At 65.0% G+C, this 55,684-nt stretch carries 54 protein-coding genes, 1 tRNA gene and 1 pseudogene (2 of these 56 running past the window's edge); 33 read left to right on the forward strand and 23 right to left on the reverse strand.

Features of this window, described 5'->3' with window-relative positions; translation table 11 throughout:
• Positions 1-1,290: the 5' portion of a TAXI family TRAP transporter solute-binding subunit gene (locus N5C91_RS06185; RefSeq protein ID WP_279828535.1), read on the reverse strand. 75 nt of this gene lie to the left of the window's left edge; 1,290 of the gene's 1,365 nt are visible here — the first part of the coding sequence; the start codon lies at positions 1,288-1,290; its stop codon lies beyond the left edge, outside the window.
• Between the two features lie 134 nt (positions 1,291-1,424).
• On the opposite strand from N5C91_RS06185, the gene sbcD reads away from it, so the two are divergent.
• The 4 genes from sbcD to N5C91_RS06205 all read left to right on the forward strand — a co-directional run bounded on the left by sbcD (position 1,425) and on the right by N5C91_RS06205 (position 7,402).
• Entirely contained in the window at positions 1,425-2,645 is a 1,221-nt protein-coding gene (gene sbcD, locus N5C91_RS06190; RefSeq protein ID WP_279828537.1) for an exonuclease subunit SbcD, read from the forward strand.
• Entirely contained in the window at positions 2,642-6,091 is a 3,450-nt protein-coding gene (locus N5C91_RS06195; protein ID WP_279828539.1) for an SbcC/MukB-like Walker B domain-containing protein, read from the forward strand. The genes sbcD and N5C91_RS06195 overlap by 4 nt, the downstream gene beginning before the upstream one ends.
• Positions 6,091-6,546 (forward strand): aminoglycoside 6'-N-acetyltransferase, encoded by a 456-nt coding sequence (aac(6'), locus tag N5C91_RS06200; RefSeq protein ID WP_279828542.1) that lies wholly within the window; start codon positions 6,091-6,093, stop codon positions 6,544-6,546. The genes N5C91_RS06195 and aac(6') overlap by 1 nt, the downstream gene beginning before the upstream one ends.
• Positions 6,547-6,910: 364 nt before the next feature.
• Complete coding sequence (locus N5C91_RS06205) at positions 6,911-7,402, forward strand: DNA starvation/stationary phase protection protein (protein ID WP_279828683.1); 492 nt, start codon at positions 6,911-6,913, stop codon at positions 7,400-7,402.
• Between the two features lie 129 nt (positions 7,403-7,531).
• On the opposite strand, the gene N5C91_RS06210 is transcribed toward N5C91_RS06205, so the two are convergent.
• Positions 7,532-8,332 (reverse strand): hypothetical protein, encoded by an 801-nt coding sequence (locus N5C91_RS06210; RefSeq protein WP_279828544.1) that lies wholly within the window; start codon positions 8,330-8,332, stop codon positions 7,532-7,534.
• Between the two features lie 26 nt (positions 8,333-8,358).
• The gene (locus N5C91_RS06215) at positions 8,359-9,594 is read right to left on the reverse strand and encodes a dienelactone hydrolase family protein (RefSeq protein WP_279828546.1); all 1,236 of its coding nucleotides are present in this window, start codon (positions 9,592-9,594) and stop codon (positions 8,359-8,361) included.
• A 157-nt stretch (positions 9,595-9,751) separates the two neighbouring features.
• Here N5C91_RS06215 and N5C91_RS06220 point away from each other — a divergent pair, with 157 nt between their 5' ends.
• Both N5C91_RS06220 and N5C91_RS06225 read left to right on the forward strand, forming a co-directional pair.
• Positions 9,752-10,486, forward strand: coding sequence for an energy transducer TonB (locus N5C91_RS06220; protein ID WP_236174215.1), 735 nt, complete (start codon positions 9,752-9,754; stop codon positions 10,484-10,486).
• Between the two features lie 36 nt (positions 10,487-10,522).
• Positions 10,523-11,065: a hydrolase gene (locus N5C91_RS06225; protein ID WP_279828550.1), complete on the forward strand. Its 543-nt coding sequence runs from the start codon at positions 10,523-10,525 to the stop codon at positions 11,063-11,065.
• 6 nt (positions 11,066-11,071) lie between these two features.
• On the opposite strand, the gene N5C91_RS06230 is transcribed toward N5C91_RS06225, so the two are convergent.
• Positions 11,072-11,962 (reverse strand): LysR family transcriptional regulator, encoded by an 891-nt coding sequence (locus N5C91_RS06230; protein ID WP_279828552.1) that lies wholly within the window; start codon positions 11,960-11,962, stop codon positions 11,072-11,074.
• Between the two features lie 158 nt (positions 11,963-12,120).
• Here N5C91_RS06230 and N5C91_RS06235 point away from each other — a divergent pair, with 158 nt between their 5' ends.
• Positions 12,121-13,644 carry an MFS transporter gene (locus N5C91_RS06235; RefSeq protein ID WP_279828554.1) on the forward strand — a complete coding sequence of 508 codons (1,524 nt, stop codon included), beginning with the start codon at positions 12,121-12,123 and terminating at the stop codon, positions 13,642-13,644.
• 62 nt (positions 13,645-13,706) lie between these two features.
• Here N5C91_RS06235 and rlmF read toward each other — a convergent pair whose 3' ends face one another.
• The 5 genes from rlmF to N5C91_RS06260 all read right to left on the reverse strand — a co-directional run bounded on the left by rlmF (position 13,707) and on the right by N5C91_RS06260 (position 19,293).
• On the reverse strand, positions 13,707-14,723 hold the full coding sequence (rlmF, locus tag N5C91_RS06240) for a 23S rRNA (adenine(1618)-N(6))-methyltransferase RlmF (protein ID WP_279828556.1): 1,017 nt from the start codon (positions 14,721-14,723) through the stop codon (positions 13,707-13,709).
• Between the two features lie 52 nt (positions 14,724-14,775).
• Positions 14,776-15,354: a VTT domain-containing protein gene (locus N5C91_RS06245; protein WP_236199460.1), complete on the reverse strand. Its 579-nt coding sequence runs from the start codon at positions 15,352-15,354 to the stop codon at positions 14,776-14,778.
• A gap of 10 nt (positions 15,355-15,364) precedes the next feature.
• Positions 15,365-15,661, reverse strand: a complete 297-nt coding sequence (locus N5C91_RS06250) for a winged helix-turn-helix domain-containing protein (protein WP_236199461.1) — start codon at positions 15,659-15,661, stop codon at positions 15,365-15,367.
• A 32-nt stretch (positions 15,662-15,693) separates the two neighbouring features.
• Positions 15,694-17,523, reverse strand: coding sequence for an SLC13 family permease (locus N5C91_RS06255; RefSeq protein ID WP_236199462.1), 1,830 nt, complete (start codon positions 17,521-17,523; stop codon positions 15,694-15,696).
• 114 nt (positions 17,524-17,637) lie between these two features.
• Positions 17,638-19,293 (reverse strand): thiamine pyrophosphate-binding protein, encoded by a 1,656-nt coding sequence (locus N5C91_RS06260; RefSeq protein ID WP_279828561.1) that lies wholly within the window; start codon positions 19,291-19,293, stop codon positions 17,638-17,640.
• A gap of 224 nt (positions 19,294-19,517) precedes the next feature.
• Between N5C91_RS06260 and N5C91_RS06265 the strand changes: the two genes are divergently transcribed.
• On the forward strand, positions 19,518-21,422 hold the full coding sequence (locus tag N5C91_RS06265; protein WP_279828563.1) for a M14 family metallopeptidase: 1,905 nt from the start codon (positions 19,518-19,520) through the stop codon (positions 21,420-21,422).
• A gap of 88 nt (positions 21,423-21,510) precedes the next feature.
• On the opposite strand, the gene N5C91_RS06270 is transcribed toward N5C91_RS06265, so the two are convergent.
• From N5C91_RS06270 to N5C91_RS06300, 7 genes are all read right to left on the reverse strand, one after another.
• Positions 21,511-21,864: a DUF86 domain-containing protein gene (locus tag N5C91_RS06270; protein ID WP_279828565.1), complete on the reverse strand. Its 354-nt coding sequence runs from the start codon at positions 21,862-21,864 to the stop codon at positions 21,511-21,513.
• On the reverse strand, positions 21,857-22,147 hold the full coding sequence (locus N5C91_RS06275) for a nucleotidyltransferase family protein (RefSeq protein ID WP_236199466.1): 291 nt from the start codon (positions 22,145-22,147) through the stop codon (positions 21,857-21,859). Before N5C91_RS06275 ends, N5C91_RS06270 begins: the two co-directional genes overlap by 8 nt.
• A gap of 53 nt (positions 22,148-22,200) precedes the next feature.
• Positions 22,201-22,659, reverse strand: a complete 459-nt coding sequence (locus N5C91_RS06280; protein WP_279828566.1) for a hypothetical protein — start codon at positions 22,657-22,659, stop codon at positions 22,201-22,203.
• Positions 22,660-22,712: 53 nt separating this feature from the next.
• On the reverse strand, positions 22,713-25,562 hold the full coding sequence (locus N5C91_RS06285; protein ID WP_279828569.1) for a valine--tRNA ligase: 2,850 nt from the start codon (positions 25,560-25,562) through the stop codon (positions 22,713-22,715).
• A gap of 244 nt (positions 25,563-25,806) precedes the next feature.
• Positions 25,807-26,178 carry a DNA polymerase III subunit chi gene (locus tag N5C91_RS06290; RefSeq protein WP_279828570.1) on the reverse strand — a complete coding sequence of 124 codons (372 nt, stop codon included), beginning with the start codon at positions 26,176-26,178 and terminating at the stop codon, positions 25,807-25,809.
• Positions 26,179-26,197: 19 nt separating this feature from the next.
• Positions 26,198-26,626, reverse strand: coding sequence for a DNA polymerase III subunit chi (locus tag N5C91_RS06295; RefSeq protein ID WP_024762886.1), 429 nt, complete (start codon positions 26,624-26,626; stop codon positions 26,198-26,200).
• 34 nt (positions 26,627-26,660) lie between these two features.
• Entirely contained in the window at positions 26,661-28,151 is a 1,491-nt protein-coding gene (locus N5C91_RS06300; protein WP_279828573.1) for a leucyl aminopeptidase, read from the reverse strand.
• A gap of 190 nt (positions 28,152-28,341) precedes the next feature.
• Here N5C91_RS06300 and lptF point away from each other — a divergent pair, with 190 nt between their 5' ends.
• Together lptF and lptG are read left to right on the forward strand one after the other, a co-directional pair.
• A complete protein-coding gene (lptF, locus tag N5C91_RS06305; RefSeq protein WP_236174200.1) occupies positions 28,342-29,466 on the forward strand; it encodes an LPS export ABC transporter permease LptF in 1,125 nt (374 codons plus the stop codon).
• Positions 29,459-30,526, forward strand: coding sequence for an LPS export ABC transporter permease LptG (lptG, locus tag N5C91_RS06310; RefSeq protein ID WP_236174199.1), 1,068 nt, complete (start codon positions 29,459-29,461; stop codon positions 30,524-30,526). Before lptF ends, lptG begins: the two co-directional genes overlap by 8 nt.
• A 123-nt stretch (positions 30,527-30,649) precedes the next feature.
• Here lptG and N5C91_RS06315 read toward each other — a convergent pair whose 3' ends face one another.
• Positions 30,650-31,165, reverse strand: a complete 516-nt coding sequence (locus tag N5C91_RS06315; protein ID WP_236174198.1) for an RDD family protein — start codon at positions 31,163-31,165, stop codon at positions 30,650-30,652.
• Positions 31,166-31,326: 161 nt separating this feature from the next.
• Here N5C91_RS06315 and N5C91_RS06320 point away from each other — a divergent pair, with 161 nt between their 5' ends.
• Entirely contained in the window at positions 31,327-32,895 is a 1,569-nt protein-coding gene (locus tag N5C91_RS06320) for a cyclic diguanylate phosphodiesterase (RefSeq protein WP_279828576.1), read from the forward strand.
• A 58-nt stretch (positions 32,896-32,953) separates the two neighbouring features.
• Here N5C91_RS06320 and N5C91_RS06325 read toward each other — a convergent pair whose 3' ends face one another.
• Genes N5C91_RS06325 through N5C91_RS06340 form a run of 4 tightly spaced genes read right to left on the reverse strand, consistent with a single transcriptional unit; the run spans position 32,954 to position 35,321 of the window.
• Complete coding sequence (locus tag N5C91_RS06325) at positions 32,954-33,421, reverse strand: DoxX family protein (RefSeq protein ID WP_279828578.1); 468 nt, start codon at positions 33,419-33,421, stop codon at positions 32,954-32,956.
• 10 nt (positions 33,422-33,431) lie between these two features.
• Entirely contained in the window at positions 33,432-34,187 is a 756-nt protein-coding gene (locus tag N5C91_RS06330; protein WP_279828580.1) for a DNA-binding domain-containing protein, read from the reverse strand.
• On the reverse strand, positions 34,184-35,017 hold the full coding sequence (locus N5C91_RS06335) for a DUF692 domain-containing protein (protein WP_279828581.1): 834 nt from the start codon (positions 35,015-35,017) through the stop codon (positions 34,184-34,186). The genes N5C91_RS06330 and N5C91_RS06335 overlap by 4 nt, the downstream gene beginning before the upstream one ends.
• 16 nt (positions 35,018-35,033) lie before the next feature.
• On the reverse strand, positions 35,034-35,321 hold the full coding sequence (locus N5C91_RS06340) for a DUF2282 domain-containing protein (protein WP_236174193.1): 288 nt from the start codon (positions 35,319-35,321) through the stop codon (positions 35,034-35,036).
• Positions 35,322-35,552: 231 nt separating this feature from the next.
• Here N5C91_RS06340 and N5C91_RS06345 point away from each other — a divergent pair, with 231 nt between their 5' ends.
• Together N5C91_RS06345 and N5C91_RS06350 are read left to right on the forward strand one after the other, a co-directional pair.
• A complete protein-coding gene (locus N5C91_RS06345) occupies positions 35,553-36,143 on the forward strand; it encodes a sigma-70 family RNA polymerase sigma factor (RefSeq protein WP_236199477.1) in 591 nt (196 codons plus the stop codon).
• Positions 36,130-36,771, forward strand: a pseudogene (locus N5C91_RS06350) (DUF1109 domain-containing protein). The gene N5C91_RS06345 and the pseudogene N5C91_RS06350 overlap by 14 nt, the downstream one beginning before the upstream one ends.
• A 666-nt stretch (positions 36,772-37,437) precedes the next feature.
• On the opposite strand, the gene N5C91_RS06355 reads toward N5C91_RS06350, so the two are convergent.
• Positions 37,438-37,523: transfer RNA gene (locus N5C91_RS06355), tRNA-Leu, on the reverse strand.
• A 106-nt stretch (positions 37,524-37,629) separates the two neighbouring features.
• On the opposite strand from N5C91_RS06355, the gene queA reads away from it, so the two are divergent.
• From queA to N5C91_RS06385, 6 genes are all read left to right on the forward strand, one after another.
• Complete coding sequence (queA, locus tag N5C91_RS06360; protein ID WP_236174190.1) at positions 37,630-38,673, forward strand: tRNA preQ1(34) S-adenosylmethionine ribosyltransferase-isomerase QueA; 1,044 nt, start codon at positions 37,630-37,632, stop codon at positions 38,671-38,673.
• Between the two features lie 12 nt (positions 38,674-38,685).
• Positions 38,686-39,804 carry a tRNA guanosine(34) transglycosylase Tgt gene (gene tgt, locus N5C91_RS06365; RefSeq protein ID WP_236174262.1) on the forward strand — a complete coding sequence of 373 codons (1,119 nt, stop codon included), beginning with the start codon at positions 38,686-38,688 and terminating at the stop codon, positions 39,802-39,804.
• A gap of 38 nt (positions 39,805-39,842) precedes the next feature.
• Entirely contained in the window at positions 39,843-40,184 is a 342-nt protein-coding gene (gene yajC, locus N5C91_RS06370; RefSeq protein ID WP_024762947.1) for a preprotein translocase subunit YajC, read from the forward strand.
• 64 nt (positions 40,185-40,248) lie between these two features.
• Positions 40,249-42,111: a protein translocase subunit SecD gene (secD, locus tag N5C91_RS06375; protein ID WP_236174189.1), complete on the forward strand. Its 1,863-nt coding sequence runs from the start codon at positions 40,249-40,251 to the stop codon at positions 42,109-42,111.
• A gap of 10 nt (positions 42,112-42,121) precedes the next feature.
• On the forward strand, positions 42,122-43,039 hold the full coding sequence (gene secF / locus N5C91_RS06380) for a protein translocase subunit SecF (protein WP_236174188.1): 918 nt from the start codon (positions 42,122-42,124) through the stop codon (positions 43,037-43,039).
• Between the two features lie 159 nt (positions 43,040-43,198).
• Positions 43,199-43,735: a glycine zipper 2TM domain-containing protein gene (locus tag N5C91_RS06385; protein ID WP_236174187.1), complete on the forward strand. Its 537-nt coding sequence runs from the start codon at positions 43,199-43,201 to the stop codon at positions 43,733-43,735.
• Between the two features lie 213 nt (positions 43,736-43,948).
• Here N5C91_RS06385 and suhB read toward each other — a convergent pair whose 3' ends face one another.
• Positions 43,949-44,764 (reverse strand): inositol-phosphate phosphatase, encoded by an 816-nt coding sequence (gene suhB / locus N5C91_RS06390; protein ID WP_138524970.1) that lies wholly within the window; start codon positions 44,762-44,764, stop codon positions 43,949-43,951.
• A 146-nt stretch (positions 44,765-44,910) separates the two neighbouring features.
• Between suhB and trmJ the strand changes: the two genes are divergently transcribed.
• From trmJ to N5C91_RS06460, 14 genes are all read left to right on the forward strand, one after another.
• The gene (gene trmJ, locus N5C91_RS06395; protein WP_279828585.1) at positions 44,911-45,690 is read left to right on the forward strand and encodes a tRNA (cytosine(32)/uridine(32)-2'-O)-methyltransferase TrmJ; all 780 of its coding nucleotides are present in this window, start codon (positions 44,911-44,913) and stop codon (positions 45,688-45,690) included.
• Positions 45,683-46,462 carry a serine O-acetyltransferase gene (gene cysE / locus N5C91_RS06400; RefSeq protein WP_236174185.1) on the forward strand — a complete coding sequence of 260 codons (780 nt, stop codon included), beginning with the start codon at positions 45,683-45,685 and terminating at the stop codon, positions 46,460-46,462. Before trmJ ends, cysE begins: the two co-directional genes overlap by 8 nt.
• Before the next feature lie 140 nt (positions 46,463-46,602).
• Entirely contained in the window at positions 46,603-47,097 is a 495-nt protein-coding gene (iscR, locus tag N5C91_RS06405; RefSeq protein WP_088419609.1) for a Fe-S cluster assembly transcriptional regulator IscR, read from the forward strand.
• 28 nt (positions 47,098-47,125) lie between these two features.
• The gene (locus N5C91_RS06410; protein ID WP_081515981.1) at positions 47,126-48,340 is read left to right on the forward strand and encodes an IscS subfamily cysteine desulfurase; all 1,215 of its coding nucleotides are present in this window, start codon (positions 47,126-47,128) and stop codon (positions 48,338-48,340) included.
• A gap of 26 nt (positions 48,341-48,366) precedes the next feature.
• A complete protein-coding gene (gene iscU, locus N5C91_RS06415) occupies positions 48,367-48,753 on the forward strand; it encodes a Fe-S cluster assembly scaffold IscU (protein ID WP_015478505.1) in 387 nt (128 codons plus the stop codon).
• Positions 48,754-48,779: 26 nt separating this feature from the next.
• Positions 48,780-49,103 (forward strand): iron-sulfur cluster assembly protein IscA, encoded by a 324-nt coding sequence (gene iscA / locus N5C91_RS06420; RefSeq protein WP_017522292.1) that lies wholly within the window; start codon positions 48,780-48,782, stop codon positions 49,101-49,103.
• An 8-nt stretch (positions 49,104-49,111) separates the two neighbouring features.
• Positions 49,112-49,633 carry a co-chaperone HscB gene (hscB, locus tag N5C91_RS06425; protein ID WP_236174184.1) on the forward strand — a complete coding sequence of 174 codons (522 nt, stop codon included), beginning with the start codon at positions 49,112-49,114 and terminating at the stop codon, positions 49,631-49,633.
• Positions 49,634-49,677: 44 nt separating this feature from the next.
• Entirely contained in the window at positions 49,678-51,537 is a 1,860-nt protein-coding gene (gene hscA / locus N5C91_RS06430; RefSeq protein WP_279828593.1) for a Fe-S protein assembly chaperone HscA, read from the forward strand.
• Between the two features lie 6 nt (positions 51,538-51,543).
• Positions 51,544-51,882, forward strand: a complete 339-nt coding sequence (gene fdx / locus N5C91_RS06435) for an ISC system 2Fe-2S type ferredoxin (RefSeq protein ID WP_236174182.1) — start codon at positions 51,544-51,546, stop codon at positions 51,880-51,882.
• A 14-nt stretch (positions 51,883-51,896) separates the two neighbouring features.
• Entirely contained in the window at positions 51,897-52,097 is a 201-nt protein-coding gene (gene iscX, locus N5C91_RS06440; RefSeq protein ID WP_236174181.1) for a Fe-S cluster assembly protein IscX, read from the forward strand.
• A 318-nt stretch (positions 52,098-52,415) separates the two neighbouring features.
• The gene (gene ndk, locus N5C91_RS06445) at positions 52,416-52,847 is read left to right on the forward strand and encodes a nucleoside-diphosphate kinase (RefSeq protein ID WP_024762960.1); all 432 of its coding nucleotides are present in this window, start codon (positions 52,416-52,418) and stop codon (positions 52,845-52,847) included.
• 27 nt (positions 52,848-52,874) lie between these two features.
• Positions 52,875-54,023 (forward strand): 23S rRNA (adenine(2503)-C(2))-methyltransferase RlmN, encoded by a 1,149-nt coding sequence (gene rlmN, locus N5C91_RS06450; protein WP_236174180.1) that lies wholly within the window; start codon positions 52,875-52,877, stop codon positions 54,021-54,023.
• Between the two features lie 15 nt (positions 54,024-54,038).
• Positions 54,039-54,797: a type IV pilus biogenesis/stability protein PilW gene (pilW, locus tag N5C91_RS06455; RefSeq protein ID WP_236174179.1), complete on the forward strand. Its 759-nt coding sequence runs from the start codon at positions 54,039-54,041 to the stop codon at positions 54,795-54,797.
• Positions 54,794-55,684, forward strand: the 5' portion of a protein-coding gene (locus N5C91_RS06460) for a RodZ family helix-turn-helix domain-containing protein (protein ID WP_236174178.1). The gene runs 141 nt beyond the window's last position; only the first 891 of its 1,032 coding nucleotides appear in the window; its start codon is at positions 54,794-54,796; its stop codon lies off the right edge, out of view. The genes pilW and N5C91_RS06460 overlap by 4 nt, the downstream gene beginning before the upstream one ends.

The raw sequence follows: 55,684 nt of genomic DNA on the forward strand, positions 1-55,684 counted from the left end.
GTAGTTGAGGTGCAGGTGCAGTTCGTATAGCTCGTTGTAGTACGACAGCGGCACCTCGACCTTGGCCAGCTCGGCCTCCAGTTGCTCCAGGCGCTCGATCTCGGTGCTCAGCTCGGCGCTGCCGGTGCGTTCGTCCAGGCGCCGGTCGATCTCGCGCAGGTAGCGGTACCAGCGGTAGATGCGTGCACGGATGCGCCAGCGGTACAGCGGGCCGATGGACTTCATCAGCGGGATGAGGATGGCGATGAAGGGAATCAGCAGGATGATGTAGCGGTCCGCCAGCGAGGCGATGCGAAACGGCAGGAAGCGCTGCAGCAGTGGCGGGCCGCTCTTGTAGTAGCGCTCGGCGTCTTCCTGCAGGGCCAGGGTGCGCGGCTCGGCGCTGGGGAAGGCGCCGGCGGCATCGAGCAGCGTGCCACTCTTCATCACCGTGCGTGCGGCCTCGAGGATCAACGGGGTAAGTGCCGGGTGGAAGTCGCCGTTGACCACCAGGGTGGCGACCGGTGACAGGGTGGCAAGATCCTGGTCCGGCACGTTCTGCGCCAGGTTCAGCAAGCCTTCGCTGACCTCCACGCGCTTGAGGAAGGGAATCCGCGCCTCGTAGGCGTGCGCGCGGCGAAAGCCCGTGAGCTTGAGTTCGGGGCTGGCGGCCAGACGCTGGATCAACGGGTTCTCCGCCGGGCCGACGAAGAAGGCGGCGTCCAGCTCGCCCGCCAGCAACTGGTTGGCTACGGCATTGCCGCCGTGCGCCTGCCAGCCGGCAGGCAGGGGCTCGACGGGGATCTCGTTGGCCTTGAGGATGGCCTCGGTCACGGCCTCGGTGCCGCTACCGGCGCCGCCGACCGCTACGCGCAGGGCGAGCAGGTCGGCCAGGCGATCGATCTTCGCCTCGCGGCGCTGGAACAGCCACAGTGGTTCCTGGAACATCGCGCCGAGGGTCTGCAGGTGCGCGCGCTGCTTGGCTTCGAGTTGCTGTTCCTGGCCGCTCTGCACCAGCGCCAGGTCGACGCCGCTCCTGCCATCGAGCAGCTTGCCCAGGTTTTCCCGCGAGCCGCTGGTGCGCACCAACTGCAGATCGAAGCCCTGTTTGGCCAGTTCCTCCTTCAGCCGTTGGCCGAATACCGCGTAGCCGCCGCCCGGCGCACCGGTGGCCAGGGTGGCGCTCATAGGCGGCGGCGGGGCGACGAAGTAGAAGACCGCGGCGACCAGTGCGGCCAGCACCGGCACCAGCCAGAGGTTGGCGCGCACCAGGATGGCGAGGTCCTTGAGCATGTTCAGAAGGCGTTGCATGGGGAGTCCTTGTGGCGACGTGCTGTCCTGAAAAGATAGCCAGCCTGGGCGAGGGCGGCCGGCGAATCCGCCATGGCGAAGGCGCAAACCGCTATCATCCGAATCCTTCGAAACACGGCTGCGGACTTCACGGCATGCGTATTCTCCACACCTCCGACTGGCACCTGGGCCAGCATTTCATGGGCAAGAGCCGCGAGGCCGAGCACCAGGCGTTCTGCGCCTGGCTGATCGAACAGGTGCGCGAGCAGGGCGTGGATGCGGTGATCATTGCCGGCGACATATTCGATACCGGCGCGCCGCCCAGCTACGCCCGCGAGCAGTACAACCGCTTCATCGTCGAGCTGCGCGACACTGGCGCGCGCCTGGTGGTGCTGGGCGGCAACCATGACTCGGTGGCGATGCTGGAGGAATCCCGCGACCTGCTGGCCTGCCTGGATACCCAGGTGATCGCCGCGGTTGGCAGCGATCTCGAGCGCCAGTTGCTGGTGCTGCCGCAGCGTGACGGCCAGCCCGGCGCAATCCTCTGTGCGATTCCCTTCATCCGGCCGCGCGATGTGCTCACCAGCCAGGCCGGGCAGAGCGCGCAGGACAAGCAGCTGGCGCTGCAGCAGGCGATCCAGGCGCACTACCGCGAGCTGTTCGAGCGCGCCGAGGCGCAGCGCAAAGCCGTCGGCCGGCATCTGCCGATCATCGCTACCGGGCACCTCACCACCGTTGGCGCGAGCGCCAGTGAATCGGTGCGGGAAATCTATGTCGGCACTCTGGAGGCCTTCCCCACCAGCGCCTTCCCGGCGGCGGACTACATTGCCCTCGGTCACATTCACCGGCCGCAGAAAGTCGGCGGCCTGGAACATATCCGCTACAGCGGCTCGCCCATTGCGCTGAGCTTCGACGAAGCGACCCAGGGCAAGGAGGTGCTGCTGGTGGAGCTGGATGACAGCGGCCTGCGTAGTGTCACCGCACTGCCGGTGCCGCGCTTCCAGCCGCTGAAGTCGGTATCCGGCAGCCTCGCCGAGCTGCCCGCCGAACTGGCCCGCGTCGCCCGCGAGGGCAGCGTGGAGCAGCCGGTCTGGCTGGAAGTCATGGTGCATACCGATGACTACCTGACCGATATCCAGCTGCGCGTCGAGAAACTCTGTGAGGACCTACCGGTGATCGTCCTGCGCACCCGGCGCGAGCGGGGTACGGCGCAGGCGGCGTTGTTCAGCGAAGCGAAGGTAACCCTCGACGAGCTGAGCCCCGAAGATGTGTTCCGCCAGCGCCTCGACGCCGAGGAGCTGGACGACCCACTGCGCGAACGCCTCACCGGTCTGTACCGGGAAGTTCTCGCCGAGCTGCAGGAGGATCGCCCTTGAGAATCCTCAGCCTGCGCCTGAAGAACCTCAACTCGCTGAAGGGCGAATGGAAGATCGACTTCACCGCCGAACCCTTCGCCGGCAACGGCCTGTTCGCCATCACCGGGCCGACCGGGGCGGGCAAGACCACACTGCTCGATGCCATCTGCCTGGCGCTGTACCACCGCACGCCGCGCATGAGCGTGCTGTCGCAGAGCGGCAACGAGCTGATGACCCGGCATACCGCCGATTGCCTTGCGGAAGTCGAATTCGAGGTGAAGGGGCAACCTTACCGTGCCTTCTGGAGCCAGCGCCGTGCCCGCGACAAGGCCGAGGGCGCGTTGCAGGCGCCGAAGGTGGAACTGGTGCGTATCGATCGCGCCAGCGGCGAGGGGCAGATCCTCACCGACAAGATCAACGACAAGCTGAAGCAGACCGAAACCCTCACCGGGCTCGACTTCGAACGCTTCACCAAATCCATGCTGCTGGCCCAGGGTGGCTTTGCCGCCTTCCTCGAAGCCAACGCCAACCAGCGCGCGGAATTGCTGGAGGAACTCACCGGCACGGAAATCTACGGGCTGATTTCCCAGCGCGTGTTCGAGCGTACCCGTGAGGTACGCAGCGCGCTGGAGCAACTGCGCGCCCGCGCCGATGGCTTTGAACTGCTCAGCGCCGAACAGCGCGCCGAACTGCAACAGCAGGGCCACGACGCTGCCGCCCAGGAAACTGCCCTGCAGGCACAGCACGCGGCCGTTCAGGCACAACGCCGCTGGCGCGAGGACCTGAGCCGCGCTCAGCAGCAGGTCGAGCAGGCTGGTGCGAAAGAGGCCGGCGCTCGCCAGGCGCTGGAACAGGCAAAGCCCGATCTGCAGCGCCTGGCGGACAGCGAGCCCGCCGCTCGCCTGCAACCGCTGCACCAGGCCTGGCGCAGTACCCACGAGAGTGTCGAACAGGGGCACGCGGCGTTGCAGGACAACCGCGCGCAGCAGGCGTCCAGCCGTGAAGCGGTCGCCCAGGCGCTGTGGGCAGCTAGCCAATACGCGCAGCAGACGCGGGATGCGCGCGAGCGCGAGTACAAGACCGTCAGCGAACAGCGCCAGGAACTGCAGGTGCGCCTGGCGCAGCAACCGCAGCGCGCCAGGTTGGGTGAGCTGCTTGGCGGCTGGCGCGCGCAGTTCGCCCAGCGCTCGCGCCTGGCCCAGGCCGTTGCCGATTTGCAGCGGCAGGCACAGGCGGCTGACCAGGTGATACAGGCAGCAGCCGCGCAGCGACAGACCCTGCAGGGCAACGTCGATTTCATGCAGCAGCAAGTCGACTCGGCTGTTGCGCAGGAGAGCCTGCAGCAGCAGAAGCTCGATGCCTTGTTGGCCGGTGCGAGCGAAGCCGGCCTGCGTGAAACCCTGCAGCAGGCGCAAGTGCAAAGCCGTGGGCTGGATCGTCTCGAGCAATTGGCCCAGGCCCGCGCCCAGGCCGCCGCACAACTGGCTCACTGGCAGCCGGAACTGGACTCGCTGGGCCAACGCAGGGCCGCGCGCGACACCGCTATCGTCGCGTTGCGTGAGCGTTATCAGGCGACCAAGCAGCAGGTCGCCGACAAGGAAAAACTCCTGCAACAGGAGCAGCGCATCTACCAGCTGGAGCATCTGCGCGAGCAATTGCAGCCCGGCGAGGCCTGCCCGTTGTGCGGCTCGTCGGAGCACCCGGCGGTCGCGGCCTACCAGGCGCTGGATGTGTCCTCTACTCAGCAGGCGCTGGGGCAGGCGCGCGAGCAACTGGCCGAGCTGGAAAGCCAGGGCATCGCCCTGCGAGGCGAGCTGGCCGGGCTGGATGCGCAACTGCAGCAGGGGCAGCGCCAACTGCACGAGGCCCAGACGTCATTGGCGCAGCATCAGCAGGCGTGGCAGCAAGCGTGTGAAACCCTGGGGGTCGCGCTGGAGGATGACCGGCAGCTCCGCGCCGAGCGCGAACGTCATGAAACTTCGCTGACGGCCTTGCAGCAGCAACTGAGCCTGCTGGAAGAGCTCCGCGGCCTGCTTCAGCAGGCACAACAGCAACGCCAGCGCGCCGAGCGCGATCACACCGAAGCGGCGCAGCAGTTGGCGCTCTTCGACCAGCAACAGACCCACGAACGCCAGCGCCAGGAAGAGCGCGCGCAGCAGCTCGCCACCCAGCGCGCTGACCTGCAACAGCAGGACCAGACGCTGGCCGCCGCGCTCGGCGAGCTGGGCTATGGCGTGCCGGCAGACGGTGAGCAATGGTTGGCCGAACGCGCGATGGAGTGGCAGCAGTGGCAACACGACCAGCAGCGTGCGCAGGAGCTGGCAGCAGCCGAACGCGATGCTGAACAGGCCGTTCGAGCGGCGCAACAGCTCGCAGCGCAATGGCAGCAGCGTTGGCAGGCCGCTGGCTTCGACGCGCGCCAGCCGTTGGCGCAGCACGCAGCCGCGCAGCAGGCATTGGCGCAGGTGGAGGAGCAACTGGCGTCCGCCCAACGCCAGGCCGACGCCTTGCAGGGGCGCGAGCAGTCGTTGGCGGAACGGCTGGAGCAGGACCAGGCACGCCTCGTCGAACGCCTGGCGAACTGGCAGCAGGCGCTGGCGGCGAGTCCTTTTGTCGACGAGCCAGCCTATCTCGCGGCCCTGCTGGACGACGACCAGCGTGCGCAACTGACCCAGCTGCGCCAACGCCTGGAGACTGCCATTACCGAAGCCGTCACGTTGCGGGCCGCTGCTGCCCGGGATGTCGAGCGCCTGCAAGCCGAGCCCCACGGCGAACTGCCGCTGGAACAGCTCGACCAGCAGTTGCAGGCGCTTGCCGCGCAGTTGCGCGAGCTGGGCCAGCGCCAGGGCGAGATTCGCGCCCAGTTGCAGGGCGACGACAGCCGTCGCGCCAGCCAGCAGAGCCTGTTCGCGGATATCGCCCGGCAGGAGGAAGAGCACGACCTCTGGCAGCGCCTCAACAGCCTGATCGGCGCTTCCGACGGTGCGCGTTACCGGCGCTTCGCCCAGGGCCTGACGCTCGACCACCTGGTGCGCCTCGCCAACCGCCAGTTGCAGCGCCTGCACGGCCGTTATCAGCTGGCGCGGCGCAGCGATGGCGAGCTGGAGCTGGAAGTGGTGGATACCTGGCAGGGCGATACCGCACGCGATTGCAAGACGCTGTCCGGTGGCGAGAGCTTCCTGGTCAGTCTCGCGCTGGCGCTGGCGCTGTCCGATCTGGTCAGCCACAAGACCAGCATTGATTCGCTGTTCCTCGACGAAGGTTTCGGCACGCTCGATGGCGAGACCCTGGAGGTCGCGCTGGACGCTCTCGACAGTCTCAATGCCACGGGCAAGACCATCGGTGTGATCAGCCATGTCGAAGCGCTGAAGGAACGCATCCCGGTGCAGCTCAAGGTGCACAAGGGGGTCGGCATGGGGTACAGCCAGCTCGACGCGCGCTTCCGTTTCAACCCGGAGCAAGCCTGATGGACATTCAGCTGCAGCACTGCGCAGAGAGCGATCTGGCGGACTGGATCGAGCTGCGCCTGCAACTCTGGCCGGGCGATTACGCGGAGGAGTTCGCCGAGGAAGCACGTGACATGCTCGCGCAGCCACAACGCTACGGCGCCTGGCTGGCCCGCGATGAACAGGGCAGGGCGCTGGGGCTGGCGGAGGCCTCGGTGCGCAGCGATTACGTGAATGGTACCGATGGATCGCCGGTGCTGTTTCTCGAAGGCCTCTACGTCCGCGAGGACGTGCGCCGGCAAGGCGTGGCGCGGGCCCTGGTGCGCACGGTGCAGGCCTGGGGCGGCGTTCGCGGCTGTGTGGACTTCGCCTCGGATGCGGCGCTCGACAACACCGTCAGCCATGCCTTGCACCGCGCCCTGGGCTTTGTCGAAACCGAGCGCGTGGTGTACTTCCGCAAGCCACTCCACGATTGATCCACATCAGGTGGAACGCGAGCACAGCACGGCTGTCAACTTGCAATCGACGCCAGGCGAGATAGGCTCAAGACCGCGTAAGTCAGCCGCTCCTGCCTGGGTCGGCATCCACAGGTATCGTGATCTTTCGTAGAGGTGATTGGTGATGAAGAAATCCGCATCGGCTCCGAAGAAACCCGCAGCGGCCAAACCCGCCGCGAAGCCGGCTGCGAAAGCGGCCAGTAAACCTGCCGCAAAACCCGCCGCTGCCAAGCCGGCCGCCAAGCCCGCTGCCAGCAAACCCGCTGCCGCGAAGACGGCTGCTGCCAAGCCTGCCGCTGCAAAACCGGCTGCTGCCAAGGCCGTCCCGCGCCGTGCGCCCGCGCTGGCCACGCCGTCTGACCTGAGCAAGAACGCCACCCGCGATCTGTCCGCGGCGCTCAATCGCCTGCTGGCGGATGTCTTCGCGCTGTACCTGAAGACCAAGAACTTCCACTGGCACGTGAGCGGTCCGCACTTCCGCGACTACCACCTGCTGCTGGATGACCACGCCACCGAAATCTTCGCGATGACCGACGCGATTGCCGAGCGCAACCGCAAGATCGGCGGCAACACCATCCGCTCCATCGGCCACATTTCGCGACTCAAGCGCATCCTCGACAACGATGCCGAATTCGTTCAGCCGCTGGATATGCTGGCCGAGCTGCAGGAGGACAACAAATCGCTGACCTCCTACATGCGCGAGGTCCATGACCTGTGCGACGAGTACCACGACATCGCCACCGCCAGCCTGATCGAGAACTGGATCGACGAAACCGAGCAGCGCACCTGGTTCCTCTTCGAGACCAGCCGCCGCGGTGACAGCACAGGGCATTGATCGGTACGACAAGAAAGACCAAGGCCGCCTTCGGGCGGCCTTGTCTTTGGTAGGAGCGAGCTTGCTCGCGAACCGATCCACATCGGGCTCACCGGCTGGATAGTTCGCGGGCAAGCTCGCTCCTACAGTTCAGGGATGGCTCTGCCAGAAGGTCGAGAACTCCTCGAAGGGGTAGCGCGTGCCGTCGTAGCTGACGGTCTTGCGGACTGTCCTCGAAGCGCCGACATTCTCGCCCGCCGATTCGCGCTGCACCTTCGCGCCGATGATCAGGTCGGCAAAGCCGTGATGGATTTCCGGGCCCATCGACAGGGTGAGTTGTGAGCGCTCGATCAGCGTGTTCCCATCGCTGCAGGTCTGGCCTTCGAGTGTCGTCCATTGCCGCAGGTAGGTGCGGAACACCTCCTTGAGTTTGTCGCCCTGCGGCGCGTAGAGGCTGAAGTCGTCGTAGGACCAGGCATCCGGGCAGCTCGCGCCGCGCGCCACGCTGGCGATGATCAGGCCGAAGCCGCGCACATCCGGCGCCAGGCGATAGCGGGCGGTGTCGAGCCACAGGCTGGAGCGATCGATCTCCACCATGGCGTCCTCGCCGATGCTGTCGTCGACGCGCGTCACCAGCTTGCCGCTGGCCGTGTCGAGCTGGCCGACCAGCAGGTTCAGGTTGCGCTCGCCGGGCTCGGTTTTGTCGTCCGCCGCGCTGTAGGCGACAGCAACGACCTGCAACTGCGGATCATCCGGCCAGGGTTTGCACGCTGCGGCCACCACTGGCGTTGCCGCAGCGGACTCCGGCGCCTGCCAGCCGTGCTGGCCGAGCAGCCCGGCGAGCGTCTGCAGGGTGGCGTCAGCGCAGGGTTGTGCGGTGCGTTCCGCCGCACCGGCGCTGCCGGCAAGTACCAGCAGCGCGGCGCAGGTCCATTTCCCTATGGGGTACATCAGTGGCTCCTTGTGCGGCCGGAGGATCAGCGACCTTCGCTGTCCTTCCACTTGTTCATCAGGGTATTGGAAACCAGGCTTTCGTCGAGCAGCTTCTTCGCCGTCTCCACGCCGGCCACCGGCAGCCCGGCGGGGTCGAGCAGGCCGATCTGCACCAGCACGCTGGCCTGGTCCCAGTAGATGTGCTCGTGGCACAGCTTGTCGCCGCGGAAGCGGATCACCCCGAGCATGGGGATCTCCACGTACTTGCCGGTGGGCGCTACGCCGGGGAGCATCCAGTCGACTTCGCTGGAGTGGGTGAAGCACATGACGAACTCGTCCACCACCTGCAGCGCGCCGACAGTGCGGGAGATCGGTACCAGCTTCATGTCCGGCGGATTGCCGTGGACGAAGTGGTTGCGATAGAAGCGCGCCAGTTCGTCCTGGCCGACGCCGCCGGTCATGGTGGGGATATGGTTGACGTAAGGTTGGGCGACCATGGTTGCCATGGTGGCGGGCACATCGCGGGCGGCGAATTCGTGGTGGATGTGATCTTCCCAGAGCTGCGACAGGTCGAAGTCCGGGCCGATCTCGCGCTTGAGTGCGCCGATGCTGCGCTCGTGGGCCATCAGAGCGGCGGGCTTGTCGAAGTGCATGCCGTTGGGACGGGCGAAGGCATGGTCGACGCCGGGGTAGCTATAGACCTCCGCCTTCGGCAGCTTGCCGAGCACCTCGCCGATTGCGGCGCGGGCATTGGCGTCGCAGTACACGTCCTGCTCGGCGAAGTGCAGTACCAGGCGGCCACGGATGTTCGGTGCTTCGTCGAGCATCTGCTCGATACCCATGCCGTAGTAGCCCACCGAGCAGGCGGCATCGGTGCGTGCGGCGGTGAGGTAGGCCAGCTTGCCGCCCAGGCAGAAGCCGACGTAGCCGATGCCACGGTCTTCCACTGCCGGCAGGGCGCGCAGGGCGTCCATGGCGGCGGCGATGTCGTCTACGCCCTTGTCCACGTCGAAGCGCTGGAACAGGCCGATCGCCTGGCCGAACTCGGCTTCGCTGTAGCCCAGCTCCAGGTTCGACTGCAGGCGCCAGAACAGGTCGGGCACCAGGGCGACGTAACCTTCCTCGGCGTAGCTGTCGGCGATGCTGCGCATGTTGGCGTTGACGCCGAAGATCTCCTGGCCGATCACCACGCCGGGGCCGCGCCCGCTGGCCGGTACCGCGAGATAACCGCTGAAGCTGCCACTGCCGTCACGCGCGGCGATGCTGATGCTCTTGCCCATGTTCCCTGTCTCCCAGGCTCGTTGTGGTGGTGTTCTGGCGCCGCATAGGGTGCGTGCTTGAGCGGCGCCTGCCAAGAGGGCCTGAAGCTTGTGAGGGAAAGTAGCGCAGCGCTACCATCACGCCCCCCATGGAAAAGGAGCTTCGGGATTGGATCGCATGGAGAAGACAAAGGGTATCGCGCGCATCAGTCTGCTGCTGGCACTGGCGGCATTGGCGGCATGCAGCAGCGTCAAGGAGGACGAGGCGCCACGACTCGTAGCACGATACATGGCTCCTCCGGAGTATCCGCAGGAGTTCCGGCCTCTTGGCATCGATGGCTCGGTGAAGTCCACTTTCGATATCGAGGCCAGCGGCAAGGTCTCCAACGTGCAGATCGTCGAGTCGACCAATCCCGCGCTGGCCGACGCCGTGCGCGAACGCCTGGCCCAGTGGCAGTTCGAACCTTGGAAACCGACTGACACCCATCCGGCGCCGCAGAAGGTCATCAAGACCTTCAATTTCAAACAGGTCGAAGCCGGCACGCCCATGCTGGGGGCGGACAAGTCGGCGGACGAAAACGAAGCGAAGCCTGGCGAGGGGCTGGCGAACACGATTCGCGACCTGCTCGCCCAGCCGTGCAGTGCGATCAGCAGCCAGTATGCCGATTTCCACAAAGCCTACCCTGATCGTCCCCTGGACCAGTTGCCGAGCTTTCGCATGACCAGTGGCGCGCTGTTCCTCGTCCAGCTCAGTGGCAAGCTGGATGTCGAGAAGAACCTCCAGGTCGGCAAGCTCTTCGATGCCGCTTTGCCCAATGTACTGGAGCGATGCCAGCAGCAGCCGGAGGCAGTTTACTCTGACGTCCTGTTTGATGAGATGCGCCGCGCGCGTGTTGACAGCGCCCGCTCCTGAGTCGACAAACAGGGTTGGACCTATAGGAGCCAAACCATGTTGATGCGCGCTCAAACTTCCTCCCTGCTGATCATCGACATCCAGGAACGCCTGTTCCCGGCCATTCACGACAACGAGGCGGTGCTGGAACACAGTGCCTGGCTGCTGGCGATCGCGCGCCGGCTGGGCGTGCCGGTGCTGGTTACCGAACAGTATCCGAAGGGGCTCGGGCCGACGCTGCCGGCGCTGCGCGGCGAGCTGGGCGAAGGCGAGGTGCTGGAGAAGATTGCCTTCTCCGCCGTTACTGACGCGGGCCTGCTGCAGATGCCCGGTGGCGATCGCAGGCAGTTCGTGGTGTGCGGCACCGAGGCCCATGTCTGCGTGCTGCAGACGGTCCTCGACCTGTTGGCGGAGGATCGCGAAGTGTTCGTGGTGGAAGAGGCAGTCGGCTCGCGTCGTCCGCAGGACAAGGCACTGGCAATGGAGCGCATGCGTCAGGCCGGCGCGGTGATCGTCTCGCGGGAGATGGTCGCCTTCGAGTGGATGGAGCGTGCGGGGACAGAAGTCTTCCGTGAGATCAGCAGGCAGTTCATTCGCTGAGCTGCCTCAGCGCGTGACGAACAGCCGGTCGCCGAGGAAGTCGAGGAACACCCGCAGCTTCAGCGGCATGCGCCGCCTCGCCGGCCACAGTGCATGGAAGCTGCCCTGGTGCGCGGTGTGCTCCGCCAGCACCTGCACCAGCCGGCCTTCGCTCAGCGCGCTGCGCACCGCGAAGTCGGGCAGGCAGGCGATGCCCATGCCCTGGCTGGCGACGTTGATCAGCATGTCGGCGGTATTGCAGATCAGCCCGCCGTCCAGGCGCGGCTCCGGTTCCCCTGGCTGCAGGTGCAGTGGCCAGCGCTGCACCAGGCCGCTGCTCGGGTAGCGATAGTGCAGGCACAGATGCTGGTTGAGGTCCGCCGGTCGACGCGGCGTGCCGTATTGGCGCAGGTAGCCCGGCGCCGCCACCAGCAGCAGGCTGAAGTCGCCCAGCTTGCGCGCCTTGAGCCGCGAGTCGCGCAGCTCGCCGCCGCGCACTACGAGATCGAAACCCTCCTCGATGACGTCCACCAGCCGATCGGTGAAGTCGATGTCCAGTTGGATGCGCGGGTAGCAGCGAAGGAACTCCGGCAGCACCTGCGGCAACAGCCCGGCCACCAGTGGCATGCTGATCTTCAGCCGGCCGCGAGCCTGCTGGGTGGACAGCGCCAGCTCCTGCTCTGCGGCTTCCAGTTCGTCGAGGATGCGCCGGCAGCGCTCGAGGAACAGCTGGCCTTCGTTGGACAGGCTCAGGCTGCGCGTACTGCGGTGGAACAGGCGCACGCCCAGGCGCTCTTCCAGACGCGCAATGCTCTTGCCCACCGCCGAAGCGGAAAGCCCGAGCAGGCGGGCGGCCTGGGCGAAGCTCAGGGAATCGGCGACCTGGAGGAACACGCGCAGGCCGTTGAGGCTGTCCATGTGAATGTATCCGTGTGGGCAGGCGGCCATTGTGCCGCTTGGCAGGGTATGAATTGCGGACAGAGGTATCCGTTATGTTCGGAATCCTAGCCTGTTTTTCCGCAATGCCGGGTTGTTTAACTTTCGCCGGGTCTTCCACGGAATATTGCGGACCCACCATGAGCCCTTCCCACGACACTCCTGATAACCGGCCCGAGGCCTCGCGCTGGCTGCTGTTGCTTGCCGCCAGCCTGACGGCGGTGCTGATCCCCCTGTGCTTCACCGGCCCGGCCGTGGTGCTGCCGGCCATTGCTCATGAACTGGGCGGCTCGGCGGTGGCGCTGAGCTGGATCGTCAATGGCTACGTGCTGGCCTACGGTGCGGCGATGATGGCGGCGGGCAGCCTGGCCGACGTCTATGGCCGCAAGCGCATCTGGCTGGTCGGCCTGGCGTTGTTCTGCGCGACTACCCTGGCAATTCCGCTGGCCGGCTCGGTGGCGGCCATCGACGTGCTGCGCCTGCTGCAAGGCGCGGGCGGCTCGGCGGCCTTCGCCGCTGCCATGGCAGCCCTGGCGCAGGAGTTCGACGGGCCGATCCGCACACGGGTCTTCAGCCTGCTGGGAACGACCTTCGGTGTTGGCCTGGCCTTCGGCCCTTTGCTGGCCGGCTGGCTCACCGACGGGCCGGGCTGGCGCTGGGTGTTCCTGGTGCCGGCGGTCTGTGCACTGGCTTCGGTGCCGGTGGTCGTCTACTTCTGCCGCGAGACCCGCGACCCGCAGGCGCGCGGGCTGGACTGGCCCGGCGCGCTGAGCTTCACCGCCGCGCTGAGCCTGTTCACCTACGGCCTGTTGCTGGCGCCGGAACAGGGCTGGAGCAGCGCTCCGGTGATCGTCACGCTGGTAGCCAGTGCCGTGCTCCTGGCGGCATTCATCGTCATCGAAGGTCGCGTCGAGCGCCCATTGCTGGACCTCTCACTGTTCAGCCAATGGCGTTTCGTCGGTGTGCAACTGCTGGGCGCGTCGCCGGCTTTCGCCTACGTGGTGCTGATCGTGCTGTTGCCGGGGCGTTTCATCGGCGTCGAGGGCCAGGGCGCCCTGCAGGCCGGCTGGACCATGCTGGCGCTGTCCGCGCCGCTGCTGCTGGTGCCCTTCCTGGCAGCGCTGCTGGCGAAGCATTTCAGCGCGGGCAGCCTCTCGGCGAGCGGGTTGCTGATCGTCGCGGGCGGGCTGCTCTGGCTGGCGCACAACCTGGCGGGAGGCGTCGCGCCGGATGCGCCGCTGCTGATGATCGGCATCGGTATCGGCCTGCCCTGGGGGCTGATGGATGGGCTGGCGGTGAGCGTCGTCGAGCGCGAGCGCGCCGGCATGGCGACCGGCATCTTCAATACGGTGCGGGTGTCCGCCGATGCGGTGGCCATCGCGGTGGTCGGCGCCTTGCTGGCAACCTTGATCGCAACGCAGCTGGAGCCGCTGGGACTGGCCCCGGCGGAGCGCCTGGCGAGCGCCAACCAGTTGGCCATCGGCAACCTGGCGGCGGTGGTCGAGCAACTGCCGCAAGTGCCCGTGGAGCAGTTGCGCGGCGATTACGTGGCGGTTTTCAGCCGGGTGCTGGAGCTGCTGGCGGGCGTGACCCTGGTGGTCGCCGGGCTGGTATTCGTGCTGCTGGGGCGGGAGCGAGCGCCGGTGCTCGCCGCCGAGGCGTAGGGCGAATAAGCGCTTGCGGTTATCCGCCGCGCTCCGGGTGACGGCGGATAACGCGTGCCGCGTTATGCGCCCTGCGGCAAGGTTCGACGGTGCTCGGGCTCGAGAAAGGTCCAGGCGACGAAGCGGCTCTGCTTCTGGCCCTGGGCCATGTCGACAGTACGGATGCTGATGGCGCCGGCCTTCTTCAGGGCGCGACGGAAGTCGTCGAGGTTGCCGGCCTTGGAGACCAGTGAACTGAACCAGCGCACCTGCTGGCCGACTTCCGCGCTTTCCGCCGCCAGTTTGCGCAGGAAGGCGATTTCACCGCCTTCGCACCACAGCTCGTTGCTCTGTCCGCCGAAGTTCAGCTGGGGCAACTGGCGCGATGGGGCGAGCTTGCCGAGGTTCTTCCACTTGCGCCGGCTGCCGCTGCTGGCCTCGTCGGGGGAGGCGTGGAAGGGCGGGTTGCACAGGGTCGCATCGAAGCGCTCACCGGCGCCGAGCAGGCCACGGAAGATGTGCCGGGGATCGTGCTGCTGGCGCAGTTCGATGGCTTCGTTGAGGCCCGGGTTGCCGTTGACGATGGCGTGGGCCGAGGCCAGGGCGGCGGGCTCGATGTCCGAGCCGAGGAAGCGCCAGGCGTAATCGCGGTGGCCGATCAGCGGGTAGATGCAGTTGGCGCCGACGCCGATGTCCAGCACACGTACCCCCGGCCCGCGCGGCACGCTGCCGCCGTTGTCCTCGGCGAGCAGGTCGGCGAGGTAGTGCACGTAGTCGGCGCGACCAGGAATCGGTGGGCAGAGGAAGCCGGCGGGAATATCCCACTGGCCGATGCCGTAGTGCGCCTTGAGCAGCGCACGGTTGAATACGCGCACGGCCTCGGGGTTGGCGAAGTCGATACTCGGCTTGCCGTACGGATTGGTGATGACGAAACGACCCAGCTCCGGGCAGCCCTCGATCAGCGCCGGGAAGTCGTAATGCCCCTGGTGCCGGTTGCGCGGGTGCAGCAGATTCGGCCGCTTGGCGGCAGGGTCGCGCAGGGCTTGGGCGGGTTTCGCCGGCGTGGCGGGGCGTTTCGGCGGTTTCGATGGTTTTGGCATGAGGGCGCGCGGGGCAGGGAAGCGGTGGGCGATTTTCCCACAGTTGAGCGCTTCAGCCGAGCAGCACGTTACCCAGGCGGTCGAACAGCAGGCAGCACAGCAGCAGCGGAATCGGCAGGCCGAGCGCAGTGCCGAGCATGTACGGCCAGAAGCCGATGCCCGAGAGCGCCAGGCTGTAGTTCAGCGTCGGCGAGGTGATGAATGCCTGGCGCAGGAGGAACACGCTGCTCGCCGGGCGCTGGTCGAGGTGGCTGAATACCGCGCGGGTCAGTTTGTTGTTCAGCAGGCGCAGGCCATTGCCGCCGACGGCGCGTACCACCAGGAAGGTGAAGCCGCAGGAAAATACCGCCGCACAGTAGGTGATCAGCCCACCCCACAGCTTACCCATGGCCAGCACTGCGGCGGCGAGGAACAGCAGGCCGGGAATGTGCAGCAGGTTGCCCAGGGCGAACAGGCCGGCGAACAGCAGCAGGCCGCGCAGGCGATTGTCGGTCAGCTCGGCGCGCAGGTAGTCGAGGCTGAACTCCTCGTGCAGGCCGCTGGCGCGGTAGAGCAGGAGCAGCACCAGGGCGAAAGCCAGCAGCAGGATCAGTCGGCGATAGCGCCAGAGGATGGGGGGAACGGCAAGCATGCTGGCGGGCTCAGGGGTACTGCAGGATGTCCTTGATCTTCGACAGGTGCGCGGCGATCCAGCGCGGATCGATGGCGCCCCAGTCGCGGATGCGGTAGTGGCCGGCGTTGTTGCGCTCGCCGTCGTGCTGCTCGAAGGCGCAGTCGATGTCCAGGTCGGCCAGCGCGGCCAGGGTGTCCTGGGCAGTGCGCCGGGGCATGCCGGTGGCTTCCATCAGCGCCGGTACGCTGGTGGCGGTGCCGCTGTCGATCAGCCAGGCGACGTAGAGGCGGCGGTAGAAACTGCTTTTGGTCTTGCTCACTTCCATCGAGAGGTTTCCTTGATGACCTTGGTGGACGGCTACAGCGGCAGCAGCCAGGGTACCAGCACAACGCTGACGATCATCACCAGAATCGTGAAGGGTACGCCAACCTTGACGAAGTCGGCGAAACGATAACGCCCCGGGCCCAGTACCAGGGTGTTCACCGGCGAGGAGATCGGCGTCATGAAGGCGGCCGACGCGGCCAGCGCGACGATCATCGCGAAGGCTTCGGGGGAGGCGCCCAGGGCCTTGGCCGTGGCAATGGCGACCGGTGCCATGAGTACGGCGGTGGCGGTATTGGAAATGAACAGGCCGATCACCGCCGTGAGCACGAACAGGCTGGCGAGAATGGCATAGGGCCCGGCGCCGCCGAGGGCGCTGACCAGCCCGTGCACCGCCAGGTTGATGCCGCCGGTTTTCTGCAGCGCCAGGGCGAAGGGCAACATGCCGACGATCAGCAACAGGCTCTGCCAGTGAATGGCGCGGTAGGCGCTGTCCATGTCGATGCAGCGGAACGAGCCCATCAGCAGGCAGGCGATCAGCGCGGCCATGACGTTGGGCACCAGCCCGCTGACCATCAGGATCACCATGACCGCCAGGCTGAACAGCGCGTGGGGTGCCTGGCTGGCGGCGGGAGCGGCTTCATCGACCTCGGCGGGCAGGCTGAGCACCAGGAAGTCGCGGGCGCGCGCCTGCAGATGGCGAATCTCCTTCCAGCCGCCAATCACCAGCAGGGTGTCGCCGACCTTCAGCTTGGCGTCCAGCAAACCTTCGACCATTGCCTCGCGGTTGCGCCGCAGGCCTACCACGTTGAGGCCGAACTGGCTGCGGAACTCCAGGTCCAGCACGCTCTTGCCCAGCAATACCGACTCCGGCGGCAGGGTCACTTCGGCCATGCCGACTTCGTGGGCACGCTCGGTGAAGTAGTCGCCCTGCAGGCTCAGCGGCTCCAGGCCGAACTCGTGGTACATGCCCAGCAGGTCGCTGCGATCACCGTAGATATCCACCAGCAATACATCGCCGGCATGCAGCACGATGTTGGCGCCGGGGCTGAGGATCTTCAGGCGGAAATGCACCATGCGCTCGATCGCCACCACGTTGGTGCCGGCGCGGGCGCGCAGTTCGATGTCGCCCAGGCTCATGCCCACCAGCTGCGAGTCAGGGCGGATTCGCAGGCGGCGCTCGCGGCCGGCCAACTGGTAGTCGCGGATCAGGTCGCTCAGGGTGCGGCGCTTGACGCTCTGCTTGTCGTCGCCATCGTCGTCGCCCAGCCAGCGCCGCGCCACCAGCATGTAGCCGACGCCGAGCACCAGCACGACGAGACCGAATGGCGTGAAGCTGAAGAAGCCGAAACCCTTCGAGCCTTCGCGCACCAGCTCGCTGTGCACCACCACGTTGGGCGCGGTGGCGACCAGCGTGAGCATGCCGCTGATCAGCCCGGCGAAGCTCAGCGGCATCATCAGCCGGCGCGGCGACAAGTGCAGGCGCGCGGCGATGCTCAGCACCACGGGAATGAAGATGGCGACCACGCCGGTGGAACTCATCACCGAGCCGAGCCCGGCCACGGCCAGCATCAGCAGCACCAGCAGGCGCGTCTCGCTGGCGCCGGCGCGGCGGGTCAGCCATTCGCCGATGCGATAGGCCACGCCCGTGCGCACCAGGCCCTCGCCGATAACGAACAGCGCGGCGATCAGGATGACGTTGGGATCGGCGAAGCCGGCCAGCGATTCCTGCACGCTGAGCACGCCCGACAGCGGCAGGGCGACCATCACCAGCAGGGCGACGACGTCCATGCGCGGGCGGTTGACGACGAACAACCCGACCGCGGTGGCGAGCAGGACGAGGACCCAGATCAGTTGCAGACTCATGCGCTTCCCTAGCGATTGTTCGGCGCGCCATTGTGCCCGGTGCGACGGGCACGGTGCGTTGATCCGATGCAGCTTAGCGAAGCGTGACGCCCCGTGCGCGGGGCGTGTGCGGAGTCATGGCAGGCGCGAAACCGGGGTGATCTGCCTTGGGTCGGTGCGCAACTCGATCAGCGCCGGCCTGCCGCTGGCCTGGGCGCGCTGGAAGGCGGCGGGAAAGTCCTCGCTGTGCTCGACCAGCTCGCCATGGGCGCCGAAGGCCCGGGCGAGGGCGACGAAGTCCGGGTTACGCAGTTGCGTGGCGCTGATGCGGCCGGGGTATTCGCGCTCCTGGTGCATGCGGATGGTGCCGAGCATGCCGTTGTTGACCACGATGACGGTCAGCGCCGCACCGTACTGCACGGCGGTGGCCAGTTCCTGCGGATACATCATGAAGCAGCCGTCGCCGGCGAAGCACACCACGCTGCGTTGCGGATCACGCAGCTTGGCGGCGATGGCGGCGGGGAAGCCGTAGCCCATGGCGCCATTGGTGGGGGCCAGCTGGCTGCGCGGCGTGCGATAGCGGTAGAAACGATGCACCCAGACGGCGTAATTGCCCGCGCCGTTGCTGATCGCCGCATCATCCGGCAGCGTTTCGTTGAGGTACTGGATGACCTGGGCAAGGTCGACGCCCTGCACGGGCTCGGTGGGCTGCGGTGGCGTGATGTAGCTCAGATAGTCGGCGCGGGCGGCGGCGGTCCACTCTGCCCAGGGCGGTTCGGCGAAGGGCGCGAGGCCGGCCAGGGCGGCGGCGATCTCCGGCATGCCGGCTTCGATCATCTGGTCGGCCTGGTAGACGCGGCCCAGTTCGCTGGCATCGGCGTACACGTGGATCATGCTCTGCAGTGGGCGAGGGCTCTGGATGAGGCTGTAGCCGGCACTGGGTGTTTCGCTCAGGCGCGAACCGAGCACCAGCAGCAGGTCGGCTTCCTGCACCCGTGCGCTGAGCCTGGGCGAGGCGCCGAAGCCGAGCTGGCCGGCGTACTGTGCGTCGCGGTTGTCGATCAGGTCCTGGCGGCGGAACGAGGCTACCAGTGGCAGGCGGTTGTCCCGGGCGAATGCTCGCACCTGCTCGCAGGCGGCGTGCGTCCAGCCGGTGCCGCCGACGATCAGCAGCGGGCGCCGGGCGCGGGCCAGGCGCTCACGCAGTTCGGCCATCGCGCTGGCGCCGGGAGTCGCACGGCTGATCGCAGTCGGCGCGACGTCAGCGACCTGCGCCGAGCCGAACAGCACCTCCTCCGGCAGGCCGATCACCACCGGCCCTGGCCGCCCGGACTGGGCGACGCGGAAGGCACGGGCGACGATTTCGGGAATGCGGCGGATGTCGTCGATCTCCGTGGCCCACTTGGCCAGGCCGCCGAACATCTGCCGGTAGTCCACCTCCTGGAAGGCCTCGCGGCCCTTGAACGCGCTCTCCACCTGGCCGATGAAGAGGATCATCGGCGTCGAGTCCTGCATCGCCGTGTGCACGCCGTTGGCCGCGTGGGTCGCGCCCGGCCCGCGGGTGACGAAGCAGATACCCGGGCGGCCGGTGAGCTTGCCGTAGGCGTCGGCCATGTTCGAGGCGGCGCCTTCGTGGCGGGTGACGATGGTCTGGATATCGGTCGCGTCGTGCAGCGCATCGAGCACCGGCAGGTAGCTTTCGCCTGGGATGCAGTAGACGCTGTCCACCGCGTGGTGCAGCAGGGCATCGACGAGGATCTGGCCGCCATTGCGGGCCGGGAGGTCGGACATGGGAATCGGGTTCCTGAATGGGCAGGGGTGCGCTGATCTTCGGTGAACTGCCGGGGTGATCCAAGCGAGCATTCTTCGCAAGGTCATTCCCTCATGGAATGCACAGGCCGCCCCAGAGCGGCCGCGGCGACGAACCGCGCTGGCATTTTCCGCCAGTTGTCTATGGTTGATGCACGGACGCACCGGCGTCCGCAGGATGTTTTGCTGCAAAAGGAGAGCCTCCCATGCACCACCTCTCGTCCCGAGCCTTGCTCGCCGGCCTGTTCACCACCGCCAGCCTGCCCCTGTGTGCCGCCCTGCCTTCGGCGCCGGGGTATGTCGATGACAGCGGTTACAGCGCCGCGGCCAAGACCCGTATCCTCCCCGCGATGTTCGAGCAGAAGCTCGCCAGTACGAAATACATTGCCAAGGCGGACAACCCGCTGATCACCCTGGCCGAATCCAGCGGCTTCAAGGAAACCTCCGATTACCACCAGACCCGCGCCTGGCTGCAGAAGCTGGCCGATGCCTCCGGGGGCGCCATCAGCCTCAGCGACCTGCCGGAGAACAGCGCCACCGGCGAGCCGATGCTGCTGGTCACCGCCAGCCGGGAGGCGGACAAGTCGGCGGCGGGGCTGAACAAGTCCGGCAAGCCGACCATTTTCGTCGAGGCGGAAATCCACCCCGGCGAAGCCAACGGCAAGGACGCCATGTTCATGCTGCTGCGCGACATGACCACCGGCGACAAGCCGCTGGCTGGCCTGCTGGACAAGGTCAACATCCTCTTCATTCCCACCGTGAACATTGACGGCGACTTGCGCCGCAGCCCCTACGGGCGGATCAACCAGAACGGCCCGGAAGTCACCGGCTGGCGGGTCAACGGCCTGAACTACAACCTCAACCGCGACTTCACCAAGCTCGACAGCGCGGAAATCCGCAACGTCGCCGCGGTGTTCAACCAGTACGACCTGAGCTTCTTCGCCGATACCCATTCCACCGACGGCGCCATGTACCCCTACGACAGCTCCTATTGCCACAACGGCAACGGCTGGTCGCCGGCCTCCAGCGAGTGGATGGACAAGGTCATGCGCCCGCCGGTGTACAAGGAGCTGGAAGGCGACGGCCACGTGGTCCACGAGTGCATCAGCTTCAACGACAACCAGGACCCGACCAAGGGTTACTACCCCTATCGCACCGACCTGGCGCGGTTCTCCAACCAGTACGGCGACATCCGCAACGTGCCCTCGATCCTCATCGAACAGCACGCGCTGCATCCCTATGAAACCCAGGTACTGGGCAACTACGTGATGCTCAAGGCGATGTTCCAGGTGATCGGCGACAACGCCGAATCGCTCAAGCAGGCCATCGCCAAGGACCGCGAGCGCCTGGCCGCGCAGAAAGAGGTGACCCTCACCTGGAAGCCCGGCAAGGAACAGCACACGCCGTTCATCGTGGGTGACTACCGCTACGAGGAGTCACCGATCACCGGGAAGAAGACCATCGTCTGGAGCAACAAGCCCAAGCAGCTCAACGTGCCGATCAGCGACAACTCGGTGCCGGACCTGGTGGTGAAGCGGCCGAAGCAGTATGTGGTGCCGGTGCAGTGGAGCGAGGTGATCGCGCGCCTGAAGTCCCATGGCATCCAGATGAAGACCCTGGACAAGGCCACGCCGATCGAGGTGACCCTGTTCCGCATGGACGACATCAAGCTGGCCGGCGGCTTCGAGCCCGACCGCGCCGCCGCCAACGAGATTCCCGGCTATGAGGGGCACCTGCTGGTGAGTGGCAGTGGCAAGCCGTTCCAGCGCCTGCAGACCTATCCTGCCGGTTCGGTGGTGATCGACACCGACCAGCCGCTGGGTGTGCTGGCGGTCAACCTGCTGACGGCGGAAAGCCCGGACTCGTTCTGGTCCTGGGGCTTCTTCAACTCGACCCTGGTGGTGGCCGAGGAGCCGGAGGAGTACGTGATGGAGCCGATGGCGCGGAAGATGCTCGCCGAGGATCCGAAGCTGAAGGCCGAGTTCGAGAAGAAGCTCAAGGACGACAAGGCCTTCGCCAAGGACGCCCAGGCCCGCCTGCAGTGGTTCTACCAGCGTACGCCGTTCTATGACGTGAATGCCTACGTGTACCCGGTAGGGACGGTGTACTGACGATACCTGTAGGAGCGAGCTTGCTCGCGAACGCTCTTGCTCGGCGGTTTGGGCGGTTCGCGAGCAGGCTTGCTCATCCAATGCTGGCTCAAGGCTGTCGCTGGCGTAGCTCCTGCAATTGCACCAGCAGCTTCGGAACTTCGTCGCGGATGATGCTCCACAGGGTATCGTTGTCGATACCCAGATACCCGTGTATCAGGCGATTGCGAGTGGCGACCAGCATGCGCCACGGCACTTGCTGATTTGCCTGGCGTACTTCTTCGGGTATGCGGGTTGCTGCTTCGCCGATTATTTCCAGATTGCGTACCGTTGCGTCATAGACCAGCGAGTTGTCGCTGAACGTTTGTTGGTCCAGTCCTGCACAGTACGCGAGCACTTTTTCCGAGCAGCCAATCATGTCGTCGAGGTAAAAGTACCAGACCCTCTCCGGCCGCTCAGACATTCATCGCCTCCGCCTCGATAAAAGGCTTCAGTTCCGGACGCAGGGCCTTTTCAGTCACCAGGTCGACGCTGCTGCCCAATAGGTCTTCGAGGTAGAACTGCACGCCAAAGTATCTTTCCGAGGTGGCGGGACCATCGAAGGCCACCAGAATATCCACATCACTGTCCGGCCTTGCATCATCGCGCACAGTGGAACCGAACAAGGCCAATCGTACGACGCCAAAGCGTTTCCCCAGCTCTGGCTTGCACTTTTCCAGCAGGTTCAGGGTGCGGTCACGGTTCATTAGGCTTTTGCGTATGTGGATGTTGCTCTGAAGGTAGCATAGCCCCTTGCTTTTCAGGGCAGTCGCGCGGCCCGGCGGCGCAGGGAGCGGTGCCGGCTGGCGAAGAAGAGGCGCAGGAAGCCTTTCACCACGGGGGCGGCGAAAATCGGCTCGACGGTGAGCTGGTCGACTACCCGCGTACCCTGCGCACAAGGCTCCAGCGTGCGCTCGTGGCGCCACAGGCGCATGCCGGTCATGGGCGATTCCTCGATGAAGCCTTGACCGCTGCGCAGTTCGCGCAAGGTCAGGTGCGAGGTGCCCAGGGGGATCACGCCCAGCAGCCAGAGCCAACTGGTGAACAGCGGTTTGCCGGGCTCAATCTGCAGGTCTTCGAGGTTGTTGATGCCACGGGGGATGCTCATCCACAGCAGCGGGCGCATCTCGTCCCGCAGGCAACGCACATCGGTGATCCAGCGCCAGGCCAGTTCGGAGTCGGCGCGGAGGATGGATTCGAAGCGCAGCGAGATGGTCATTCTCTATCCCTGAAAAGCAAAAGGCCCGCACGCGGCGGGCCTTTCGGTAGCACTTACAGACTGGCGATCTTCTCGCGCTGCTGAACCAGGTTGGTCACGGCCTGTTCGGCCTCGGCCAGCTTGGCGCGTTCCTTCTCGATCACTTCCGGCGGGGCTTTGGCGACGAAGCCTTCGTTGGCGAGCTTGCCGCCCACGCGTTTGACTTCGCCCTCCAGGCGCTGGATTTCCTTGTCCAGGCGCGCCATTTCGGCAGCCTTGTCGATCAGGCCGGCCATCGGCACCAGCACCTGCAGGTCGCCGACCAGCGCGGTGGCGGACATCGGCGGCTCTTCGCCTTCGTCCAGCACGCGGATGGTCTCGAGCTTGGCCAGCTTCATCAGCAGCGGCTCGTTGTCGGCCAGGCGGCGGTGGTCTTCGGGCGATGCATTGTTCAGCACCAGGTCGATGCGCTTGGCCATGGAGATGTTCATCTCGCCACGGATCTGGCGGATGCCCAGCATCAGCGCCTTGACCCACTCGATGTCGCCTTCGGCGGCGGCGTCGATCTTCGCCTCGTCGGCGATCGGCCAGGGTTGCAGCATCAGGGTGTCACCGGTCTTCGCCGCGGCGCCCTTGATGCGCTGCCAGATTTCCTCGGTGATGAACGGCATGAACGGGTGCGCCAGGCGCAGCGCGGTTTCCAGCACGCGCGCCAGGGTGCGACGGGTGCCGCGCTGGCGTTCGATGGGGGCGTTCTCGTCCCACAGCACCGGCTTGACCAGTTCCAGGTACCAGGCGCAGTACTCGTCCCAGATGAACTCGTAGAGCGCCTGGGTGGCGAGGTCGAAGCGGAAGGCGTCGAGCTGACGGGCGACTTCGATCTCGGTGCGCTGCAGGGCGGAGATGATCCAGCGGTCCACCGAGGACAGCTCGACCGGCTCGCCATTCACGCCGGTGTCCTTGCCATCGGTGTTCTCGATGACGAAGTTGGCGGCGTTCCACAGCTTGTTGCAGAAGTTGCGGTAGCCCTCGACGCGACCCATGTCGAACTTGATGTCACGACCGGTGGAAGCCAGCGAGCAGAAGGTGAAGCGCAGGGCGTCGGTGCCGTAGCTGGCAATGCCTTCGGGGAACTCGGCTTTCGTCTGCTTGGCGATCTTCTCGGCGAGCTTGGGCTGCATCATGCCGCTGGTGCGTTTCTCCAGCAGTTCGTCGAGGGTGATGCCGTCGACGATATCCAGCGGGTCGAGGACGTTGCCCTTGGACTTGGACATCTTCTGGCCCTGACCGTCGCGCACCAGACCGTGGACGTAGACGGTCTTGAACGGGATCTGCGCGGTACCATCGCCATTCTTGATCAGGTGCATGGTCAGCATGATCATGCGCGCAACCCAGAAGAAGATGATGTCGAAGCCGGTCACCAGCACGTCGGTGGGGTGGAAGGTCTTCAGGTACTCGGTCTGTTCCGGCCAGCCGAGGGTGGAGAAGGTCCACAGGCCCGAGCTGAACCAGGTGTCCAGTACGTCTTCGTCCTGGCGCAGGTTGGCGTCGCCCAGGTTGTGCTTGGCGCGCACTTCGGCTTCGTTGCGGCCGACGTAGACGTTGCCGGCATCGTCGTACCAGGCGGGGATGCGGTGGCCCCACCACAGCTGACGGCTGATGCACCAGTCCTGGATGTCGCGCATCCAGCTGAAGTACATGTTTTCGTACTGCTTGGGCACGAACTGGATGCGGCCGTCTTCCACGGCGGCAATGGCCGGTTCGGCCAGCGGCTTGGTGGAGACGTACCACTGGTCGGTCAGCCACGGTTCGATGACGGTGCCGGAGCGGTCGCCCTTGGGCACTTTCAGCGCGTGGTCGTCGATCTTCTCGAGCAGGCCGGCGGCTTCGAAGTCGGCGACGATCTGCTTGCGTGCGACGAAGCGGTCGAGGCCGGCGTAGGCGGCGGGCAGGCTGGCGTCGAACTCGGCGTTGACGCTGCCGTCGAGCTGGAACACCTGGGCGGTGCCGAGCACGGCGGCGTTCTTGTCGAAGATGTTGATCAGCGGCAGGCTGTGGCGCTTGCCGACTTCATAGTCGTTGAAGTCGTGGGCCGGGGTGATCTTCACGCAGCCGGTGCCGAACTCGCGGTCGACGTAGTCGTCGGCGATGATCGGGATGCGCCGGCCCACCAGCGGCAGGTCGATGAAGGTGCCGATCAGAGCGGCGTAGCGCTCGTCTTCCGGGTGCACGGCGACCGCGCTGTCACCCAGCATGGTTTCCGGACGGGTGGTGGCGACGATCAGGTGGTCCTTGCCGTCGGCGGTCTGGTTGCCGTCGGCCAGCGGGTAGCGCAGGTGCCAGAGGTGGCCCTTCTCGTCGTGGTTCTCCACTTCCAGGTCGGAAATGGCGGTGTGGAACTTGGTGTCCCAGTTGACCAGGCGCTTGCCGCGGTAGATCAGGCCGTCCTCGTGCAGGCGCACGAAGGCTTCCTTGACCGCTTCGGAGAGGCCGTCGTCCATGGTGAAGCGCTCGCGCGACCAGTCCACGGAGGAGCCCAGGCGACGAATCTGGCGGGTGATGGTGCCGCCGGACTGGTCCTTCCATTCCCAGACCTTCTCCAGGAACTTCTCGCGGCCCAGGTCATGACGGGCGATGCCCTGCGCGGCCAGCTGGCGCTCCACCACCATCTGGGTGGCGATGCCGGCGTGGTCGGTACCCGGCTGCCACAGGGTGTTGCGGCCCTGCATGCGGCGGTAGCGGATCAGCGCGTCCATGATGGCGTTGTTGAAGCCGTGACCCATGTGCAGGCTGCCGGTGACGTTCGGCGGCGGGATCATGATGGTGTACGGCTCGCCGGAACCTTGCGGGGCGAAGTAGTTCTCTTTCTCCCACAGGGGATACCAGTGGGATTCGATGGCGTGGGGCTGGTAGGTCTTGTCCATGAGCGCGGCGGGACCCTGATAAGGCTAGACGGAAAACCGCTGAGTATAACGGGAGGCAGGGCGCTCAGGCCACCGGCGTGGATGGCCATGCGCCCAAAGGGGCATGCAGGAGCGAGCTGGCTCGCGAACTCGCCTGACGCCTGATGGTTCGGGCATGAAGCGTTCGCGAGCAAGCTCGTTCCTGCAAGGGGGAGGGGGGGGCAGGCCAATCGGCGTACAACGCGGAGCGTTATACGCCCTACGTTCAGGGCTTGCGCTGGGCCAGCAGGCGCTGCATCCGCGCTTCCAGGCGGCGCTGCAGTTCGGCTTCGATCTGCGGGGCGAAGTCGTCGATGACATCCTGCAGGATCAACTGGGCCGCCGCGCGCAGCTCCAGGTCCAGGCGGTTCAGCTCGCTGGTCGCGGTCGCGGTCGCGGTCGCGGCGGGCAGGGCAGTGGTGGGTTCCTGCGCCAGGGGCGCGGGCGTGACGACATCGGAGAGCAGCGGAATGTTGTCCGGCTCGAAGGATTCGGTGAGCAGGGGCGGCTCGGCCCCCGTCTCGTCCAGCAGGTCCTGGATCTTCTTCAGGTCTTCCAGCAGGTGGTCGGGGTCGTGCGGGGGCTTACGGCTGTCCATGGTCTTGGCGGGTGCGTTCTCAAGGGCGTGGCAGGCGGTGGTCCTGCAAAGGATAGCCCTGCTCGCGGTAACGGCGGAAATTCTCCCGCGCGGCCTGACGAATCGCCGGTTCCTCGATCACCAGTTCGGCGACCCGGTTGAAGCGGTCGACGAAGGCGGGAATGGCCAGGGTCAGGTTGATCAGCAGGTCCCGGTGGCTCTCCGGCGGCTCGCCCAGGGCCAGCACGATGGGCGAGTCGGCGTCTTCTTCCACCGCGTTGTGTGGGATGAAGGTTTCCCCACGGAAGTTCCACAGCCGGGCATCCAGCGCATCGCGCTGGGCCTCGTCGCTGCACAGCACGAAGATGCGCATGCCTTGCCGCCAGGCCTTTTCGGCGAGGCGGCAGGCGATGGTCAGGCGTGCGTCGGGATCGGCGCTGGGAATGACATAGAAATCCACACGCGTCATGCGTTCGATCCCATCGGCAGATTGCACTGTGCCATTACTTGGCGCGGTCCAGCAGGTACTGGGTCAGCAGCGGAACCGGGCGGCCAGTGGCGCCTTTGTCCTTGCCACCGCTGATCCAGGCGGTGCCGGCGATGTCCAGGTGCGCCCAGTGGAACTTCTTCGCGAAGCGCGACAGGAAGCAGCCGGCGGTGATGGTGCCGGCCTTCGGCCCGCCGATGTTGGCGATGTCGGCGAAGGGACTGTCGAGTTGCTCCTGGTACTCGTCGAACAGCGGCAGTTGCCATGCACGGTCGTCGGCGACTTCGCCGGCCTTGAGCAGTTGCTTGATCAGCGCGTCGTTGTTACCCATCAGGCCCGAAGTATTGGAGCCCAGGGCGACGATGCAGGCGCCGGTCAGGGTGGCGATGTCCACCACGGATTGCGGCTTGAAGCGCTCGACGTAGGTCAGCGCGTCGCACAGCACCAGGCGGCCTTCGGCGTCGGTGTTGAGGATCTCGACGGTCTGCCCGCTCATGGTGGTGACGATGTCGCCCGGACGGGTAGCGCCGCCGCTGGGCATGTTCTCGGCGCAGGCCATCACGCCGACCAGGTTGATCGGCAGCTGCAGCTCCAGCACGGCGCGGAAGGTGCCGAACACGGAGGCGGCGCCGCACATGTCGAACTTCATCTCGTCCATGCCCAGGCCGGGCTTGAGGCTGATGCCGCCGGTGTCGAAGGTGATGCCCTTGCCGACCAGGACGTGCGGGGCCTCGTCCTTCTTCTTCGCGCCGTTGTACTGCAGCACGATCAGGCGCGGTGGCTGGTCGCTGCCCTGGGCGACGGCGAGGAAGGAGCCCATGCCCAGTTCACGGAGTTTCTTCTCGTCGAGGACTTCGACTTTCAGGCCCTTGTATTCCTTGCCCAGCGCCTTGGCCTGCTCGCCGAGGAAGGTCGGGTGGCAGAGGTTCGGCGGCAGGTTGCCCAGGTCGCGGGTCAGGGCCATGCCGTTGGCGATGGCCTGGGCTTCCTTGGCGCCCTGTTCGACGGCGGCGGCGTCGGTCTTGTCGGCGAGCAGGGTGATTTTCTTCAGCTTCGGCGCTTCGGCCTTCTGGCTCTTGAAGCGGTCGAAGACGTAGGTGCCGTCGGCCAGGGTTTCCACCTGCAGGCGGGCCTTGCCGTGGGCAGTGCGGCCTTTCACGGCCAGGTCGCCCAGGGCCAGGACGGCGTCGGCGCCACCGAGGTTCTTCAGATTGTTAAGGACGGCGGAAACCAGTTTGCGGTAGGCGCGGTCGGAGAGTTCGCGCTCTTTGCCGGCGCCGACCAGCAGGACGCGCTCGGCCTTAAGGTTGGGTAAATCTTGCAACAGTAGAGTCTGGCCCACCTTGCCTGCCAGATCGCCGCGCTTTAGCAGGTTGGCGATGGCACCGCCGGTGGCTTCGTCGACGGCCTTGGCGCTGGCGCCGAGCTTGCGGCCTTCGCCCACGGCGATGACCAGGGTGGCGGTCTTCAGGGTTTCCGGACGTACGCTTTTTACAAGGAATTCCATGGCTGAGTGTCCCCGGGACAAAGAGCAGAAGGGTCTGCGAATGAAGATGGACTGCGCAGTGACAGGCCTGGCGAATCGCAGGATAATGCCGGCTATTTGCGCTGGGTCGCGTCCGCGCGCACCCGGCAATGCTTCACGGCGGCTAGTTTGAGCGTAGCCGCCTGAGCGTGACAACCCTGGAGTGTCCGGTTTGATTGTCTTCCGTTACCTGTCCCGTGAAGTGCTGATCACCATGAGCGCGGTGAGCGCCGTGCTGCTGGTCATCATCATGAGCGGCCGTTTCATCAAATACCTGGCACAGGCGGCCCAGGGCCTGCTTGATCCGGGCTCGCTGTTCATGATCATGGGGGTACGCCTGCCGGGCTTCCTGCAGCTGATCCTGCCGTTGGGCCTGTTCCTCGGCATCCTGCTGGCCTATGGCCGCCTGTACCTCGACAGCGAGATGACCGTGCTTACCGCCACCGGCATGAGCCAGCAGCGCCTGCTCGCCATCACCCTGGCGCCGGCGCTGTTCATCGCCCTGCTGGTGGCCTGGCTGAGCCTGTGGCTGGCGCCCCAGGGCATTACCCAGATGCAGCTGCTGCTGAACAAGCAGGATGCGATGACCGAATTCGACACCCTGGCACCGGGACGCTTCCAGTCGATGCGCGACGGCACGCGGGTGACCTATACCGAGACCCTGGCCAACGAACGCACGGAGCTGGGCGGGGTGTTCATCTCCGACAAGAACCGCCCGCGCAACGGCAAGGACGGCGGCACCTCGGTGCTGGTCGGCGCCACCGGTGTGCAGGAAATCCACGGCGATGGCAGCCGTTACCTGATCCTCAAGGACGGTTACCGTTACGACGGCACGCCTGGCCAGGCCGATTACCGCGAGATCAAGTACGACACCTACGCTGCCTTGCTGCCCAAGCCGGAAGTGAGCAGCGAGATCGACGACCGCGATGCCATTCCCACCTCCGACCTGCTGGGCAGCGATGACCCGCGCATGAAGTCCGAGCTGCAGTGGCGCCTGTCCATTCCGCTGCTGGTGTTCGTGGTGACTGTGCTGGCGGTGCCGCTGTCGCGCGTCAACCCGCGCCAGGGCCGCTTCCTCAAGCTGCTGCCGGCGGTGCTGCTGTACATGGCCTACCTGGCCCTGCTGATCGCCGGGCGCGGCATGCTCGACAAGGGCAAGATCCCCATGGCCCTTGGCCTGTGGTGGATCCACGGGATATTCCTGGGCATCGGCCTGTTGTTGCTGTACTGGGAGCCGTTGCGCCTGAAGCTGGCCGCCAAACGAGCGAAATCGGGCGGGGAGCTGAAGCATGCGTAAGCTGGATCGTTACATCGGCACAACCGTCTTCGTTTCCATTCTCGCGGTCCTCGGGGTAATCCTCGGCCTGGCCGAACTGTTCGCCTTCGTCGACCAGTTGGGGCAGATCGATGACAGCTATACGCTGACCGAGGCCCTCAAGTTCGTATTGCTCACGGGGCCGAGCCGGGCCTACGACATGCTCCCCATGGCGGCGCTGATCGGCTGCCTGGTGGGCCTGGGCACCCTGGCCAGCAACAGCGAACTGACCATCATGCGCGCCGCTGGCGTGTCGCTGCAGCGCATCGTCTGGGCAGTGATGAAACCGATGCTGGTGCTGATGTTCGCCGGCATCCTGGTCGGCGAGTACGTGATTCCCTACACCGAAACCGCTGCCCAGAGCGGCCGCGCGCTGGCCCAGAGCGGCAACGGCTCGCAGAGCTCCAAGTCGGGGCTCTGGCACCGCCAGGGGCACGAGTTCATCCACATCAACGTGGTACGCCCGGACGGCGTGCTGCTGGGCGTGACCCGCTACAACTTCGACGACAACCGTCGCCTGCAGACCGCGAGCTTCGCCCGCCAGGCGGTCTTCGAGAACAACCAGTGGCAACTGCAGGACGTGACCACCAGCGTGCTGCATGCCGCGGAGAAGCGCAGTGAGGTGGTGAGCTCGCCCAGCGAGACCTGGAACATCCAGCTCAGCCCGCAACTGCTCAATACCGTGGTGATGGAGCCGGAAGCGCTGTCGATCACCGGCCTGTGGAGCTACATCCATTATCTGCAGGACCAGGGCCTGAGCTCCAACCGCTACTGGCTGGCGTTCTGGACCAAGATCCTGCAGCCGCTGGTGACGGCCGCCCTGGTCTTGATGGCGATCTCGTTCATCTTCGGTCCGCTGCGTAGCGTGACCCTCGGCCAGCGGGTATTTACCGGTGTGCTGGTGGGCTTCACCTTCCGCATCGCGCAGGACCTGCTCGGCCCGTCGAGCCAGGTGTTCAACTTCCCGCCGCTGCTGGCGGTGCTGGTGCCGGCAGCGATCTGCGCCTTCCTCGGCACCTTGCTGTTGAAGCGGGCCGGATAAACCCTGTAGCAGCGAGCTTGCTCGCGAACCTCTTGCCACCGAGTGGGGGCGCGCGAGCAAGCTCGCTCCTACAGAGAGCAAAAGCAAAAAGCCGGCAATCGCCGGCTTTTTTGTGCGCGGGAATCAGCCGCGGCCCTGGGTTGCCTTGCGCACCGCCTTGGGAATCTGGATCACCACGCTTTCCGAGTAGCGGTCCTGCCAGGTGCGCTTGTCCTTGTCCCAGAGCATCCAGAGGAAGCCAAGGCCGGCGCAGCCCCAGGACGCGATGGCAATGACGAAGCGCAGCAGCGCCTGCATCAGGGTGATGCGCGTGCCGTTGGCGTTCTGCACGCGAATGCCCCAGACCTGCATGCCGAGGGTCTGGCCACTGTGGGTCCAGAACTTCGCGAAGAAGGCGAATACGCTGATGAACAGCAGGCTGGACAGCAGCGGGTCGCCGGTCAGGGCACCCTGGTCGGCCAGCATGCGGAGTTTCTCGCTGCCATAGATCAGGCGCAGGAAACCTTGCTGGTAGACCAGCGTCACTACCATCAGCAAGGCCACGCAAAGCAGGAAGTCGTAGAACATCGCGGCAAAGCGACGGACGAGCGTGGCGGGCGGAAAGTCTCCGGTGGGCTGGAGCTGCTGCGGCTTGGGCATGGGCATCTTCTGTGGCGATCAGGATGGATGGGGCCGGGATTATACGGATTCCGCCGTGCAGCGTTCTGTGGCGCAGGCTGTTCTAAGCTCAAGGCACGTCGCTACCCGTGGGGGAGTGGCAATGCGTCGCAGGTCGCGACGCTGTCGAGCAAGGAACAAGGATGCCGCTACGCAGCTATACCCGGCGCCGGCTGCTGCCCCGTCTGGTCTTTTCCCTTTCCATGGCACTGCTGCCGCTGTTGCTGGGCAGCGCCATCATCTATTGGCAGGCCCTGCGCAGCCTGAGCAGCGAGGCAAGTGCGGCGTCGAACGAGGCTGTGCGCCTGTTCGATGTGATGCTCGGCAACGCCACGGCAGCTGCCCGGGCAGCGCTGTTGCACGCTGACGAATCCTGCGAAGACGCCACCTGGGTGCTCCGCGAGCAGGTCGCCGTGGTGCCGTTCGTCCGTTCGGTCAACCTGACCCACGACAACGACATCTATTGCACCTCGCTGTTCGGCGAGTTCGATGAGCGCCTCGACCCCAGCCTCTATGTGAATGGGCAGTTGCGGATGATGGCGGGCAATTCGGTGACGCCGAACTATGCCTTGCTGATCCTGCGCCGGGTGCAGGGCAACAAGGCGGCACTGGCGACCGTCGATGGGCGCTACCTGAGCAATACCCTGCAACTGGTCGATCAGCGCAGCGACCTGCAGCTGCAGGTTGGCAGGCAGTGGATGGACGAAGAGGGGCGGGTGTTCGACGGTGAACCGGCGTCCCTGCCTCTTGGGCATGTCGAACTGGCGTCCGGGCAGTTTCCCTACAAGGTCATCGGCGGCTTTCCGAAAGGCGCGCAGTGGCGGCACATCCGCGAGGATTCGCTGCCGCTGGTAACGCTGATGCTGATGCTCGGCGGAGTGTCGGGCATGGCGTGCTACTGGCTCTGGGGGCGTTCGGCGACGCCGAGCCTGGAGCTCGAGCGCGCCTTGCTCGCCGGGGAGTTCGTCCCCTATCTGCAACCCCTGGTCGATGCCCGGGACGGTCACTGGATCGGTGCCGAAGTGCTGATGCGCTGGATTCACCCGCGTGAAGGCATGGTCGGCCCCGACCTGTTCATCCCCATGGCCGAGCGCTCCGGGTTGATCGTGGCGATGACCCGCGAACTGTTCCACCAGGTCGCCGACGGCCTGGCGCCGCACGCAAAATTGCTCGGCCAGGGCTTTCACCTGGGCTTCAACATCAGCGCCCGGCACTGTACGGAGCCGGGGCTGTTCGACGATTGCCGGGACTTCCAGGCGCGCTTCCTGCCCCATCGCCCGGAGCTGACCCTGGAGCTGACGGAGCGCGAGCTGATCGTCTCCAGCGAGGTGACGGACGAGTTGTTCGACAAGTTGCACGGATTGGGCGTCAAGCTGGCGATCGACGACTTCGGAACCGGCAACTCGAGCCTGGCCTACCTGCACCGCTTCAAGGTGGATGCGCTGAAGATCGACAAGAGCTTCGTCGCGATGATCGGTGTGGACGCGCTGTCCTCGCACGTCCTCGACAGCATCGTCGAACTCTGCGGCAAGCTGGACCTGATGATCATTGCCGAGGGGGTGGAGACCGTGGAGCAGCAGGCTTACCTGGCCTCCCGCGGCGTCGAGGTGCTGCAGGGCTATCTGTTCGACCGACCGATGCCGCTGGCAGCGTTCGTCGCAGCACTGCAGGAGCGGCATGGCGTGGCTGCGGCGCCGCAAGCTCGCCAATGAATTCGTCGTGGTGCAGCCGTCAGGGTGAGCGCTGCACCACGCGTTGCGTGTCAGGTCCTCAGCGAATCCTGAACAGCCGATCCAGCGACCAGGCACCCGCGCCGCGACCGATCAGCAGCAGAAGCAAGCCGGCCCAGGACAAGTGTGTCGGCCAGGCGTCGGGGTAGACGAACACCTCGATCACCGTGGTCATGCCCAGCAGTGCCAGCGCCGAAAGGCGAGTGAACAGCCCGAGCACCAGCAGGATTGGGAAGAAATGCTCTGCATAGGTGGCCAGGTGTGCGGCGATGTACGGTGGCACCAGGGGCAGCATGTACTCGGTCTGGAACAGTTCGTAGGTGCCCGGGGTGATGGTCAGGAGTCCCTCCACCTTGGTGCGCCCGGAGAGAAAGAAGATCGCGGCAATCCCGACGCGCGCCACCAGGTACAAAAAAGAGTCGCCCAGAAGGCGCTGCAGCAAGTCCGCAAGGCGATTCCAGCCGTGGCGCAGGCCGGTGGTGGGGGTGGTGCCATGGGCAAGGTCCATGATGTCCTCCTTAAGCGAGGGTGACGGGACGAAAAACGCCGGCGGCCAGCAGGCGGCCCAGCAGCACGCTGAAATCCAGATCGGGCTGTGTGGCAAGTGCCAGCGTTGACGCGCGATCGAGGCTGTTCCCCTCCGCGCAGGCGTCGAGGAAGACGCAGCCGCCGAGCTCCAGGGGCTGCCAGTCGACACCTTCGGCATGGCCGACCAGCAGGACGCCTTCGCCGTGCCAGGGCAGCGCATCGGGCATTGGCAGCGCTTCACGGTTGTAGTGCCAGAGGCTGCGGATCGGTTGTTCAGCAAACCAGCGCCAGCGCACGCTGGCGCGCGGCTCCAGCTGGCAGGTGGCGAGGTCCGAGGCGGTCATGCCGGCCAGGCTGGCCAAGTCCAGCAGTGCGTCCTGATGCGCGGTGAATGCCTCGGTCCAGAGCCTGTCCAGGCGCGCTACGTCGCCCAGGTAGGGAAACGCGCGTGCTGGCTCGCAGGCATCGAGGAAGTCCGCGAAGCGTTCACCGTAGAGCACCAGGCGAGCGTCGCTCGGCGGCATTTCGCCGGTGTACAAGGCCGCAACGGCGCGCATCCAGTCGCTACCGACCAGGCGCTCGACGCTGGGGAAGTTGGCGCACAGGGCGTCGACGCAACCCTTGAGGACAGTGTTGCGGTACACCTGGAAAGCGGCCTGCGTGGTGACCGCCTGCAGTTCCGGGGCCGGGCGCTGGTAGAGCGCCGCGACGAACGCGTCCTGGAAGGCGCCCAGAGAGGTCTTCATGCGGTCACCTCGGCCAGGTTCAGGGTTGCCTGGGCGATGTCGCGTTCGGCCAGCAGGTCGGCAAAGGCCGGAAGGTGATCGTCGCGCTCGATCAGCGTCGGCCTTGGCCCGATACGCTGGATCAGGCGCTGGTACAGGGCCCACACCGGCTCAGCGATGGGCGCGTCGTGGGAGTCGATCAGCAGCTCGCCGCCTGCGTCATGGCTGTGTCCGGCCAGGTGGATCTCGAGGATGGCCGCGGCAGGGAAACCAGCGAGATAGTCGTGCGCGTCAAAGCCGAGATTGTGCGCGCTGACATGCACGTTGTTGATATCGAGCAACAGGCCACAGCCAGTCCGCAGCGCCAGTTCGGTGAGGAACTCTATTTCGCCCCAGTCATGGCCCTCGAGGCGTACGTAGTGGCTGGGGTTCTCGATGGCGATGCGTCGCCCCAGGGCTTCCTGGGTGCGCTGGATATTCTCGGCTATGCGCGCCAGGGCGGCATGGCTGCGCGGGAAGGGCAGCAGGTCCGGCAAATACTGGCCACGCCAGGTGGACCAGGCCAGGTGCTCCGAGATCAGTTCCGGTTGCACACGCTCGACCAGCGCGCGCAACCGATGCAGGTGTGCTGGGTCCGGAGCCGAGTCCGCGGCCAGGGATAGCGATACTCCGTGGAGTGTCAGCGGATGCCGTTCCGCTATGCGCTGCAGCCAGGCGAGGCGGGGGCCGCCGACCATGTAGTTCTCCGGGTGGACTTCAAACCAGAGTCCCTGGGCAGTGCAGGCAAGAGCGTCCGCGTAGTGCTCGGCCTTCAGCCCAAGGCCTGCGCCCAGTCGAGTATGTGCGTTCATGGTCGGCGGCCTGGGCTCAGGCCTTGCTCGGGGTCAGCGAGCCCATGCCGTGGGGCGTCTTGATCGAGGTGCAGGTGCCGGCCGGGACGTTCTTCCAGTGCATGCCGTCATAGTCCTTCTTGGCACTGCCTGCACAGGTGGTGCCCGCGCCCGCCTTGCAGTCGTTCTTGCCTGCCATGGCCACGCCGTAGCATTTCTCCATGGCGGCGCCATTGCCGGCCTTGGTGTTCATGTCGTCGGCCAGGGCTGCGCTGGTGATGGCGGCGAGGGCAATGGCGGCGGTAGTCAGGGTCAGGGTTTTCATGGTGCGGTTGCTCCAGTTCGGTTGAGGGCCGCGGAGGACTTTCCGACGGCTTGATGGGTAGTTCGCCGGGAGCGCTGATCCGGTTACAGCCGTGCGAAAAAATTTTGAGAATTCTTCGCCGCGGCCCTAACGTATTGAACGACGGTCTGTTTTTCCTGTGGGGCCGGCGGCGCGCCGGAAACAGCAGCGAGCCGTGGGAAAAATCCAGCCGCGGTGTAACCAGGACGGCCGATGCAGCGAACTACCAGTCAGGATGTGTTGATTGCGCGTGAAGCGCAGCTGCAGGCGTTGCTGCTGCGCGGCATGGACGGTGACAACGCGGCGTACCGTGACTTTCTCAGCGCACTGGGCACGCATCTGCGTGCCTTCTTGCGCCGGCGCCTGAGCCAGCGCCCTGGCGAGGTCGAGGACCTGTTGCAGGAGGTCCTGCTGGCGGTGCACAACGCCCGCCACACCTACCGCGCCGATCAGCCGCTGACGGCCTGGGTGCAAGCGATTGCGCGCTACAAGCTGGCGGACCATTTCCGCGCGTTCGCCCGTCGAGAGGCGCTGCATGATCCCTTGCAGGACGACGCCGCGGAACTGCTCATCGGCGAAGATGACGAGCCCGCCCAGGCCCGCCGCGATCTCGGCAAGCTGCTGCTGCAGCTACCCGACAAGCAGCGCCTGCCAATAGTCCATGTGAAGCTCGAAGGCCTGTCGGTGGAAGAGACCGCGAGCCTGACCGGGCTTTCCAGTTCCGCCGTGAAAGTGGGCATTCACCGTGGGCTGAAGGTCCTGGCGAATATGATTCGAGGAAGGCGAAGCGATGAAGACCAATGAACTGATCGACCTGCTGAGCGCCGGCGAAAGCGCGGTGGATCGGCGAGTTCTGGGCAGGCGCCTGGCGATCGCGCTATTCGCCGGAGGTCTGGGCGCGCTGCTGCTGATGGCTGCGCTGTTTGGGGTTCGGCCTGATCTGGCTGAAGTCTCGCGCACACCGTTGTTCTGGGCCAAGGTCGCACTCCCGGGCAGCCTGGCGCCGCTTGCATTATGGCTGAGCAGTCGCCTGGCACGACCAGGCGTCAGTGGGGGAGCGGCATGGGTGCTGCTGGGGTTGCCAGTGCTGGCGGTCTGGCTCGGTGGCGCCCTGGAATTGGCAGGAGTGCCCGTCGAGGCGCGCGCAGGCCTGATCCTGGGCAAGACCTGGCGCACCTGCGCGCTGAACATTGCGCTGCTCTCGGTGCCGGCATTTATCTCGGTGTTCTGGGCGTTGCGCGGCCTTGCCCCGACGCGCCTGCGCCTGGCGGGGGCAGCAGGAGGATTGCTGGCTGGCGCCACCGCGACCCTGGCCTATTGCCTGCACTGCCCGGAAATGGGCGTTTCTTTCTGAGGCGTCTGGTATCTGCTCGGCATGCTGGTGCCCAGCGTGCTGGGCGCGCTGCTCGGACCACGCCTGCTGCGCTGGTAGTCGAGGCCAACGCCTGTGTGCTCCACGCGCACGCTGATCATCAGGCTGTGGGCCGACGCCGATTGAATGGCTGCTGAAGCCATCGCTGTCGCTGATTTTCCTGTCCCATCGGGTCGACAGTTTTTTCCGTCGCTTTTATGGCGGGAAAGCGTCTTTCTGGAGGCTTCAGTATTGGTTCAGTAGAGCTCCCTTACTCAGGAGTTCTCGCAATGAATCAACACTGTTATTGGTCGGTCTGCCTGGTGCTGCTGCGCATCCTCGCTGTGATGCTGCTGAGCTTGCCGTGCTACTAGCGCCACCCCAAGGCGCTGCGAGGCGCCTTTTTTGCTGGCCGGAACCACGCCGGCCTTGCGCCGAGGCATCCTGGAACAGGTCGTCGCAAGCGTCTGGAACGGTCGTGCGAGCCAGGGGTTTCCGGGCTGGTCCGCTGCGCCGAACAGAGGGGGGCAAGTGCCGCTACGTTCCCTGGAGGGGCGCCAGAGGCCACCGGGCTGGGAAGTCTTCGGTCGTCCTGGGCTGCGCTGATTGCGAGGAGGCCCGCCTTGATCGCCCTGTACGGCTCCAGTCGAGCCACTTGCGAGGAGAATCGCAGGCAACAAAAAACCGGCCAGAGGGCCGGTTCTTCGTGGGTTTCGGGATTTCTTGGGAAGTCCTGAAACTATGTGGTGGTGCCCCGGGAGAGACTCGAACTCTCACTCTGTCGCCAGAAACGGATTTTGAATCCGCCGCGTCTACCATTCCGCCACCGAGGCAATGGCGCGGCAGTATAGGGAGACGCTCTGCGCCGGTCAATCGGCTCGAATGGTCAGAATTTGGCATTTCCAGTAAGATACGCGCCCCTTCGAGATAGCTCTTCCCATGCGTGTCGCTGACTTTCATTTCGACCTGCCCGAGGCGTTGATCGCCCGCCATCCGCTCCCTGAACGCCGCGGCAGCCGCCTGCTGGTGCTGGACGGACCGAGCGGCGAGCTCAGCCATCGGCAATTCGCCGACATCCTCGGCTTCCTCAAGCCGGGCGACCTGATGGTGTTCAACAACACCCGGGTGATTCCTGCCCGCCTGTTCGGCCAGAAGGCTTCCGGCGGCAAGCTGGAAATCCTTGTCGAGCGCGTGCTGGACAGCCATCGCGTGCTGGCTCATGTGCGCTCCAGCAAATCGCCCAAGCCGGGTTCGAAGATCCTCATCGACGGCGGTGGCGAAGCCGAGATGCTGCAGCGCCACGATGCGCTGTTCGAACTGGGCTTCAGCGAGGACGTGCTGCCGCTGCTGGAGCGCGTCGGCCACATGCCGCTGCCGCCTTATATAGACCGTCCGGATGAAGACGCCGACCGCGAGCGCTACCAGACTGTCTATGCCGAGCGTGCGGGCGCGGTGGCCGCGCCGACTGCCGGGCTGCACTTCGACGAAGCGCTGCTGGAGTCGATCCGCGCCAAGGGCGTGGATACCGCGTTCGTCACCCTGCACGTCGGCGCCGGGACCTTCCAGCCGGTGCGCGTGGAGCGCATCGAAGACCACCACATGCACAATGAGTGGCTGGAAGTCAGCCAGGACGTGGTCGACGCCGTGGCCGCCTGCAAGGCGCGCGGCGGCCGGGTAGTCGCCGTCGGCACCACCAGCGTGCGTTCGCTGGAAAGCGCGGCTCGCGATGGCGTGCTCAAGCCGTTCAGCGGCGACACCGATATCTTTATCTTCCCCGGGCGGCCGTTCCACGTGGTCGACGCCCTGGTGACCAATTTCCACCTGCCCGAATCCACCCTGCTGATGCTGGTCTCCGCCTTCGCCGGCTACCCCGAGACCATGGCTGCCTATGCGGCGGCAGTGGAGCAGGGCTATCGCTTCTTCAGCTACGGCGATGCCATGTTCATTACCCGCAACCCGGCACCGCGCGGCCCCGAGGACTGATCCATGAGCTTCATGAAATTCGAACTGCTGGCCACCGAGGGCAAGGCCCGCCGCGGCCGCCTGACTTTCCCCCGCGGTGTGGTGGAAACCCCGGCGTTCATGCCGGTGGGCACCTACGGCACCGTGAAGGGCATGCTCCCGCATGACATCGAGGGCATCGGCGCGCAGATCATCCTCGGCAATACCTTCCACCTGTGGCTGCGCCCGGGCACCGAAGTGATCCAGAAGCACGGCGACCTGCATGACTTCATGCAGTGGAAAGGGCCGATCCTCACCGATTCGGGCGGCTTCCAGGTGTTCAGCCTGGGCGCGCTGCGCAAGATCAAGGAGGAGGGCGTGTACTTCGCCTCCCCGGTGGACGGCGCCAAGGTCTTCATGGGCCCGGAAGAGTCCATGGCGGTGCAGCGTGCGCTGGGCTCGGACATCGTGATGATCTTCGACGAGTGCACCCCGTACCCGGCGGAATTCGACGTGGCCAAGCGCTCCATGGAGCTGTCGCTGCGCTGGGCCAAGCGCTCGAAAGTCGCCCACGGCGACAGCCCCTCGGCACTCTTCGGCATCGTCCAGGGTGGCATGCACGAAGAACTGCGCATGCGCTCGCTGGACGGCCTGCAGGAAATTGGTTTCGACGGCCTGGCGATTGGCGGCCTGTCGGTAGGCGAGCCCAAGGAAGAAATGATCCGCGTGCTGGACTTCCTGCCCCAGCACATGCCGGCTGACAAACCTCGTTACCTGATGGGTGTGGGCAAACCCGAAGACCTCGTGGAAGGTGTGCGCCGGGGCGTCGACATGTTCGATTGCGTCATGCCCACCCGCAATGCGCGCAATGGCCACCTTTTCGTTGACACCGGGGTGATCAAGATCCGCAACGCGGTGCACAAGCACGACGAATCTCCGCTGGACCCGACCTGCGATTGCTACACCTGCAAGCACTTCTCCCGCGCCTACCTCTACCACCTGGACAAGTGCGGCGAAATGCTCGGCAGCATGCTCAATACCATCCACAACTTGCGGCATTATCAGCGGCTTATGGCTGGTTTGCGCGAGGCAATCCAACAGGGTACATTGGCGAACTTTGTCGACGCCTTCTACGCCAAGCGCGGCCTTCCCGTGCCGCCGCTGGCGGACTGACCTTATTCATCGAAAAAGCTTTGAGACAGGAGTTTCCAATGAGTTTTCTGATTCCCGCTGCCTACGCTGACGCCGCAGCCCCCGCCGCCGCTGCTGGCCCGGCCGGCACTGGCTTCGAGTGGATTTTCCTGGTCGGTTTCCTGGTCATCTTCTACCTGATGATCTGGCGTCCCCAGGCCAAGCGCTCCAAGGAGCACAAGAACCTGCTGTCCGGCCTGCAGAAGGGCGATGAAGTCGTCACTTCCGCCGGTATCGCCGGCAAGGTGACCAAAGTGGCCGATGACTTCGTCGTCGTCGAGGTTTCCGACAACGTCGAGCTGAAGTTCCAGAAGGCCGCGATCGCCGCGACCCTGCCGAAAGGCACCCTGAAGGCGATCTGATCCACCTCTTAGAAACCCAACCGACGGGGCGCAAGATGCGCCCCGCGTCATAACGGGCGGTGTCATGCTCAACAAGTATCCCCTGTGGAAGTATCTGCTGATCCTGGCGGTCCTGGCCGTCGGTTTCATCTACTCCGCGCCCAACCTCTATCCTGACGATCCGGCCGTCCAGATCAGCGGCGCGAGCACTGCGCTGCAGGTCACCCAGGCCGACGTGGACAAGGCCAGCAAGGCGCTTGCCGATGCCGGCATCGCTGTCAAGGCAGGCTCGCTGGGCAAGAACAGCGGCCTGATCCGCCTGGCCAAGCAGGAAGACCAACTGCCGGCCAAGGACATCGTCCGCCGCGCGCTGGGTGACGACTACGTAGTCGCCCTGAACCTGGCCCAGACCACGCCGAACTGGCTGCGCAACATCGCCGCCCACCCGATGAAGCTGGGTCTCGACCTTTCCGGTGGTGTGCACTTCCTGCTGGAAGTGGACATGGAGAAAGCTGTCGACGCTCGTATGAAGGTGTACGAGAACGAGGTCAAGAGCGCCCTGCGTAAAGAGCGCGTGCGCTACCGCAGCCTGCCGGTACAGGACGGCGGCATCCAGCTGGGCTTCACCGAAGAAGCCGACCTGGACAAGGCCAAGTCGATCATCGCCAAGGATTTCCGCGATTTCGAAACCGCCCAGAGCGAGCGCAATGGCATGCAGGTCCTGCGCCTGGCCATGACCGCCACCAAGCTGGCCGAAATCCGCGAATACTCGATCAAGCAGAACCTCACCACCGTCCGCAACCGCGTGAACGAGCTGGGCGTCTCCGAGCCGCTGGTACAGCGCCAGGGCGCCAACCGCATCGTGGTCGAGCTGCCGGGCGTACAGGACACCGCCGAAGCCAAGCGTATCCTCGGCAAGACTGCGAACCTTGAGTTCCGCCTGGCCGCCGAGCCGGATGCGATCAAGTCCTCCACTGAAACCTTCGATTTCCGCGAGCCGCGTCGTCCGCCGGCGACCCTGGAGCGTGGCGTGATCATCACCGGTGACCAGGTCACCGACGCCAGCGCCAGCTTCGACGAGAACGGTCGTCCGCAAGTGAACATCCGCCTGGATGGCCACGGCGGCGAGCTGATGAACCGCGCGACCCGCAACAACGTCGGCCGCAGCATGGCCGTTGTGTTCATCGAGCAGAAGCCGATCACCCGTTACACCAAGCAGGTCGTCGATGGCGTCGAGCAGGAAGTCGCTGTTCAGGCGTTCAAGGAAGAGAAGCAGATCATCAGCCTGGCGACCATCCAGTCGCCGCTGGGCAACCAGTTCCGCATCACCGGCCTGGACGCTCCGGGCGAGTCTTCGGAACTGGCCCTGCTGCTGCGCGCCGGTGGCCTGGCTGCGCCGATGTACTTCGCCGAAGAACGCACCATCGGCCCGAGCCTGGGTGCGGACAACATCGCCAAGGGTATCGATGCATCCCTCTGGGGCATGGTCTTCGTTTCCCTGTTCATCATCGTCATCTACCGCTTCTTCGGCGTGATCGCCACCGTCGCCCTGGCCTTCAACATGGTCATGCTGGTGGCGCTGATGTCGATCCTCGGTGCGACCCTGACCCTCCCGGGTATCGCCGGTATCGTGCTGACCATGGGTATGGCGGTGGACGCCAACGTGCTGATCTTCTCGCGGATACGCGAGGAACTGGCGGCGGGCATGTCGACGCAGCGGGCGATCCATGAGGGCTTCAACCGGGCCTTCACCGCGATCATCGACGCCAACCTGACCTCGCTGCTGGTCGGCGGCATCCTCTACGCCATGGGCACCGGCCCGGTGAAGGGCTTCGCCGTGACCATGTCCCTGGGTATTCTCACCTCGATGTTCACTGCCATTCTGGTCACCCGCGCAATGGTGAACCTGATCTACGGCGGCCGCGACGTTAAGAAGCTGTGGATCTAAGGGGCCAGAGATGAATATCAAGATCGGTACTATCAACTTCATGGGCGTGCGCAACATTGCGTTCGCCGCGACCCTGATCCTGACCCTGATCGCCCTCGGCAGCTGGGTCTTCAAAGGTATCAACTTCGGCCTGGACTTCACCGGCGGTACGTCGATCAAGCTGAACTACGAGCAGCCTGCCGACCTCTCCAAGGTGCGCGAGCAACTGGTCGCCGCCGGTTACAGCGAGGCCGTGGTACAGAGCTTCGGCGATACCCGCGACGTGCTGGTGCGCATGCCCAGCGAAGACCCGGAGCTGGGCAAGAAGGTCGCCGCTGCGCTGCAGAAGGCGGATGCCTCCAACCCCGCCAAGGTCAACGGCGTCGAGTACGTGGGCCCGCAGGTGGGTGAAGAGCTGCGCGACCAGGGCGGCCTCGGCATGCTCCTGGCGCTGGGCGGCATCCTGTTGTACGTGGGCTTCCGCTTCCAGTGGAAGTTCGCCCTGGGGGCGATCCTCTCGCTGATCCACGACGCCATCATCGTGATGGGCGTGCTGTCGTTCTTCCAGATCACCTTCGACCTGACCGTGCTGGCCGCGGTGCTGGCGGTGGTGGGCTACTCGCTGAACGACACCATCGTGATCTTCGACCGGGTGCGCGAGAACTTCCGCGTGCTGCGCAAGGCCAGCCTGATCGAGAACATCAACATCTCGACCAGCCAGACCCTGCTGCGGACCATCGCCACTTCGGTGTCGACCCTGCTGGCGATCGCTGCGCTGCTGTTCTTCGGTGGCGACAACCTGTTCGGCTTCTCCATCGCACTGTTCGTCGGTGTGATGGCGGGTACCTACTCGTCGATCTACATCGCCAACGTGGTGCTGATCTGGCTGAACCTGTCCAGCGAGGACCTGATTCCTCCGCCGAGCAAGGAAGTCGACGAGCGCCCGTAATAGAGCGTTTCCGGCCTTCCAGAGAAAACTCCCGCTTCGGCGGGAGTTTTCGTTTGTAGGAGGTGGATCACGAAACCGCCGGAACTTTCTTACAAATGGGTCGCTCCAAGGCAAGGTAAAGGGCAAGGCCCGAATGAGAAGAAAGACCAGGAGAACCCTATGAACAAGTCGTTGCTAATCGGTACCGTGCTGGGCGCTGTAGGCGTGACTGCCGGTGGCGCCGTGGCTACCTACAGTCTGGTGGACCGTGCGCCGCAATACGCCGAGGTGCTCGCCGTTCAACCGGTCAAGGAAACCATCAAGAATCCGCGCCAGGTCTGCAAGGACGTGGCAGTGACCCATCAGCGTCCGGTCAAGGACACCCACCAGATCGCCGGTACGGCGATTGGCGCCATCGCTGGCGGCCTGCTGGGCAACCAGATCGGCGGCGGCAATGGCAAGAAGATCGCCACCGTGGCGGGCGCCATCGGCGGCGGCTACGCGGGCAACAAGGTGCAGGAAGGCATGCAGGAGCGTGATACCTACACCACCACCGAAACCCGCTGCAGCACCGTCAATGATACCAGCGAGAAGGTCGTCGGCTACGACGTGAAGTACCTGCTCGATGGCAAGGCCGGCCAGGTCCGCATGGACCGCGATCCGGGCTCGCAGATTCCGGTCGACAAGAGCGGCCGACTCGTCCTGGGGCAGCAATAAGCTGTCGCCAGGTCTCAGTGAGAAAGGCGCCCATCGGGCGCCTTTTCTTTTGGATCTATTCGTAGGAGCGAGCTTGCTCGCGAACAGCCCCCCGTCGTGTCGCCAGAAGAAAGGGCAAAAGCTTCGCGAGCAAGCTCGCTCCTGCAATGGAGTGCGTTCTTGCAGGCACAAAAAAGCCCGGCATTGCCGGGCTTTTTCTGTCGAGGCTCAGGCTCAGCGCTTGAGCGACGGCGGCAGGTGCGGCTGGATGCTGGTCAGCAGCGCCTTGAAGCACTTGGTGTTGCCGGCAACGATCTGGCCCTTCTCGAGGAACTCGTGACCGCCGGTGAAATCGCTCACCAGGCCGCCTGCTTCCTGGATCAGCAGCGCGCCAGCTGCCATGTCCCACTCGGACAGGCCGAATTCCCAGAAGGCGTCGTAGCGACCTGCGGCGACGTAGGCCAGGTCCAGGCTGGCGGCGCCGGCGCGGCGGATGCCGGCAGTCTGGCCGACCAGGCTGCGGAACATGCCCAGGTAGGCGTCCAGGTTGTCCATCTGGCTGTCGCGGAACGGGAAGCCGGTGCCGAGCAGGGCGCCTTCCAAGCTCTTGCGGTTGCTGACGCGCAGACGGCGACCGTTCAGGGCGGCGCCACGGCCGCGGCTGGCGGTGAATTCTTCCTGGCGGACCGGATCGAGGACTACGGCGTGCTCGAGGCGGCCGCGGTATTTGCAGGCGATGCTGACGGCATAGTGCGGAACGCCGTGGATGAAGTTGGTGGTGCCATCCAGCGGGTCGATGATCCACAGGTAGTCGGCGCCTTCGCCGCTGCCTTCGAGCATGCCGCCTTCTTCGCCCATGATCCCGTGGTTCGGGTAGGCCTTGCGCAGGGCGGTGACGATGGAGAGTTCGGCCGCGCGATCGACTTCGGTGACGTAGTCGTTGGCTTCTTTCTCGTTGACCGACAGGGTATCCAGGCGTTCGATGGAGCGGAAGATCAGTTCACCGGCGCTGCGAGCGGCGCGCAGGGCGATATTCAGCATAGGCTGCATGGAGAGGTCACCTGGGTCGTTAAAGAAAGCCGGACATTCTAGCAGAAAGCCATGGAGTTCATAGAGCGACCTGTCGCCTGCGTGGCGCAAGACCCACTGCTGCGGTAGGATTCCCTCCCTTTTTCGCTTTTGTGTGGAGTCGCGCGTTGCTCGACAAAATTCGCGTGGTGCTGGTCAACACCAGCCATCCCGGCAATATCGGCGGTACGGCCCGTGCGATGAAGAACATGGGCCTGTCGCGCCTGGTGCTGGTCGATCCGATGGATTTCCCCAGTGGCGAGGCGCGCGCCCGCGCATCCGGCGCCGACGACATTCTCGATGCGGCCGTGGTCGTGCCGACCCTGGAAGATGCCCTGGCGGGTTGCAGCCTGGTGCTTGGTACCAGTGCGCGCGATCGCCGCATTCCCTGGCCGCTGCTCGATCCCCGCGAGTGCGCCACCACCAGCCTGGAGCATGTCCAGCAGGGTGGTGAGGTCGCGCTAGTGTTTGGCCGCGAGTACGCCGGCCTGACCAACGAAGAGCTGCAACGATGTCAGTTCCACGTGCACATCCCGGCCAATCCCGAGTTCAGTTCGCTGAACCTGGCGACGGCGGTGCAGGTGCTGGTCTACGAGGTGCGCATGGCCTGGCTGGCCGTTCAGGGGCAGCCGACCAAGCAGGAGAAGGTCGAGTCCACGGCAATGCTCAACAGCGTCCCGGTGACGTCGGATGAGCTGGAGCGCTTCTACACGCACCTGGAATCGACCCTGGTGGATATCCAGTTCCTCGACCCGCAGAAGCCGCGCCACCTGATGTCGCGCCTGCGCCGCCTGTACGGCCGCAGCGGTGTGAGCAAGCTGGAGATGAATATCCTGCGGGGTATTCTCACCGAGACACAGAAAGCTGCCCGCGGGGAGCTTTCCAAGCGGAGTGATGAAGATGTTTGAGCGCGTACGCGAAGACATTCAGAGCGTATTCCATCGAGACCCGGCGGCGCGTAATGCCTTCGAGGTGCTCACCTGCTATCCGGGCCTGCATGCCGTCTGGCTGCATCGCCTGGCCCATGGCTTGTGGGTGTCCGGCTGGAAGTGGCTGGCGCGCATGGTGTCGAATTTTGGTCGCTGGATGACCGGTATCGAGATCCATCCGGGCGCGAAGATCGGTCGTCGCTTCTTTATCGACCATGGCCTGGGTATCGTCATTGGCGAAACAGCCGAGATCGGCGACGACGTGACCATCTATCAGGGTGTGACCCTGGGCGGCACCAGCTGGAACAAGGGCAAGCGCCATCCGACCCTGGCCGATGGCGTGGTGGTAGGGGCGGGCGCCAAGGTGCTCGGCCCGTTCACCGTCGGTGCCGGCGCCAAGGTCGGTTCCAATGCCGTGGTGACCAAAGAGGTGCCGCCGGGCGCCACCGTTGTGGGGATTCCGGGGCGCATCATCATCAAGGATGACGCGGATCAGGCGGCCAAGCGCCAGGCCATGGCAGAAAAGCTCGGGTTCGATGCCTACGGCGTCAGCCAGGACATGCCTGATCCGGTGGCTCGTGCCATTGGTCAGTTGCTTGACCACCTGCAGGCGGTCGATGGTCGTCTGGAAGGCATGTGCAAGGCTCTGACGGCCCTGGGTAGCGACTACTGTGCGAAGGATCTTCCGGTACTGCGGGAAGAGGACTTCGCTGGAGTCAAGGGCGAGGAGAGCAGCAAGTCGGCGCAGTGATGCGCCAGCCCTTGCATTGCTGCTACAATACGCCGCCGTTCGCTGGCTAATTCCGACTAAAGTAATAGGTCTTATAGTTGACTTAAATAGTCGGAAAAGAGCATACTTCCGCCATACCAGCGATTCTTCCGGATTTCCCCATGCGATTGACCACCAAAGGCCGCTATGCCGTCACCGCCATGCTCGATCTGGCGTTGCACGCCCAGCGTGGCCCGGTTTCTCTCGCCGATATCTCCGAGCGCCAGGGTATTTCCCTGTCCTACCTGGAACAGCTGTTCGCCAAGTTGCGCCGTGGCAACCTGGTGGTCAGCGTGCGTGGTCCGGGCGGCGGTTACCAGTTGTCCCGCGACATGACCGGCATCCACGTTGCCCAGGTGATCGATGCGGTCAACGAGTCGGTCGATGCTACCCGCTGCCAGGGCCAGGGTGACTGCCACTCCGGCGATACCTGCCTGACCCACCACTTGTGGTGCGACCTCAGTCAGCAGATTCACGAGTTCCTCAGCGGTATCAGCCTGGCCGACCTGGTCGAGCGCCGCGAAGTTCAAGAGGTCGCTCAGCGCCAGGACGAGCGTCGCTGCTCGGGCAGTAAGCCGCTGCGCCTCGACAAGATTGAAGCGTCCGCCATCGATTGAGCGAACGCCCGCCTGTAGGAGTTACCTGATGAGATTGCCGATTTACCTCGACTACTCCGCCACCACCCCGGTGGATCCGCGTGTCGCTCAGAAAATGGCCGACTGCCTGCTGGTTGACGGCAATTTCGGCAACCCGGCTTCGCGTTCCCACCTCTTCGGCTGGAAGGCCGAGGAAGCGGCTGAAAACGCCCGTCGCCAGGTCGCCGAACTGGTCAATGCCGACCCCCGCGAGATCGTCTGGACTTCCGGTGCCACCGAGTCCGATAACCTCGCCGTCAAGGGTGTCGCGCACTTCTACGCGACCAAGGGCAAGCACATCATCACCTCGAAGATCGAGCACAAGGCGGTCCTGGATACCTGCCGCCAGCTGGAGCGCGAAGGTTTCGAAGTGACCTACCTGGAGCCGACTCCCGAGGGCATCATCACCCCGGCGATGGTCGAGGCCGCCCTGCGTGACGACACCATCCTGGTTTCGGTCATGCACGTGAACAACGAAGTCGGCAGCATCAACGACATCGCTGCCATCGGTGAGCTGACCCGTTCGCGCGGCATCCTGCTGCACGTCGACGCTGCCCAGTCCGCCGGTAAAGTCGACATCGACCTGGAGAAACTCAAGGTCGACCTGATGTCCTTCTCCGCCCACAAGGTCTATGGCCCCAAAGGCATGGGCGCGCTGTACGTGCGTCGCAAGCCGCGTGTGCGCCTGGAAGCCCAGATGCACGGCGGCGGTCACGAGCGCGGCATGCGTTCGGGCACCCTGGCGACCCACCAGATCGTCGGCATGGGCGAAGCCTTCCGCATCGCCAAGGAAGAAATGCACCAGGAAATGGCTCGCATCGAAGGCCTGCGCAAGCGCTTCTTCGATCAGGTCCAGGACCTGGAAGAGCTGTATCTCAACGGCAGCCCGACTTCCTACGCGCCGAACATCCTCAACGTCAGCTTCAACTACGTCGAAGGCGAGTCGCTGATGATGTCGCTCAAGGACCTGGCCGTTTCGTCCGGCTCCGCCTGCACCTCGGCCTCGCTGGAGCCGTCCTACGTGCTCCGCGCCCTGGGTCGCAACGACGAACTGGCGCACAGCTCCATCCGTTTCAGCTTCGGCCGCTTCACTACTGAAGAAGAGGTCGACTACGCCGCCAAAAAGGTGGTGGAAGCCGTTTCCAAGCTGCGTGAACTCTCGCCGCTGTGGGATATGTTCAAAGAGGGTGTCGACCTGTCCAAGGTCGAATGGCAGGCCCACTGACCCGCCCCATAGAGTGAGGATTAGCCATGGCTTACAGTGACAAGGTCATCGACCACTACGAAAACCCGCGCAACGTCGGCAAGCTCAATGCCGAAGACCCGGATGTCGGCACCGGCATGGTCGGTGCTCCCGCTTGCGGCGACGTGATGCGCCTGCAGATCAAGGTCAACGAGCAGGGCGTCATCGAAGACGCCAAGTTCAAGACCTACGGCTGCGGTTCCGCCATCGCCTCCAGCTCCCTCGCCACCGAGTGGATGAAGGGCAAGACGCTGGACGAGGCCGAATCCATCAAGAACACCACCATCGCCGAAGAGCTGGCCCTGCCGCCAGTGAAGATCCACTGCTCGGTGCTCGCCGAGGACGCCATCAAGGCGGCCGTGCGCGACTACAAGCAGAAGAAAGGTCTGCTCTGAAGCGATTCGTTGAGTAAGGAGTTCCCATGGCCATCAGCATGACCGAATCCGCCGCCAACCATGTTCGCCGTTCTCTCGAAGGGCGCGGCAAGGGTGAGGGCATTCGTCTTGGCGTGCGCACCACCGGGTGTTCCGGGCTGGCCTATGTGCTGGAGTTCGTTGACGAACTGGCAGCCGAGGACCAGGTCTTCGAGAGCCACGGCGTGAAGGTCATCATCGACCCGAAAAGCCTGGTCTACCTCGACGGTACCGAGTTGGACTTCACCAAGGAAGGCCTCAACGAGGGCTTCAAGTTCAACAACCCGAACGTGCGCGGTGAGTGTGGCTGCGGCGAAAGCTTCAACGTCTGAGGTCGGGTGTGGGTAGTCCCTGTCACTTCGCGCTGTTCGATTTGCAGCCGGGCTTCCGGATCGATCTGGAAGCCCTTGGCAACCGCTACCGCGAGCTGGTGCGGACGGTCCATCCGGATCGCTTCGCCGATGCTTCCGAGCGCGAGCAGCGACTGGCGCAGTCCAAGGCTGCCGAGCTCAACGATGCCTACCAGACGCTGAAGAGCGTGCCGCGTCGTGCCCTGTACTTGCTGGCGTTGCGCGGCGATGCGTTGCCGCTGGAGGCCACGGTACAGGATCCGGAATTCCTGCTGCAGCAGATGCAGCTGCGCGAGGACCTGGAAGACCTGCAGGACAGCGCCGATCTCGATGGCGTGGCGCAGTTCAAGCGTCAGTTGAAATCCGCCCAGCAGCGTCTGGAAGAGGATTTCGCCGATTGCTGGGACGATACCGGTCGCCGTGAGTTGGCCGAGCGTCTGGTTCGCCGCATGCAGTTCCTCGACAAGCTGGCGCAGGAAGTGCGGCAGCTCGAAGAGCGACTCGACGATTAATCCGCGCGGCCCGTGCCGCGCCCGATAGCCTGATTAGAAACCGCATGGCCCTACTGCAGATCGCCGAGCCCGGACAAAGTCCCCAGCCACACCAGCGTCGCCTGGCGGTGGGGATCGACCTGGGTACCACGAATTCCCTGGTCGCTGCCGTGCGCAGCGGCGTCGCAGCACCCTTGCCCGATGATCGCGGCGAAGTGATCCTGCCGTCTGCGGTGCGTTACCTCGCCGATCGCATCGAGGTGGGCGAGAACGTTCGCGCCACCGCCTCGCAAGACCCGCTGAACTCCATCATTTCGGTGAAGCGCCTGATGGGGCGCGGCCTGGAGGATGTGAAGCAGCTGGGCGGCCAACTGCCGTACCGCTTTACCCAGGGCGAATCGCACATGCCCTTCATCGAGACCGTCCAGGGCGCCAAGAGCCCGGTGGAAGTCTCGGCGGAAATTCTCCGCGTCCTGCGCCAGCGCGCCGAGTTGACCCTGGGTGGCGAACTGGTGGGCGCAGTGATCACCGTTCCCGCTTATTTCGACGACGCCCAGCGCCAGGCCACCAAGGACGCCGCGCGTCTGGCCGGCCTGCACGTGCTGCGCCTGCTCAACGAGCCGACCGCTGCGGCGGTCGCCTACGGCCTCGACAAGAACGCCGAGGGCGTGGTCGCCATCTATGACCTGGGTGGCGGTACTTTCGACATTTCCATCCTGCGCCTGACCCGTGGCGTCTTCGAAGTCCTGGCTACCGGCGGTGATACCGCGCTGGGTGGCGATGACTTCGACCATGCCATCGCCGGCTGGATCATCGAGCAGTCCGGGGTCTCGGCTGATCTGGATCCGGGCGCCCAGCGTCGCCTGCTGCAGGCTGCCTGTGCGGCGAAGGAAGCGCTGACCGACTGCGCCAGCGTGGCCGTTGCTTATGACAGCTGGTCTGGTGAGCTGACCCGCACCCAGCTTGAGGCCCTGATTGATCCGCTGATCCAGCGCAGCCTCAAGTCCTGCCGTCGCGCAGTCCGTGATTCCGGTGTCGAGCTGGAAGAAGTCAGCGCTGTCGTCATGGTTGGCGGCTCGACCCGCGTACCTCGTGTGCGCGAACTGGTGGGCGACCTGTTCGCTCGCGACCCGCTGACCGACATCGATCCGGACCAGGTCGTCGCCATTGGCGCGGCCATCCAGGCTGATGCCCTGGCCGGCAACAAGCGCGGCGAAGAGCTGCTGCTGCTGGACGTGATTCCCCTGTCGCTCGGCCTGGAAACCATGGGCGGGCTGATGGAGAAGGTGATCCCGCGCAACACCACCATTCCGGTAGCGCGCGCCCAGGAGTTCACCACCTACAAGGACGGCCAGACGGCCATGATGATTCATGTGCTGCAAGGCGAGCGCGAGCTGGTCAAGGACTGCCGGTCCCTGGCGCGCTTCGAGTTGCGTGGCATTCCGCCGATGGTGGCCGGCGCGGCAAAGATCCGCGTCAGCTTCCAGGTCGACGCCGATGGCCTGCTGGGTGTGTCCGCCCGTGAATTGTCCTCGGGCGTCGAGGCGAGCATCCAGGTCAAGCCGTCCTACGGCCTGACCGACGGCGAAATCGCCCGCATGCTGCAGGATTCCTTCCAGTATGCCGGCGATGACCTTGCTGCCCGCGCCCTGCGCGAACAGCAGGTCGAGGCCCAGCGTCTGCTGGAGGCCGTGCAGTCGGCGCTGGACGCCGACGGCGAGCGCCTGCTGGAGGCCGACGAGCGCCTGGTCATCGATGCTGGCATGGACTCGCTGCGCGAGCTGGCCACCGGCAGCGATACCGTCGCCATCGAACAACAGATCAAGCGTCTGTCCCAGCTGACCGACGCCTTTGCCGCGCGCCGTATGGACGCCACCGTCAAAGCCGCACTGGCCGGTCGCCGGCTCAACGAAATCGAGGAATAAGCGAAGATGCCGCAGATTGTCTTTCTGCCCCACGCCGAACACTGCCCCGAAGGCGCGGTGATCGAAGCCCAGCCGGGCGAAACCATCATGAAGGCGGCGCTGCGCAACGGCATCGAGATCGAACACGCCTGTGAGATGTCCTGTGCCTGCACCACCTGCCACGTGATCGTGCGCGAGGGCTTCAACTCGATGGAAGGCTCCGACGAGCTGGAAGACGACATGCTGGACAAGGCCTGGGGTCTGGAGGCGGATTCGCGCCTGTCCTGCCAGGCCGTGGTCGGCGAGACCGATCTGGTGGTGGAAATTCCGAAATACACCATCAACCAGGTGTCCGAAGGTCACTGAGGCGGAGCGTTCGCATGAGTCTGAAATGGGTTGATGTGCTCGAAATCGCCATCCAGCTGGCCGAGTCCCAGCCGGACGTCGATCCGCGCTACGTGAATTTCGTCGATCTGCACCGCTGGGTGCTGGCATTGCCGGAGTTCAGCGACGATCCTTCCCGTGGCGGGGAAAAGGTCCTGGAGGCCATCCAGGCTGCCTGGATCGAAGAAGCCGACTGAAAGCGGCGGCAGGCGGCGGGCCTTAGGCTGCAGGCAAAATCAATAGCCACCCTGCGCCTGCAGCCTAGGGCCTGCTGCCTGAAGCCGCCCTTATGCTTTTCCCCGAACCCGCGTATAATTCGCGGGTTTTATCTTTAGGTGAGCTGTCGAAAATTTCCTCAGGGGAATTTTCCAGCCGCCGGCCCTGTCGCAGTCGGGCCGGTTTCGCGGCTGCCGCCCATCGGGCGTGGCGCGCGGCAAACCCTAGAATCGCAGGAGCTCCTGGCCACGCCAGGGGCTTCTTGGCATTACCAACCTTGCTTTTTCGGAGTTATTTCCATGGCCCTGCAACGTACCTTCTCCATCATCAAGCCCGACGCCGTTTCCAAGAACGTCATCGGCGAAATCCTGACCCGCTTCGAGAAAGCCGGCCTGCGCGTTGTCGCTTCCAAGATGGTTCAGCTGTCCGAGCGCGAAGCTGGCGGTTTCTACGCCGAGCACAAAGAGCGCCCCTTCTTCAAGGACCTGGTTTCCTTCATGACTTCCGGCCCGGTCGTTGTCCAGGTTCTGGAAGGCGAAGACGCCATCCTGCGCAACCGTGAACTGATGGGCGCCACCGATCCGAAGAAAGCCGACGCCGGCACCATCCGCGCCGACTTCGCTGTTTCCATCGACGAGAACGCCGTACACGGTTCCGACTCGGAAGCTTCCGCTGCTCGCGAAATCGCTTACTTCTTCTCCAGCACCGAGGTGTGCGAGCGCATTCGCTGATAACGGCGAATGAGCGAGGGTGAATCCATGACTGATACCGCTGTAAAGGCCAACCTGCTGGGCATGACCAAGCCCCAGCTCGAGGAATTCTTCGAGTCCATCGGTGAAAAGCGCTTCCGCGCCGGCCAGGTGATGCAATGGATTCACCACTTTGGCGCTGTCGAATTCAGCGCCATGACGAACGTCGGCAAGGCCTTGCGCGAAAAGCTCGAGGCCGTTGCCGAAATTCGTCCTCCGGAGATCGTCAGCCAGGACATTTCCGCTGACGGTACCCGCAAGTGGGTAGTGCGCGTGGCCTCGGGCAGCTGCGTCGAGACCGTGTACATCCCGCAAGGCGGTCGCGGCACCCTGTGCGTGTCGTCGCAGGCCGGTTGCGCGCTGGACTGCAGCTTCTGCTCCACCGGCAAGCAAGGCTTCAACAGCGACCTGACCTCCGCCGAGATCATCGGCCAGGTGTGGATCGCCAACCAATCGTTCGGGACCATCCCGGGCAAGATCGACCGTGCCATCACCAACGTGGTGATGATGGGCATGGGCGAGCCGCTGCTGAACTTCGACAACGTCGTGACTGCCATGAGCATCATGATGGAAGACCTCGGCTACGGTATTTCCAAGCGCAAGGTGACCCTGTCCACCTCTGGCGTGGTGCCGATGATCGACAAGCTCGCCGAGGTGACCGACGTGTCCCTGGCCCTGTCGCTGCATGCGCCCAACGACGAGCTGCGCAACAAGCTGGTGCCGATCAACAAGAAGTACCCGCTCGAGATGCTGCTCGACTCCTGCTATCGCTACATCACGCGTCTGGGCAAGGAACGCGTGCTGACGATCGAGTACACCCTGCTGGCCGGCGTCAACGACCAGCCCGAGCATGCTGAGCAACTGATCGCACTGCTCAAGGATTTCCCTTGCAAGATCAACCTGATTCCGTTTAATCCGTTCCCGCATTCCGGTTACGAGCGGCCGAGCAACAATGCCATCCGCCGATTCCAGGACATGCTGCACAAGAGCGGCTTCAACGTGACTGTTCGTACCACCCGCGGCGACGATATCGACGCCGCCTGTGGTCAATTGGTGGGCCAGGTGATGGACCGCACCCGCCGTAGCGAACGTTACATTGCCGTACGACAACTGGCTGCGGACGCCGACCAGGCCCCGACCAACGCCAATCGAAACTGACTAGGGAGGATTCCGATGACCCTGCGCGCCGCGCTGTGCTTACTGTTGGCAACCGTGCTGACGGGTTGCGTGACGACTGGTAAACAGGATCCTCTGAAGACCGAGAAGGGCCGGGACGAGGCGCGCGACGCCTACATCCAGCTCGGCATCGGCTACCTGCAAATGGGCAATACCGAGCAGGCCAAGGTGCCGCTGCGGCAGGCCTTGGATATCGATTCGTCCAGCGCCGATGCCCATGCTGCGCTGGCTGTCGTCTATCAGACCGAGATGGAGCCGAAGCTCGCGGAAACCGAGTTCCGCAAGGCGCTCTCGGCGCGCTCTGGTGATGCACGTATTCTGAACAACTACGCCAGCTTCCTTTTCGAGCAGAAGCGCTATCAGGAAGCCTACGACACCTACATGAAGGCCACAGACGACGGCCTTTATTCCGAGCGTTCGCGGATTTTCGAGAACCTCGGCCTGGTCAGCATGAAGCTCAACAAGCGCGCAGAGGCCAAGGAATTCTTCGAGAAGGCTGTGCGCCTGAACCGGAATACTCCCGGCGCGCTGATCGAGCTGGCGGACCTGAACTACCAGGATCGCGAGTACGTGCCGTCCCGCGCATTCTATGAGGAATACCTCAAGCAAGGCCCGCAGACTGCGCGTAGCCTGCTGCTGGGGATTCGACTGGCAAAGATTTTCGACGACCGGGATACCGCTGCCAGCTACGGGCTGCAACTCAAGCGCCTGTATCCCGCATCTCCTGAATACCAGGCATACCAGGCGGATAAATGATGAATACGTCGCAGCCCGATGTTATCGGCACGACCCGCGCCAATCCTGGCGAGACCCTGCGCCAGGCGCGCGAGAACAAGGGCTGGAGCACCGCGCAGGTGGCCGGCCAGCTGAACCTGACCGAAAATGCCTTGCGCCAGCTGGAACAGGGTTCGTTCGAACAGTTGCCGGGGCATACCTTCGCCCGCGGCTATATCCGTGCCTACGCCAAACTGCTGGGCATGGACCAGGCCCAGATGGTCACCGCCTTCGACCAGTACACCGGTACCGATGCCAGCGGCAGCAACGTCCAGGCGCTGGGGCGTGTCGTTGAGCCCGTGCGGCTGTCGCGCAATCTGCTGCGCCTGTTCAGTTTGGTCCTGCTGGCCGTGCTCATCGGCTTCGGCTACTTCTGGTGGCAGGAGCGCTCTGCTCGCCCGGCCGAGACCGGCAGCCTGAACATGGAGCATGTCGAAGTCGAGAGCGCCGACGGCACCACCGAGATCCATACGCTTGACGAGCCGGAAGACCAGGCCGTCGCCGAGGACCAGGCCAATACTCCGCCAGCACCGACCGAGCCGGCCGGCGACAACGGCAGCGCCGAGGCTCCGCTCGAGACTGCACCGTCGACCGCAACGACTCCGGCCACCCCGGGCGTGCCGGCTGCTGCCGAAACCGCTCCCGCCGTCCAGGCTCCAGCAACTCCGGCCCAGCAACCGACTGCCCAGCAGCCTGTCGCGCCGGCCAGTCCGGTTGCCCCGGTGGCTCCGACGGAGGCGCCTGCCGCTCCGGTGGTCGCTTCCGCCGGTCAGGGCGTGGTCAAGGTTCAGTTCAGCGCGGATTGCTGGACCCAGGTGACCGATGCCGACGGCAAGGTCGTCCTCGAGGGCCTCAAGCGCAAGGGCGAA

This window comes from Pseudomonas sp. GD03903, assembly GCF_029840045.1.
GTDB lineage: Bacteria > Pseudomonadota > Gammaproteobacteria > Pseudomonadales > Pseudomonadaceae > Pseudomonas > Pseudomonas pseudonitroreducens.

Coding starts and splice junctions, on each gene's coding strand:
- sbcD (WP_279828537.1), top strand. CDS start 1,425: ATGCGTATTCTCCACACCTCCGACTGGCACCTGGGCCAGCATTTCATG.
- N5C91_RS06210 (WP_279828544.1), bottom strand. CDS start 8,332: ATGTACCCCATAGGGAAATGGACCTGCGCCGCGCTGCTGGTACTTGCC.
- N5C91_RS06215 (WP_279828546.1), bottom strand. CDS start 9,594: ATGGGCAAGAGCATCAGCATCGCCGCGCGTGACGGCAGTGGCAGCTTC.
- N5C91_RS06220 (WP_236174215.1), top strand. CDS start 9,752: ATGGAGAAGACAAAGGGTATCGCGCGCATCAGTCTGCTGCTGGCACTG.
- N5C91_RS06225 (WP_279828550.1), top strand. CDS start 10,523: ATGTTGATGCGCGCTCAAACTTCCTCCCTGCTGATCATCGACATCCAG.
- N5C91_RS06230 (WP_279828552.1), bottom strand. CDS start 11,962: ATGGACAGCCTCAACGGCCTGCGCGTGTTCCTCCAGGTCGCCGATTCC.
- N5C91_RS06235 (WP_279828554.1), top strand. CDS start 12,121: ATGAGCCCTTCCCACGACACTCCTGATAACCGGCCCGAGGCCTCGCGC.
- rlmF (WP_279828556.1), bottom strand. CDS start 14,723: ATGCCAAAACCATCGAAACCGCCGAAACGCCCCGCCACGCCGGCGAAA.
- N5C91_RS06245 (WP_236199460.1), bottom strand. CDS start 15,354: ATGCTTGCCGTTCCCCCCATCCTCTGGCGCTATCGCCGACTGATCCTG.
- N5C91_RS06250 (WP_236199461.1), bottom strand. CDS start 15,661: ATGGAAGTGAGCAAGACCAAAAGCAGTTTCTACCGCCGCCTCTACGTC.
- N5C91_RS06255 (WP_236199462.1), bottom strand. CDS start 17,523: ATGAGTCTGCAACTGATCTGGGTCCTCGTCCTGCTCGCCACCGCGGTC.
- N5C91_RS06260 (WP_279828561.1), bottom strand. CDS start 19,293: ATGTCCGACCTCCCGGCCCGCAATGGCGGCCAGATCCTCGTCGATGCC.
- N5C91_RS06265 (WP_279828563.1), top strand. CDS start 19,518: ATGCACCACCTCTCGTCCCGAGCCTTGCTCGCCGGCCTGTTCACCACC.
- N5C91_RS06270 (WP_279828565.1), bottom strand. CDS start 21,864: ATGTCTGAGCGGCCGGAGAGGGTCTGGTACTTTTACCTCGACGACATG.
- N5C91_RS06275 (WP_236199466.1), bottom strand. CDS start 22,147: ATGAACCGTGACCGCACCCTGAACCTGCTGGAAAAGTGCAAGCCAGAG.
- N5C91_RS06280 (WP_279828566.1), bottom strand. CDS start 22,659: ATGACCATCTCGCTGCGCTTCGAATCCATCCTCCGCGCCGACTCCGAA.
- N5C91_RS06285 (WP_279828569.1), bottom strand. CDS start 25,562: ATGGACAAGACCTACCAGCCCCACGCCATCGAATCCCACTGGTATCCC.
- N5C91_RS06290 (WP_279828570.1), bottom strand. CDS start 26,178: ATGGACAGCCGTAAGCCCCCGCACGACCCCGACCACCTGCTGGAAGAC.
- N5C91_RS06295 (WP_024762886.1), bottom strand. CDS start 26,626: ATGACGCGTGTGGATTTCTATGTCATTCCCAGCGCCGATCCCGACGCA.
- N5C91_RS06300 (WP_279828573.1), bottom strand. CDS start 28,151: ATGGAATTCCTTGTAAAAAGCGTACGTCCGGAAACCCTGAAGACCGCC.
- lptG (WP_236174199.1), top strand. CDS start 29,459: ATGCGTAAGCTGGATCGTTACATCGGCACAACCGTCTTCGTTTCCATT.
- N5C91_RS06315 (WP_236174198.1), bottom strand. CDS start 31,165: ATGCCCAAGCCGCAGCAGCTCCAGCCCACCGGAGACTTTCCGCCCGCC.
- N5C91_RS06320 (WP_279828576.1), top strand. CDS start 31,327: ATGCCGCTACGCAGCTATACCCGGCGCCGGCTGCTGCCCCGTCTGGTC.
- N5C91_RS06325 (WP_279828578.1), bottom strand. CDS start 33,421: ATGGACCTTGCCCATGGCACCACCCCCACCACCGGCCTGCGCCACGGC.
- N5C91_RS06330 (WP_279828580.1), bottom strand. CDS start 34,187: ATGAAGACCTCTCTGGGCGCCTTCCAGGACGCGTTCGTCGCGGCGCTC.
- N5C91_RS06335 (WP_279828581.1), bottom strand. CDS start 35,017: ATGAACGCACATACTCGACTGGGCGCAGGCCTTGGGCTGAAGGCCGAG.
- N5C91_RS06340 (WP_236174193.1), bottom strand. CDS start 35,321: ATGAAAACCCTGACCCTGACTACCGCCGCCATTGCCCTCGCCGCCATC.
- N5C91_RS06345 (WP_236199477.1), top strand. CDS start 35,553: ATGCAGCGAACTACCAGTCAGGATGTGTTGATTGCGCGTGAAGCGCAG.
- queA (WP_236174190.1), top strand. CDS start 37,630: ATGCGTGTCGCTGACTTTCATTTCGACCTGCCCGAGGCGTTGATCGCC.
- tgt (WP_236174262.1), top strand. CDS start 38,686: ATGAAATTCGAACTGCTGGCCACCGAGGGCAAGGCCCGCCGCGGCCGC.
- yajC (WP_024762947.1), top strand. CDS start 39,843: ATGAGTTTTCTGATTCCCGCTGCCTACGCTGACGCCGCAGCCCCCGCC.
- secD (WP_236174189.1), top strand. CDS start 40,249: ATGCTCAACAAGTATCCCCTGTGGAAGTATCTGCTGATCCTGGCGGTC.
- secF (WP_236174188.1), top strand. CDS start 42,122: ATGAATATCAAGATCGGTACTATCAACTTCATGGGCGTGCGCAACATT.
- N5C91_RS06385 (WP_236174187.1), top strand. CDS start 43,199: ATGAACAAGTCGTTGCTAATCGGTACCGTGCTGGGCGCTGTAGGCGTG.
- suhB (WP_138524970.1), bottom strand. CDS start 44,764: ATGCAGCCTATGCTGAATATCGCCCTGCGCGCCGCTCGCAGCGCCGGT.
- cysE (WP_236174185.1), top strand. CDS start 45,683: ATGTTTGAGCGCGTACGCGAAGACATTCAGAGCGTATTCCATCGAGAC.
- iscR (WP_088419609.1), top strand. CDS start 46,603: ATGCGATTGACCACCAAAGGCCGCTATGCCGTCACCGCCATGCTCGAT.
- N5C91_RS06410 (WP_081515981.1), top strand. CDS start 47,126: ATGAGATTGCCGATTTACCTCGACTACTCCGCCACCACCCCGGTGGAT.
- iscU (WP_015478505.1), top strand. CDS start 48,367: ATGGCTTACAGTGACAAGGTCATCGACCACTACGAAAACCCGCGCAAC.
- iscA (WP_017522292.1), top strand. CDS start 48,780: ATGGCCATCAGCATGACCGAATCCGCCGCCAACCATGTTCGCCGTTCT.
- hscA (WP_279828593.1), top strand. CDS start 49,678: ATGGCCCTACTGCAGATCGCCGAGCCCGGACAAAGTCCCCAGCCACAC.
- fdx (WP_236174182.1), top strand. CDS start 51,544: ATGCCGCAGATTGTCTTTCTGCCCCACGCCGAACACTGCCCCGAAGGC.
- iscX (WP_236174181.1), top strand. CDS start 51,897: ATGAGTCTGAAATGGGTTGATGTGCTCGAAATCGCCATCCAGCTGGCC.
- ndk (WP_024762960.1), top strand. CDS start 52,416: ATGGCCCTGCAACGTACCTTCTCCATCATCAAGCCCGACGCCGTTTCC.
- rlmN (WP_236174180.1), top strand. CDS start 52,875: ATGACTGATACCGCTGTAAAGGCCAACCTGCTGGGCATGACCAAGCCC.
- pilW (WP_236174179.1), top strand. CDS start 54,039: ATGACCCTGCGCGCCGCGCTGTGCTTACTGTTGGCAACCGTGCTGACG.